The sequence below is a fragment of the Halorussus ruber genome (assembly GCF_004765785.1).
Taxonomy (GTDB): domain Archaea; phylum Halobacteriota; class Halobacteria; order Halobacteriales; family Haladaptataceae; genus Halorussus; species Halorussus ruber.
In genome coordinates this window covers 223,895-280,285 of the sequence record NZ_SBIT01000009.1, presented here as the reverse complement: position 1 = coordinate 280,285, position 56,391 = coordinate 223,895, and the positions used below count along the sequence as shown (strand labels likewise).

Sequence of the window (56,391 nt, the reverse complement as noted above, 5' to 3'; positions counted from 1 at the left end):
TTCCTGCGGGGCGGGCAGTTCGCCGTCCGGCGGGTCGCCCTCGACGCCGCCGGGTTCGCCGCAGACGACGCGGCCTATCATCCCGAGCGCCTTGTGCGGGGTGCAGAAGTAGTCGTAGGTCCCGTTCACGTCGAACGTGTAGCTGAACGACGCGCCCTCCTCGGAGAGGATGCCGCTGTCCCACGACTCTGCCTCGTCGGGAATCCGAGTCACGCTGGCCGAGCTATTGCCCTCGACGTAGGCCGTCGAGGAGTGGGAACCGGACTCGATGACCCACTCGACGGTGGTTCCGTTCTCGACGAACAGGCCGATGGGGTCGAAGATGTACTCGCTCCCCTCCGTAATCATCTGGACCTGCTGGGTGCCGCCGTCTCCGCCGTCACCGCCTTCGGTGGTCGTTCCGTCCTCGCCGCCTTCGGTCGTGGTCGTTTCGGTTTCGGCCGTCGTCGTCTCCCCGCCGCCGTTTCCACTCGGCGCGTTACACCCTGCGAGGCCGACCAGTCCGCCGGCACTCGTCGCTCTGATGAAGGTACGACGTTTCATTCCATCCCAACTACTTCTTCGAGCCGAATAACCGATGCGGCCAGATGTGGCACTTGTGCGCACTTAACAAAGTCTGCGCCGTGCCGCTAGGCTCGTTCTGGGCGCGTCGTTGCGGTCCCGCTGGGCCGCGCTACGATTCGCTTTGCGGCGCTACGACTCGCTCTGGGCCGCCCCGGCGTCGGTCACTCGACCGACGAACAGCACGCTCCCGGTCTCTTCGTCCCGAATCAGGAACAGGAAGGGTCGGTCCACGGTCATCTCGAACGGTTCCGACTCGACGGTCGTCGCCGCCTCGGCGACCACCACGGCGGTCGCGGCGGCGGCCTCGGTCCCCTGCTCGTCCACGCCGACGTAGCTCTGGTGGACCGCCTCGTCTATCGACAGCGATTCGCCCGCGTCGCCCTTCGCCATCCCCGAGAGGTCCGCCTCCGGGCCGAACGCCGACGGCATCCCCATCGCCGCGAGCGCCTTCGACAGGTCGAACTTCGACCGGTACTCGAATCGCGGGAGTCGCACCGTCCCCTGCCGGGACTCCATCGCCCCCAGCAACTCCCGGAGTCGCTCGGCCGACAGCGACCGCTGGAACTCCTCGAACGCGCCCGCCTCGGGGAGCAACACGACCATGCTCACGTCGGCCCCGGCGTAGGGGAGCGCGACGAGCTGGTGGCCCGAAACCGCGGCGTACCGGAACGTCTCGGACTGGGACATCATCGGCACGGTCCGCTGGGTGCCCGAGAGCGCGGTGAACGTCGCCTCCTCGGTATTCTCCTCGAGGAACTCGGTCTCCCAGTTCGCCCGGAAGTAGACCGCGTTGGTCAGCACGAGGCGCGTCATCGCGGTTATCGCCGAGGGCGACAGCAGGTCGGTAATCTTCCCGCGCGTCCGGTCGGCGACCCACTCGTTGATGGCCCGGCGCGCCCGCTCGGGGTTCGACTCGAAGTCGAGTTCCCGAAGCCCGGCCCCGTAGTTTCGTTCGAGCGTCCCGAGGAGGGCCTCGGCGAACGGGAACCCCTCCTGCCCCCAGAGGGCGTTCGCGCCCGCCAGTCGGAAGGGCTGGGGTTCGCGGTACTCCGCGGTCGTTTCTTCCGCGCCACCCGATTCGTTCCGGTCGGTGGTCTCCGGCGTCTCCGAGACCTCGGGTGCGCCTGTCGTCTCGGACGCCTCGTACTGCGCGAAGTGGTCCCGCAATCGTCGGAACCCCTGATGGACGCCCTCCTGGGGAAAGTGGAGCGTCTCGCGCATCTCGCGGCGCGTCTCGCCGCCCGCCCCGGCGTAGGTCATCGCCAGCGCCACCGAGACGCTGTAGGGCGAGTAAAAGAGGTTCTCGTTCGGCGACGCTTCGGAAAGCCGATTCAACAGGTCGAACGCGAACGCCGTGTTTCCGGCCGCGACGCGCTCGGCCGGAGAGTCGGGCGAATCGGGCGCGTCCTCCGCGGTCGCGTCGTCGGACCGAACGTCAGTCGTCGTCTCGGTGGTCTCGCGCTGTGTCTGGGGTGCGGGCGAGGTACCGGTGCATCCGGCCAGCAGACTGCCAGCGAGAGCGTTCGAGAGGGCCAGCATCTGCCTGCGATTCGGGGCCATGCAGAGACTGCCGACGAGTGAGGCTAAACGCCTTGTGGAGGCTGAAACGGACGCTTTACCCTACAGAAGATCGCATTTCGCTTCGAAAGACAGGAGGATAATCTCTAAACAGATGTGGCGGATGCGCTGTCCGGACTTCGCCGCGAGGGCCGAACTACCGAATCTCGATGGAAATCGCGCCGCGCTCGCTGTCGGCGCGCTCTATCAGGCGGTCGATTCGGTCGTCCATCGCGGGGTGGGTAGAGAGGAGCCGCGTCAGCGCGCCCTCCTCGTCGCCGCTGACCTGCAGGGGCGAGACCATCGTCCAGCGAGGCTCCGTCGCGCGCTGGATTTTCCGGAGGGCGCGGGCCAACTCGACGGGTTTGCCCGTAATCGACGCGGCGCGCTCGTCGGCGGCGAACTCCCGTCGCCGGGAGTGCGCCAGCAGGACCAGCGTGAGCGCGACGAACCCGAACATCACGACCTGTCCGATGCGCCTGCGGAGCGCCGAGACCGGCGCGAGCGCGTCTGCTGGCGGTCGGCCCGAAATCCAGTCGAAGGCGCGGCGCAGGCCCGCCCCGACCACGACGAAGGGGAGCGCCAGCGTGACGAGGAGCCAGACCAGCGACTGCCCGGCGCTGTAGGCCACCGTCTGGACGAGGCTGTCGTGGCTTTCGAGGTGGGCGAGTTCGTGAGCCAGCAGGGCCTCCAACTCGTCGGCCGACAGCAGGTAGAACAGCGACCGGTCGAGGACGACGACCCCGCCCCGGACCCCGCCGAGCGCCATCGCGTTGGGCGACCCGAGGCGACCCACCAGCAGTCGGGGCCGCCCGGCGTCCATCTCCTCGGCGAGTCGGTCGAGTCGGGCGTGGACGCCGGGCGCTCGGCTCCGGGGCAAGTCGGCGGCCTCCACCTGCGCGAGGAGTTGCACCGTGCCGAACCGGTAGCTCAGGTAGCCCAGCAGGGCGGTGAGCGCGGTGGTCCAGACGACGACCGTCAGCAGGTCTCCTCGGGCGAGCCAGACCGCCGCCAGCAGTCGGTAGCCGAGATAGGCGACTCCGGCGTAGACCACCAGCAGGCCGAACCCGACGAGGACCATCAGCGCGCGGAGACCGACTCGACGCATGGCCGGGGCTTCGGGTGGTAGGGGCAAGGGGGTGTCGGTCGAAGGAGTTGCAAGTCGAGACGTAGCCGACTACCGCGTTTTCGATGCGACAGATTTCACCGCCTCGACGAGCGATTCGACAGTAGTCCACTCGAACAGACGGTTGTTGCGCGCCATGAGATTACAGAGCTTCGCCATCATCGCGTCGTACTTCTCCCGTTCGAGGTCGTCACCGATGGAGGCCGAGGTTTGACATCCTCCCCGCCCTGAAGGGCGAGGATTCCCACGGCACCGCACCGCTGGATTGGGATGGTTACGGTTTGTAGCCGCCACGTTGGACAGCTACTGGCTGTGCCAATCAGCCGTTACTCCTATCCCGGCATGGGATTCAGAGATACTTTCGCTTACCACACCCTGATTCCTGAGACAGAAGAGGGTGTCTTCTGCGTGGAATCGGGGAATTCCCGATATTGTCCGATTAGGAGAGGCGGGCAGGCCGCCTCGGTTGAATAGTATTACGGTGACTGATCACTTAAAACATCCGTTCGGCACGTCGAGTGTGGTTTGTAGATGACTTGTCGGCTTCATCCCCGTCCTGAACGACCGGGCTTTCTCCTTGCACTTCCGTAATCCCGTTTGATGACGTACGTATCTTCGAGCGGAACTTCGCCGAGTTCGAGTTCGTGTCCGCCGTCGTTGTCCTCGGCGACCAAAACCACGAAGTCCGTTACAGTGAGTGCGTACCGGAATTGCAGATAGAAGTTTTCCCAGTCGTCTTCGGTCGGGTCGAGGTCTTCGAGTAGAAAAGCGATGCTCTCCGGATTGTACTGTTCGAGCATCCCCGCCGCGCTACGGACACGCCGTTTCTGCGGTTCGTCGTAGTTCCCTAGAACGAAGTACCGAGTCGCGTCCGGACGGACGTGGTAGTCGAGTTCGGAACTGAGTCGTGTAACTGCATCGTGTACCGCGGCTATTTCGTTCACCGCGAAGTCCCCAAACAGGAACGCTGCTTCTTCGAGCGTCGGTCCGTCCGCCAAATGGTCTGGCAACGACGTCGATTGTTTTCCCGTATCGACACGCTCGATTCCGCCGTAGTAAACTAACCGAAATAGACTATAGTGTCTTGCGACGGGTGTCGAAATACCTATAACGTGCGTAGTCGTAAATGCCGATATGAGCCGAGGAGTCTCCGACCGGAAGACGAACGTGAACTCGACTTCGGGAGCGATTCGGCCGTCCGAGCGGTTGTAGATATTGACGACTCCGACAGCGAAGGCGTGCCGACACCCAGTTACGACGAAGAGAGACTCGCCGACTTCAGGTACGTCCTCCAACCGACTCGACTCCGACTCCTTCAGCAGATTCTCGCTACCGATTGGGGGTCGCTGAGTCCGAAGGAACTCAGTTTCAGGAATCCCGACACGTCCGAAAGCACGATTCGTGACCACCTCCGAGAGATGACCGAGCGCGAGCGACCCATAACCGCGAAGCTCACCGTCGCCGAGGAACAGCGTAGGCAGGGAATTCCTCGGACGTTCTACGCCGTGACCGAGTACGGAATCGAACTCCTCCAGTCGGTCGGGGCCTACGACGGCATCTCGCTTCTGTATCAACTGTACGAGAATATGGACCGACCGGACGACGTTCGGAGGGTCGAGGAGTTCGACCATCGGCCCGAACCCGATTGGCTATAGTTCGCCGAGGGCGAACGCGAGGCCGAACCTTCTTTATCGCTCGCTAATACTTCCACGCATGAACCAGTCCACGGCGACCAAGCGGTGCGAGCGCGTCCTCGACGCCGTTAGCTCCGCGGTCATCGCCGACGAGGAGTTTCTCGAAACCGTTCTGACCGGCGTTCTGGCCCGCGGGCACGTCCTGCTCGAAGACGTGCCGGGGACGGGCAAGACCCTGACCGCCCGGAGTTTCGCGTCGGCGCTCGGCCTCACCTTCTCGCGCATCCAGTTCACGCCCGACCTGCTTCCCGCGGACATCACCGGGTCGAACGTCTACGACGAGGGCACCGGCAACTTCGAGTTCTCGCCCGGTCCCATCTTCGCCAACGTCGTGCTGGCGGACGAAATCAACCGCGCGCCGCCGAAGACCCAAGCCGCCCTGCTGGAGGCGATGGGCGAGGGGCAGGTCACGGTGGACGGGACGACACACGAACTCCCGACGCCCTTTTTCGTCCTCGCTACCCAGAACCCCGTCGAGCAGGAGGGGACTTTCGGCCTGCCGGAGGCCCAGCGCGACCGCTTCATCGTCAAGACGACGATGGGCTACCCCGACTTCGAGGGCGAGCGCGAACTGGTGGACCGCCGGGCCGACCGGACCGCCAAGTCGCCCAGCGTCGGGTCGGTCCTGCAGGGCGACGACGTGGCCGAAATCCAGCGCGTCCTCGAATCGGTCCGCGTGGACTCCAAGATACGGGACTACGTCGTCGCGCTCGGTCGGGCGACCCGGCAGGACGACCGCGTCGAGGTCGGCGTCTCCCCGCGGGGCATCCAGCGCCTCTTCGAGGCCGCCCGCGCCAACGCCATCATCTCCGGGCGGGAATACGTCGTCCCCGACGACGTGAAGCGCGTGGCCGAACCCACCTTCGCCCACCGCCTCGTGCTGACCGACGAGGCCAGCGTCCGCGGGGCCGACCGGAGCGAGGTGGTCGCGGACGTGCTGGAGCGGGTCGATGTTCCGGCGGTGAAATCGTCGTCCGCGTAGCGCCGAGAGAAACGTAGAAGACTGTTTCGGGAGTGTTCTCAGTTGCTTAAGAAATGATTAGTTGTCTCTGCGAGGGTTCTGGAGGAGAACTGAGGAAGGGCCGCGACGGGAGAGTCGCGGGGAAAGTCTACGATGGGAAAGCCCCCACGACGGGAGAATCGTGGGAGAAGCGTCGGAAGCCCCGCGATGGGAGAGGCGGGACGGGCCGCGGCGGAACCGTCGCGGCCCGTCCCCATTCGGGCGAGAACTCCGACTACCGCTCGACCGGCACCGCGAGCGTGGACTGAATCCACGCCCGGTCGTTCTCGGTGTCTTGGACGATGGTGATGGTGTCGGCGTCGTCGTCCTCGAACTCGATGGTGCGGTAGCGCGAGGAGGACTCGCGGCGCTGGTCTGCGTCCGAGGTCATCGGGACCCCTCGAACGCCAACCCGCTGGCAGACGACTCGACCGCGCCGGAGGTTTCGGCCGCGGCGGCCTCGCGTCCGGGGACCTCGGTTCGCGCGGCGTCCGAGCGAGCCTCGCGGCGCTCCTCGCACTCGACTTCCACTTCGCCCGTGTCCGTGACCTCGACGCGGCATCCGGCCATGGCGAACGTCACGGTGACGTTCGGTTCGCGGTCAGGTCGCGTGGGGCCGACCAGTCGGTTGAGAGCGTCGGGGTCTACCACGTCGTAGAGCGTCGGGAGGTCGATAGGGTCGCGTCCGGTCTCGTCGGCGACTGCTTCGACGACGGTCGTGGCGGCGGACTCCTCGGCTGAGATGTGGACGGTCGTGGTCATGATTCGTTCACCCTACCGTAGCGGAGACGCGGGCATAGGCTTGGCAGGTACGTGTATAACCCCCGGCGCTCGGCGGGGGATATACATCTAAATCGCGTCGGGAAACGACCGCGGGAGACGCCGAGGAGGGATTTCACCGAAAGCACGCGACACTCCTCATCGCAGGGCCATCACCAGCAGCACCACGCCAGCGACCGCGCCCAACAGCGCGACCGACAGATTGCCCAACTCCCCGCCAGAGACGCCGGAACTCCCCCCCGAGAAGACGGCCTGCGAGAGCGCCCCTGCCGCCAGCACCCCGACCGCGCCGACCGAGAGCGCGCCGAGGCCGTGGAGCAGTTCGACCCGGCGGGTCGCCGCGCGCCGCCCGACCTCCGAGCCGAGCGTCGCGGCGAACTCCCCGGCGTCCCAGACCATCAGCGCGACGACCAATCCGGAGAGAACCAGCCAAAACGGCGCGTCGACCGTCCCGGCGAACGCCGCCGCGAGGAAGAGGCCGCCGCCAGCCAGCGAGGGTCCGGCCACGCGGTCCGAGACGAACCCGGCCGCGAAGGCAAGCCAGAGCGCGAAGACGCCGCCGACCGCCAGCGTGAGGACGCCCGCCATCAGTCCGAGGACGACCGTCTCGGAGCCGTAGAACGACACCACGCCGTCCGCGAGGTCGGCGAATCGCCCCGCGAGCGGCGGTTCGAGCCGACTCTCCACGAAGCCGATTAGTCCCCGGAGAATCGGCCCGTGAGCGACGTGGACGCCAGCGACGACCGCGCCGCCAGCGACGAAGGGCGCGTAGCCGACCAGCACCTCGCGCGTCGAGGCCCGCGAGGAGCGCCGGACCAGCGTGGCGACTGCCGCCGCGGCCCCCGCGACGAGCGTGACCCACCAGAGCAGGTCGCGCAGGCCCGCCGAGGACGTGACGACCACGAGCAGGTCGTGGCCCGCTTCCGGGAGGAGGGCCAGTCCCTTCTCGGCCGGGAGCAGGAACTCGACGACGAACGCGACCGGAATCCCGAACGCCGCGAGCGCCAGCAGTCCGGCGAGGCTCCGCCGGAGCGCGGCCAGCGCGTCGGCGACCTTCACGTCGCCGACAGTTGCCTCGCCAGCGAGTGCTTCGGTCGGCAGGTCCAACAGCGCCCGATAGCTGGCGTAGGTCGCGGCCCCGGCCAGCACGCCGAACTGGAGGAGGTGAACCTCGCCGGGGGTCGGCGCGAACAGCCAGTCGGTCGCCGCCGAGACGAACTCCGCCAGCGCGCCCCCGGCACCGAGTTCGAGGTTCGTGACCAGCCCGTACCCCGCCAGCGCGATGAAGAAGTTGGTCGGGAGCAGGGCCACTCTGGTCACGAGGCCCAGACACTTCGAGACCGACCGAGAGGTGGCCACGCCCCGAGCCGAGGCCGCCGCGCCGAAGACCGCAATCGTACAGCCCCAGAGGACCGCCATCACCCCCGCGATGCGGAGAATCTGGCCGACGACGCGGGTCGGCGACCCGGCCGGGAAGGAGACCGCGAACGCGACCAGCGACTCGTAGCCCACACCGGCAGTAATTCCTGCACCCGCCGGGACGAGCAGGAGGCTGGCCCCGAGCGTGGCGGGGACGCGCCACGTCTCGAACGTCAACAGCCAGAGCGAGAGCGCGAGGCAAATCGCACCCGCCGCGGCGACCGCCGTGCCCTTCGGGACGCCGACGACGAGCGCGAGCGCCCCGACGCCGCCAGCGGTGCCGAGGAGCGCGAGGGCGGAACTCGCGCGAGTCGGTGCCCAGTTCGTCTCCGAGAGGTCGGCCGCGTCGTGAATTTCGTCCATCATGGTTAGAGCAGCGTCTGCAGCGAGCGTTCGAGCGCGATTCCCAGCGGGTCGGAGACCGACCAGTCCACGGTGTCGGCACCGGTCGTCCGGAGGTCCCAGAGCCGAATCTCCCGGCGGGTCCCCGCAATCGCTCGGCCGGGCGACGCTCCGGGCGAGGAGTCGCCGGTCGGCGACTCCCCGGCCGACGACTCCCCGGCCGACGACGCGCCGCCGGTCACGTCGGGACTCAGGACCGCGAGGTCGTGGCCCCGCGCCGACACCGACCGGGCCAGCGAGAGCGGCCAGTCGTCCAGCACGGGCGAGACCAGCACGACCTGCGCGTCGGCCGGGAGTCGAGCGAGGAGCGCCCGGACGGTCGGGTCCTCGGTCCCGTTGTCGGTCTGTTCACCGCCGTCGGTCGCTGCCGGATGTTCAGTCGGAGTTTCAGACGAGGGCGAGGCCGAGTCGGGCGATTGCCCCGCGTCCGGCCCGGAATCAGACTTCGCACCGGCCCCAGTCCCGTCGCCGGGGACCTCCTCGGAGCTATCGCGGTCGGCGGCGCTCCCGATTGCCTCGAAGACGAGTCGGGCGCTCGACCCGCCGTCGGAGGCCGCCCAGAGCAGGTCGTCGGCCGGGAGGCCGCCCGGAACGTCCTCGTCGCCGAGGCCGAGCGCGGTCACGCTGGTCGCCACGTTCGCCGCGGTCAGCGCGTCGTATAATTGTTCGCCCGCGTAGGCGCAGAGTTCCGCGCCGTTAGGATAGCCCGCGCTCGGGGTCGTTCTGGTGACCGGCCGGGCGTCCACCACGACCACGGTCCGGGCCGCGCGCTCCTCGCGGAACTCGACGGTCGTGAGGTCGCCGGTCTTGCCGAAGCGCCGCCAGTCGATGCGACTGATGGGGTCGCCGGGGCGGTACTCGCGGGTCGAGTGGAACTCGACGCCTTCGCCGCCCGAGTCGGTGGTGTGGGTCCCGACCCGACGGGGCGAGGCCTCCCCGAAGGGCGGGTCCGAGACGGAGCGAGCGCAGTCGAGGGTCGTCTCGCCCGAGGCCTCGACCGCGAGGGTGGCCCGGTCGGTCGCGCTGGCGGTCCGGACCCTGACCGCGGGGTCGTCGAAGTCGTACTCGCCGCGCTTGGCGACGACCGAGTAGGAGACGGTGGCCTCCTCGTCCGGTCGGAGCGCGAGCGCGGCCCGAGGAGAGCCGGAGACCACGGACAACTCGTCGGGGACGCCGTCCACGACTCGCACGTCGGTCAGCGCCGACTCGCCAGCGTTCCGGACCGTGAGGGTGACCTCGACCTCGCTCCCCGGCGGCGGGCTCGCGGCGTCGAAGGTCCGCTCGATTTCGGGTTCGGCCGCGCCGGAGAGCGACGAGAGCGCCCCGAAGGCCACGTAGGAAAGCGGGACGACCGCGGCCGCGAACAGTCTTGCGTCGGCGTACAGCAGGCCGAGCGTGGTCAAGAGCAACGTTCCGGCCAGCGAGCCACGGAACCGGGGGACTCGCTCGCGGAGTCGGTCCCGGCTCATCGGTCGGCCTCCTGTTCGGGGTCGTCGCCGCCGTCGTCGGGACTCGTCGCGCCATCTCCCCCTCGATTCTCGAAGATGCGTTCGACCGCCCCAATCGTCCTGTCGATGCGGCGCTGGCGCTCGGTCTCGGGGTCGAGCCACGCTCTGAGACGGGCCAGCAGGGGGAAGTCGGGACCCTCCTCGTCCGCGAGGAGGGCGGCCGCGATGTCGTCGTCGGTCCACGCGCCGGACCGGACCTCCCGGCGTGCTTGTTCGGGCGTCCGGTCGGCGGACCGAGCGCGGGCGCTGGCGGCGGTCGCGGCGAGGTTCGACCGGACCGCCCGGAGCGCCCGGTCGTCGCCCTCGCAGGCCGCCGCGATGCGGTCGTCCAGCGCCTCGCCGGTCAGGACGCGGTCGGCCGCGCTCACCGTCTCCGGCGCGTTGCCCCCGTTAGCGCCCTCGAATCTGGCCGCCGGACCCTCGACCGCGGACCGCTCGGGCGTGCCGGTCCGGGCGGCCCACGCCGCGTAGAGGCCGACCGCCGCCCCGAGGACCAGCAGGAGGCGCTCGGGACCCTGCGATTCGAGCGCCGAGACGACCGCCGAGAGGGAGGCGGCGAGGTCCGGCGAGACGACGACAGCCCCCGCGACCAGCGTCAGGAGCGCGCCGAGGCCGCCGAGGAGGCGAGCGCGCATCAGTCGTCACCCCCCACGATGTCGGCGATGGTGTGGTGGTCCGTCGCTCCGGTCCCGTCGGACTCGTCGGCGCTCTCGTCTCGTTCGGCCTGCTCGCGTCTCGCTCGCTCGATTTCCGCGATGGCCTCCTCGACTCTCGGGAGTCGGTCGTCCGGCGAGCGCGCGCCGTACTCCACGTCGCGGAAGGCGTCCCGGAGCGTGACGACCGCGCCGGGCGGCAGGTCGTCCTCGGTGACGGCGTGGTCGGCGAGTTCGCCGGGCGTCATCGCGTCGGGCCGCCGGACCGAGACCACCCGGAGGAACGAGTCCCACGACTCCCTGAGCGTCCGGTAGGACTCGTCTCGCCGGGCGTCGTCAGCGGCGTCGGGCGACGAGTCGCCGACGAACCCGGCCAGCGACTCCCGACTGTTCTCGCGGGCGGTGTCGAGTCGCTCGGCGAACCACGCCCGGAATCGCGCTATCAGTTCGCGGACCGAGACCTCGCCCGACCGGAGGTCGGCGAGCGCGTCGAGGAGGCGCTCTACGGCCCACGAGAGGCGGTCGGCCGCGCCGAACAGCGCCGCGACGGCGAGGTCCGGGAGCGCCCGAACCGCGCCGAGGAGGGCCGCCGCGACCTGCCGCGGGCCGATACCGGTGCGCCGGGAGGCGAACCCGAGAGCGCCGAGGGCGGCGAGCGCGGCGGCCGAGACGCCCGCGAGGTTGACGAACAGGCCCGAGACGGTCGTCCGGCGGGTCTGCCCGCGGGCCGAGGCGACGATTTGTGCGCTCCCGCTGAAGGGGAGCGAGGCGGTGGCGGTGCCGTTGATGTCGGTGGTGTGGTTCGCGCCGCCGACCCGGACCTGCGCGTCGCTGATGGGGTCGCCGCCGTAGGTCGCGCAGATTTCGACTCCCGTGCCGGGGAGCGCGAGCGGGAGTTTCGGGTCGGTCGAGAGTTCGAGCGTCGGGACGACGAGGGTCGTCTCGCCCTCGACAGGGCCGCGAGAGACGGCGAGCGTGAAGTTGCCGGGCGAGTCGGGGATTCGGACCTCGACGCGGCCGTTCTTGCCCGTCGTGCCCACCGTCTCGTCGCCGAGCGTGACCTCGGCGTTCCGGACCGGGACGCCGCGGACCGTCGCGGTCACGACGACTTCGCTCCCGGCTATCGCGTCGCCGGAGACCGCGAGCGTGGCGTTCGTCGCCAGCGAGTAGCCGGTGCCGTTGGTCTCGTTGCCGAGCGGGAGTTTCTGGGGTGGTTTCGCGGAAGCGAGCGACGACGAGCGGGATTTCACGCCGGTCGGCGCGGGCCGGAGATTCACGCCGGTCGGCGGCGGACCAGCCAACGAGAAGACCGCGTCGGAGTCGAGCGGCGGCCCGGACAATTGTATCTGGTTCCTAGGCATTGAAAATTCTGTCTTAAAAGATGAATATGAATGCTTTACCGCCGATTCAGAATGCTCTGCAATCTCGCTCGAATCCTCTCCCGTCGCGCCCGAATGCCCTGCAATTTCGCCCGACGCGGACAGCGCGCTCGCGCTGTCCGAGCCGCCGACCCGGATTTTCAGCGTCTCGACGTAGGGGACTTGTGCGGTCACGGTCCCGCCCTCGTCGGTGACGCCGACGCGCTCGCCGTTGAAGAAGACGGGCGCGCCGATGACGGTGCTGACGTTGTCCGTGACCGTGACCTCGACCGTCGCGCCGGGGACCGGCGTCCGGTTGAGTTCGACGTCGTACCCGCTGGAAGTCTTTACGTCGTCTCCGGAGTCGTTCGAGTCGCCGGAAGTCGTTGTCGTCTCGCCGGGGGCCGCGGTCGTTCCTTCGGGGTCAGTCGAGTCGCCCGATTCGCCGGACTCGCCGGTCGTCGGCGTGCCGTCCTCGACGGAGGTCCCGGTTCCCGAGGAGGTTGCGGTGCCCGGCCCCGTTCCGGGCGAGTCGCCGGTTCCGGACCCGCCGGTCGTGGCGGTTCCGGTTCCGGGGGTTCCGGAGTCCGAGTCCGTCGGCGAGAACTCCTCGCCGGGGCTTCCCGACTCGGTGTGGTCGTACTGCCGCGGGTCGTTCTGGGTCTGGTTCTGGAAAGCCCGGCGCTCGGACTGCAGCCGCTCCTGTCCGGGCGTGGGGTCGAACCGGACCCACCCGACCTCGGGGAAGTAGACCTCGACCCACGCGTGGGCGTTCATCGCCCGGACTTTGTAGGTGTTCGACCCGACCTTCTGGCCGGTCGAGTAGCCAACGACGTAGCGGGCCGGGATGTCCTGGGACCGGAGCATCACGGTCATCGAGGTGGCGAAGTACTCGCAGTAGCCCTCCTCCATCTCGAAGATGAACTCGGAGGCCGAGTCCCCGCCGGAGGGCTTCGAGACGTTCAGCGAGTAGTTCTTGTTCGACTCCAGCCACGACTCGATTCGCATCGCCGACTCGTAGGCCGAGGAGGAACCGGCGGTGAGTCGGTCGGTGAACCCGGCGACCCGGTGCTCGGAGTCCTCCGGAAGCGCGGTGTACCGGCGCTCGATTTCGCTCGGGTAGTCGGTGCCCGCGGCCCGGAGGACGGTGGGGTCCCGCGCCGGGCGATGGCTGACCCCCGAGTAGGTGGTCCCGGCGGGCACCGGATCGCCGGTCTCGAACGCGCGCTGGTCGGTCACGTAGAGCGAGTCGGTCGCCGACTGGGAGACCGAGTTGGCCCGCCAGACGCTCGGGAGCGCGGTGGCCGACTGGCCGAGCGTGACCCGGTACTGGACGCGCTCGCCCTGAATCCCGCCGCTCCTGACGGGACCGGAGTAGGGCTGGCGGTCGCCCGACTGCTCCCACCCCGACCCGGTGTACTGGTCGTACGCGCCGGTCCGCCAGTAGGACGCCGAGGTACTCCGAACCCGGAAGTGGACCTCGGCGTTCTGGGACTGGAAGGCGCTCTGGTTCTCCGCGAGCGACCCGCCGAGCGAGGTCTGGTCGCCGGGATTGAGCGCGCCGAGGCCGCCACCGGCCGCGCCTCCGCCTCCTCCGCCGCCGTTCATGCCCCCGACGTCGACGTTCGGCGTCGGGACGGCCGAGCCGAGAGGAGTCTGGCCCAGTCCAGCACCCGAGACCGCGGGCACGACGGTCCCCGCGAGGAGGACCGCGAGGACGCAGAACACCGCCAGCGCGGCGCGGAGTCGGTCGCGCGACTGTTCGTCGTCGGGCAACAGCGGTGACGGCTTCTCGGACATGGATGAGTTCGGGGTGTGGACCGCGGGGTCTGGTGTGAGTACGCACGACAACTGCGCGGAGACACGTAAAAAGATTGGTGAAACGCGGTGGTTGGAAATTTGACTACTGGTCGGTGAGAGGGATTCCGATAGGTGTTCGGACACGTCACGGAAACAGCGACGAGGGCCTCGAAAACGAACCGCAGAGTAGATGAAACCGCAATGTCTTCGAAAGCCCTCGCGGACCTCACGGTCGCTCAGCGACATATCCGCCGCGCGCAGAACCGCGCGCGGCGGATAGAGGTCGGCTGAGACGACCACGGGCCTCCGGCCCGTGAGTCCCGCTCGCCCTTTCAGTCCACCAGGATAACGGTTGGTCCACCGACCGAAACCGAATGGAGGGGAAATCAATCGAACACGGCCGAACACCTTTGGCACGCGGTTGCGAACCACACGTCCATGGGCGACGAATACACCGGAGCCGACCTGTTCGTGGACGCCTTAGAGGAGTACGGCGTCTCGCACGTCTTCGGCAACCCCGGAACCACGGAACTGCCCGTGATGGACGCGCTCGGCGACAGCGGCCTCGAATACGTCCTCGGACTCCACGAGGACGTGGCGGTCGGGATGGCCGCAGGCTATGCTAGCACGCGACGATATCACGCCGACCGCGCCGACCGCGCCGACCGCGCGAGCCGGGAGGGCGGCGAAAGCGTCGAGGACGGCGGTTACGACCCCACCGCCACCGATTCCGTCAACCCCGTCGGCGTCGTGAACCTCCACATCGCGCCGGGCCTCGCCCACGGCCTCGGCAACCTCTACGGCGCGAGCGTGGCGGGGGCTCCTCTCGTCGTCACCGCCGGGAACCACAGCACCGACTTCCGCCACGAGGAGCCGATTCTGTCGGGAGACCTCGTGGAGATGGCCGACGAGTTCGCCAAGTGGAGCGACGAGGTCCGAGACGTGAGCGCCCTGCCGACGATGCTCCGGCGGGCCTTCCGGGTCGCGCTCACGCCGCCGACCGGCCCGGTCTTTCTGGCGCTCCCGCTCGACGTAATGCTGGCCGAGACCGACGAGACGCCCGAGCGCCTCGGCCAGATTCCCGACGCGGGCCGGGGCGACCCGACCCAGATAGCTCGCGCCGCGGACCTGCTCGCGGACCCCGCCGAGGACGTGGCGCTCGTCGTCGGCGACGGCGTGGCTCGGTCGGGAGTCGATGCGGTCGAGGCGGCGGTCGAGTTCGCCGAGGCCGCCGGGGCGAGGGTCCACGGCGAGATTCTGGCCTGCGAAATCGACTTCCCGACCGGCCACGACCAGTGGGTCTCCTACATCCCGCCGGACGAGGACCTCGCGGCGGCCCTGCTCGGCGCGGACAACGTCGTCTTCGCCGGAACCTCGACCAACACGACGCTGACCCGCCACGAGCGCGACTTGGTCGCCGAGGAGACCACCTGCGTCCACGTCAGCGACGACGCGTGGCAGGTCGGCAAGAACCAGCCAGCGGACGCCGCCATCGTGGCCGACCCCGGCAGGGCGCTGGCCGAACTGGCCGACCGACTCCGCGACCGGGTCGGCGACGAAGGGCGCGAGGACCGCCTCGAACGCGTCGAGGCGGTCCAGCAGATGGTCGAGGCCAAGATGACCGAGATGGGCGAGGACGAGGCCGACGACCCGCGCGCCTCGAAGGCCGACCTCGTGGACGCCCTGAAAGCGGCGGCCCCCGACGCCTACGTCGTTGACGAGGGCGTCACCGCCAAGTACGCCATGCTGACCCGGTGGGACTTCGAACCGGAGCAGTACGTCTCGAACAAGGGCGGCGGACTGGGCTACGGCCTCCCGGCCTCGGTCGGCGCGGCCATCGCCGAGGCCCAGACCGACGACCCCCGCGACGTTCTCGGATTCATCGGCGACGGGTCGTACCTCTACTATCCGCAGACGCTCTACTCGGCCGCGCGACACGACGTGGACCTGACGGTCGTGATTCCGGACAACCGCAACTACCGCATCCTGAAGGACAACACCCTCGACCTCCTCGGCGGCGAGGAGGCCGACCACGAGTTCGTCGGGATGGACTTCGACCCGCCGGTGGACATCCCGGCGAACGCCGAGAGTCACGGCGCGCGGGGCCTCCTCGTCGAGGACCCCGACGAGATTCAGTCCGCAGTCGAGGATGCCCTCGACAGGGGAGGTCCGGACGTGCTGGACGTGCTGGTCCACGACTGAAAAGTAGAAAACTTATCACGTCCGAGCGACCCCTCCCGGTCGATGCCCGACTGGACCCGCCGCCAACTCCTCGCCGCGCTCGGCACCGCCGGGGTCGGCGTCGGCGGCTACTGGTGGTTCGAGACGGACCACTGCATCGACCGGCGCGAACCGCGGTGGACTCTCGACGGCCGACGCTGGTCGCCCGCCGCGACTGACGAGTACTCGGTCTACGTCTCGGAGCAGCACGGCTCCACTGGCGAGGGCCTCGTCTCGCGGGTCGCCTCGCTGAAACAGTTCGACGGGGAGCCGAAGTGGGTGTTCACGGTAACTGGAGGCGGTGCCGGAGTACCGCTGGTCGCGGACGAGAGCGTCTACTTCGGGACTGGTACGGACCTCGTCTACTCGCTCGACAAGCGAACCGGCCACGTCGAGTGGCGCTACGACGCCGGCGGTCGAGAGACCTACGGCGGCGGCGCGTGGGGGCAACCAGCGAAAGCAGGAGACCGCCTCATCGCCGGCGTCTCGCACTCGGGAGACTCGAACGCCGACCCGCGAGACGACAGTTTCGTCCACCGAGTCGTCGCGCTCGACGCCGAGAGCGGCGAGGAGGTCTGGACGAGCGGAGTAGACGCGAAGGTCTGGTCCGGGCCGGTCGCGGTCGGCGACACCGTGGTCGCGGCGACAGAGAACGGGAGCGTCTCCGCCTTCGCAATCGAGGACGGGACCGAACGCTGGCGGACCGAGGTCGGCGAGAAAATCTGGGAGTCTATCTTCGGGGACGACGGCGATCGAGCGATTCACGTCGCCAGCGAGGACGGACGGGTCGCGGCAATCGACCCCGGGTCCGGGGAAAAGCGGTGGACGGCCTCGCTTTCTGGGGAGAGGAAAGACGAGAAGGAGCGAAAGGTACGGGCCACCGAGCGCGACGACGAGACCTTCTTCGTCGGCACCGACTCGGGGGACGTAGTCGCCTTCTCGCGCTCCGGAGGCCCGGAAGACTGGCGGTTCGATGCCGGAGGCGCGCGGAGCGAGGCCGCAATTGCCGCCATCTCGTCGGACGGGTCGCTGGCCTACGTCCTCGACCAGCGAGGATACGTCAGCGTCCTCGACGCCGCGAGCGGCGAGCGCCGGGACGAGTTCCGCGTCGCCGAGAAGTCGTGGGAGGACAAGTGCGGGTGGAATGCAGTATACGACCGAGCGACCGGTCTCCTCGCGGGCGAGAACTCGCTCACCGTGACCGGGCCGTGGGTCGGGCAGGTCCCGCGCCATCGGGAAGAGTAGATGGGCGTCACGGAGAAGCGAGTCGGCGTCACAAACGCAGGCAGTTCCGGCCGCGAGGGGCGGACCTTTACCTCGAAACCTGTTAGCACGGCTCGCATGGTCCAGACAGCAATCGTAATCCTCGCGGGCACCGAATCGCACTCGGACCTCGGCCGACTCGTCAACGGCCTCCAGGCCGCCAAGGAGTTTCAGGACGAGGGCGACGAAATCGAGGTCATCTTCGACGGCGCGGGCACCCAGTGGATTCCGGAACTCGAAGACGAAAATCACGACTACCACGCGCTCTACGACGCGCTCTCGGAGAACGTCACCGCCTGCGACTACTGCGCCGACGCCTTCAAAGTCGGCGACGAGGTGGACGACAGCGAGGCCGACCGAGTCGCCGAGTTCGAGGGCCACCCGAGCGTTCGGGACCTCGTGGCCGAGGGGTACGAGGTCATCACGTACTGAGTCGGCCATCGCCGACCGCGCCAGCGACGCCACCGCCGCCAGTCACATCGCCGCCAACCACACCACCGACCGATTCAGCCACCACCGTTTTCGAGGAGCGAGTCGATTAGGGTGACAAATGCCAGCCTACAGCCCCGGATTCCGGTCGCTCGACGCCGAACACGACGACCTCGCGCTCGACATGGAGGGCGAGATTCCGGCGTGGCTCTCGGGGTCGCTGGTCCGCAACGGCCCCGGACAGTTCGAGGTCGGGGGCGAGCGCGTCGAACACTGGTTCGACGGACTGGCGATGCTCCACAAGTTCCGGTTCGGCGGGGAGGACGGGACAGACGGAGGGGTGTTCTACTCGAATCGCTTCCTCCGGACCGAGGCCTACCGCGAGGCGGTCGAGGACGAGCGAATCACGAGTCAGTTCGCCACCTCGGGGAGCTATCTCGACCAGCTCAAGTCGTTCCTGAGCGACCCGACCGACAACGCCAACGTCAACGTGGCCCGCATCGGCGGGGAGTACGCCGCCCTGACCGAGACTCCTCGGCGCGTTCGGTTCGACCCCGAGACCCTGTCGGCGCGCGGGGAGTTGACCTTCGCCGACGACATGACGGTCCACCACGTCACCGCCCACCTCCGGCACGACGACCGGCGAGGAGAGACCGTGGGGTACGCGACCCGATTCGGCAGGAAGAACCGGTATCTCCTCTATCGCGTGCTGGACGACCAGCCAGCGGGCGGCAGGCCGAGCAGAGTCCCCATCGCGTCGCTCGAAGTCGAGGAGCCAGCCTACCTCCACAGTTTCGCGCTCACCCCGCAGTACGTCGTCGTCGTGGAACCGCCGTTCGTGGTGAACCCGATGCGATTCCTCCTGCCGGGCCGCGGCGGGTTCATCGACAACTTCCGGTGGAAACCAGAGCGCGGGACGCGATTCCTGGCCTTCGACAGGGAATCCGGCAATCTGGCCATCGAGCGAACCGCGCCGCCGTTTTTCTTCTTCCACACCGTCAACGCCTTCGAGAGCAGGGCCGAGGACGGGGAATCGGGCGAACTCGTCGTGGACTTGGTGGCCTACGAGGACGCCAGCATCGTCGAAGACCTGTTCATGTCCTCGGTCGAGGGAGAGGAGAAAGCGGGAGAAGCGACCGGCGGGGAACCGAATCCCGGCCCCGTCCTCGACGCCGCGAAGGGCGAACTCGCGCGATTCAGGGTGCCCATCGACGGCGGGCGCGTCGACCGCCGAAATCTCTACACCGGGATGGAACTCCCGCGAATCGCCCCGCGAGCGGGGATGGAACCCTACCGCTACGCCTACGGGCAGGCCACCGCCAGAGAGGGCCAGAACGGACTGGCGAAGGTGAACGTCGAGACGGGCGAAGCGACCGAGTGGTGGGAAGACGGGTTCTACGCCGGAGAGCCGATTTTCGTGCCGAAACCGGCGGACGGCGAGGGCGGCGGAGGAGAGAAGCAAGCGCCCGAGGACCGCGGGGTGGTCCTCGCGCCCGCCCTCGACACCGAATCCGAGGACTCGGTGCTGGTCGTCTTGGACGGCGAGAGCTTCGATGAACTGGCCCGAGCGCACGTCCCCCATCACATCCCGTTCGGCTTCCACGGCGAGTTCTTCCCCGAAGTCACGTCCTGAGAAGTGGCGGGCCGACCGCCCGCCAGCGGGCGGTCGGTGGGACAAACCACGAGGATGCGCTCCGTGGGGCAACCGGCAATCCTGGCGGACTGAAAGGGCGAGCGGGCCTCGCGTTTACGTGGTCGTCTCAGCGACCCCTATCTGACGCAACTACGTCCGTCAGATATGTCGCTGAGCGACCGCGAGGCCCGCGAGGGCTTTCGAGACTACGGTTCCTCCGATTCTCTGTCTCTTTCCCGCGGTCACGAGACGAAGCGAACCGCGCGAGGGATTTCTAAGACACGTAAATAGTTGTCTTAAACATACATATAGAATTTCTAAGCGTAACTATATAATTCCATCTCCCGACCACTTTCCGAAAAACACGACACAACCACCTAGCCGAACCAACGATTAAGTCCGAAACCGTCGATTCGAAGCGAGTGGGAATGTCGGGGAAAACCGAATCACGCTATCGACAGGTGCAGGACCGAGTTCGCGGCTTCAACAAGCGAATCTTGAACCCGTTCACGCTTCGCCTCGCGGGGCGGCCCCTCGTCCCCTACGGCGTCGTCCGCCACGTGGGGCGGCGGTCGGGCCGGGAGTACGACACCCCGGTCCTCGTCTCGGAGGTCGGCGACCAATTCGTCGTGCCCCTGCCGTACGGCACCGACGTGGACTGGTACCAGAACGTCCGGGCGGCAGACGAGTGCATCGTGGTCCACGGCGGCCACGCCTACCTGGCGGAGTCGCCGCGACTGGTGGACCCGGCCGCAGTACCGGATGCCTTCCCGACGTGGCAAGAGGAGATGATTCGGGAGGCCGGGTCCGAGCAGTACCTCCGGATGGACCGCGGCGAGGAGGTACCGACCGAGTACACCGAAATCACCCGAAAGTACCCCTCGGGGCCTGCTGTCGCCGGAATCGCGGGCGCAACGCTGGCGGCCGCGGTGCTGTGGCGGGCCGTGCGGAGGTGAGATAGCGGGCCGTGCGAACGTGAGACGGCAGGCCGCGAGAACGTAAGTCAGCGATTTTCGAGACGCTACCGAACGTCAGCGATTTCCGAGGCCCTGCCGGAGGCAGTCGAGGGCGCTCTGCCACGCGTCCGCCGCGGCGCGGGCGTTCGCGCCGGTCGTCCCGCCGAGTCGGTGGCGGGCCTCGGGGTCGGTCGAGGTCTCTGGCTTCCGTTTCGCGTCGGGCAGGTAGGGAATCCGAATCGCGTGGCCCGCGTCGGGGTAGACCAGATGTTCGGCGGGCCACGGGTGGTCGCGCTCGGCGAGTCGGTCGGCGGCCACCCCGGCGAGGTCGGCCGAGGGCCAAATCGCGTCGTCGCCGCCCGAGACGAGGAGGACCGGGCCGTCGATTCGCTCGACCGGAATCGTGGCTCGGCGAAGTTGCTCGTCGGTGGCGTTCTCGACCGCCAGCGACGAGGCGTCTACGTCCTCGTTTTCCGCCACGTCCTCGAAGCCGTCCTGCTCGGCCTCGACGAGTTCGTCCACGGGGAGGTAGGGAATCGGCTCGCCCTCGTGGGTCCACGCCGGGCCTTCCTCCTCGACGCCGGGCATCCACGTCGGCGCGGGGAAGGCGTACCCGCTGGCCGAGTAGGCGACGACAGCGCCCACGCGGTCGAAGTGGGCACCCGTGAGCATCGCGGCCTCGCCGCCCCGCGAGAACCCGACCGCGCCGACGCACTCGCGGTCGGCCTCCTCGGCGTCCACTTCAGGTTGGTCGAGGAGCCAATCGATTGCGCGCCCGAAGTACGACAGCGGGATGCGGTCGAGGCCCTCGGGTCGCCCCGGCCCGCCGAAGTACTCGACGCAGAAGGCGGTGTAGCCGTGGTGCGCGAGGCGACGGGCGTAGTGGCGCTCGTAGCCGCCACCGCCTCCGGACCCGTGGACGACGAGGACGCCGGGGTTCGGGCCGCCGCCGAGGCCCGCGAACAGCGTGCCGGTGAGGTCGTCGCGTCGAACGTCCCGGGTCGGAACGAAGTCGTCGGCGCTCATGGTCGGATGTGGTATCACGAGTGTGATAAATCCTCGTGCCGCGTCTGTATCAATGTCTTTCAGGGAGTTTGGTCGGAGGCGGAAACGTGATTGGAACCGAAACCACGAACAGTCAGTAGAACCGGAGAAATGTAGGTTAGAAAGCCCTCGCGCGGTTCGCGGTCGCTGACGCGACATATCCGACGCGCGCAGAACCGCGCGTCGGATAGGGGTCGCGCAGACGACCGCGGGCCAGAGGCCCGCGAACCGCGCTCGCCCTTTCAGTCCACCAGGGAGTCGGTTGGTTCACCGAGCGGTGCAGGTGGTTGGTCGCAAATCGCTAAATCACACCTTACTCAGATTGCTCGCTCTCGGCTCGGACGCGCTCTCCGTCCGCCGTCTCGGGGAACATCTTGCCCGGGTTCAGAGTGTCTCGGGGGTCGAACGCGCGCTTGAGGCGGCGCATCGCCTCGACCGTCTCGGGGCCGTGTTCGGCGTCGAGGAACTCGCGCTTGCCGAGGCCGATGCCGTGTTCGCCGGTCGCGGTGCCCCCGAGGTCGATTGCCTTCTCGATTGTGGCTTCGTAGAGGGCGTGGGCGGCCTCGACCCGTTCGGGGTCGTCCTCGTCTACCAGCACCGAGTAGTGGAGGTTGCCGTCGCCAGCGTGGCCGAAGCAGGGAACCAGCAGGTCGCGCTCGTCGGCCCGCTCCTTGACGAACTGGACCATCTCGGGGTAGTCGCTGATCGGCACCGTCACGTCGCCGGGGTGGAGCGCGGTCAGGTCGGGGTCCCAGAGCTGGATGGCGTAGGCGAGGTCCTTGCGGGCCTGCCAGAGGTCGTCCATCGCGTCCTCCTCGGCCGCGTCGAACCGCCGGAGGTCGTGGTCGGCGAAGACGCCCCGGCAAAACTCGATTTCGCGCTCGACGCCGTGGTTGGCGTGAAATTCGAGGAAGACGGTCGGCACGTCCGGCAGGTCGGTGCCGGTGTAGGCGTTGGCCATCCGGGCCGAGTCTCCGTCCACGAGTTCGATGGTCGCCACGTCCACGCCCGAGCGCACCGCGTCGAAGACGGCCTCGGCGGCGTCGTCGAGCGTCGGGAAGAGCGCGCGAGCGCCCCGAACCTGCTCGGGTCGGCCCGCGAGTTCGAGAGTAGCGCGGGTGACGACGCCGAGGGTGCCCTCGCTCCCGACGAACAGGTCTTTCAGGTTGTATCCGCTGGAAGTCTTGACCGCCTTGCTCCCGGTGGTGATGACCGACCCGTCGGCGAGGACGACTTCCAACTCCAGCACCCAGTCGGAAACCTCGCCGTACTTGACCGTCTTCATGCCGGAGGCGTCGTTGGCTATCATCCCGCCGACGGTCGAGATGTCGCCCGAGGAGGGCAGCGGCGGGAAGAACAGGCCCTCAGAGGCCACCGCCTCGTCCACCTGCGCGCCGAGGAGGCCGGGTTCCACGTCGATTTGGAAGTCGTCGGGGCGAACGTCGAGTACCGCGTCCATCCGCGAGAGGTCGAGGCTGACGCCGCGGTGGGCGGGCACGGCGTTGCCCTCCAGACTCGTCCCCGCCGCGTAGGGCGTGACGGGGACTCGGCGGTCGTTCGCGGCCGAGAGGACCGCAGACACCTCCTCGGTCGATTCGGGCCAGACCACGGCGTCGGGGATGACGCCCTCGCCGCGCTCCTCCGCGCCGAAGTCCGCGGCGTGACTCTCGCGGGCCGACTCGCCGAACGAGACCTCGCCGTCGAGCGAGAGGTCCGCGAGAAACGAACAGTCGTGTGCCATGCGTTATCATTAGGTGGTGGTAGCTTAAACTTTGGACCGCGACGCGGCGCGCTCGCACCCCGCCAGCGAGGTGCGAGCCGCGGCTCTGACGTTATCTCGGCTCTCCCGTCGCGCGGTATCTTGGACAGCCGTATATTTCTTTAGAAATTGTTCCGATATTTCTAGCAAATAGATATTTATCTCCCTGTCACCGCCACGATTTACAACGGGTCCCGTTCGAACTGCCGACATGTCCGACACCGACGACGGTCCGCGCTCGCCGAACTCGTCGCCCGACCGCGAAGCGTCGGGCGACGAGCGCGAGGTGGAAAGGAATTCGGAAGCGCCGGGCGACGAGCGCGGAGTCGAGAGCAATCAGGAAGCACCGGACGAAGTGGTCGCGGAGCGACTCCCGCCCGAGGAGGCCTTCGAGTTGCTGGCCCACGACCTGCGATTTCGCATCCTCGAAGTCCTGAACGACGCCGACGGGGCGCTCGCGTTCTCGGGCCTCCGCGAGCGCGTCGGCGTGGACGACCCCGGCCAGTTCAACTACCACCTCGGCAAACTCACCGACCGGTTCGTCCGGAGCGCCGACGAGGGCTACGAACTCGCCCCGCCCGGCAGGCGAATCGTCGGCGCGGTCCTCTCCGGCGGGTACACCAAGATTCTGGACGCCGACCCGGTCGAGACCGACGCGCGGTGCATCGTCTGCGGCAGTCGGATGGCGGTCGAGTTCCGCGACGACGGCGTGGAAATCCGGTGCGGCGAGTGCGAGGAGACGCTCACCAACACGTCCGTCCCGGCCGGAATCTTGGAGGGCGTCGCGCCCGCGGAGGTCCCCGAAGTCGTGGATCAGTGGCTCAAGCGCGTCCACGCCGCCGCCGACTTCGGCTTCTGCTCGAACTGCGACGGTCGATTCGAGGCCGGTCTCGTCGTCGCGGGCCAGCCGGACGCCCCCGACTGGCTCGACGGCGAGGAGAAACCGAGAGCGACGGTCCGCTACGAGTGCGACCGGTGCGGGTTCGAGTGGACCTCCTTCCCGCCCTCCGCAGTCCTCCTCCACCCCGCCGTCGTCGGGTTCCACTACGACCACGGCATCGACGTGCGCGAGACGCCGCTCTGGGACCTCGACTGGCTCGGAATCGACGTGATGAGCGTCGAGAGCGCGGACCCGCCGGAGGTCGAAATCTCGGTGACCCTGGACGGCGAGACGGCCACCTTCACCTTCGACGCGGACCTGAATCTAGTCGCCGAGCGCCGAGAGTGACAGGAGTAGAACAGAACGGCGTTTCTGCAACTCGCCTCACAGAAATGTTCTTCTACAAACACTTATTCGGGGCGCGCCGGTGGGCTTCTCCATGGGAACTCTCCGCTCGAACGCGTCGTTCGTCCGCCTGTTCTCCGGGCGCGTCGTCACGAACGCGGGCGACAGCCTCTACGCAATCGCCGCGATGTGGCTGGTCTTCGACCTGACGGGGTCACCGTTCTACACCGGTCTCGCCAGCTTTCTGACCTTCGGCCCGCAGGCGCTCCAGTTTCTGGCCGGGCCGCTGGTCGACCGGTGGTCGCTCCGGCGCGTCCTCGTCTGGACGCAGGCCCTGCAGGCCGTCGGCGTCCTCGCGGTGCCGCTCGCCGCCGCGACCGGCCACCTGTCGGTCTGGCTGGTGCTTGCGGTCATGCCGGTCCTCTCGCTGGTCTCGCAGTTCGACGCTCCGGCGATGACCGCGACCCTGCCGCGAATCGTCGAGGACGAGCAACTCGTGCGGGCCAACTCGCTGTTCTCGGCCGCCGGACAGAGCCTCGACATGGTGTTCAACGCCGCCAGCGGCGCGCTCATCGCAATCGTCGGCGCGGTCGCAATCTACCTCGTGGACGCCGTCACCTTCGTCGTCGCGCTGAGCCTGTTTCTGGGACTCGCCATCGACTCCAAAGAAGACCCGGAGGGCGAGAAGGCGCGGGCAGACGGCGGAGAACCGGACACCGAGGCAGACCCAGCGAGCGAGGAGTCGAAAGCAGACGCCGAGGACCCCGCGTCCGACCCCGTCGGCGACTACCTCGACCGACTCCGCGAGGGCTTCGACTACCTCCGGGGGTCGGCCATCGCGTCCATCGTCGTCGGCGCTGTCGTGGTCAACTTCACCTTCGGCGTGACGATGGCGGTCCTGCCCGCGTTCGCCGAGTCGCTCGGCGGCCCCGAGACCTACGGCCTCGTGATGGCCGCGGTCGCCGGGGGCAACCTCGTCGGGTCGATGGCCTCCTCGCTGGTCGAGGACTTGCCCTTTGGCCGCCTCGCGGTCGGGTGCTTCGTCGTCTCGGCACTCTGCCTGTCTGCGGCGGTCGCGGTGCCGGGCGTCTCGGCGACCGTGGCGCTGTTCTTCGCGGCGTTCGTCCCCTCCGGCGCGTTCAACGTCGTCTTCTTCGCCATGCTCCAGTCGGCGGCGGACGACGACATGCTGGCCCGCGTGACCTCGGTCACCTCCAGCGGGGCCAGCGCGATGATGCCCGTCGGGTCGCTGGTCGGCGGCACGGTCGCCAGCGCGGTGGGCGTCACGACCGCGCTCTACGGGACCGGCGCGGCGTTCGGCTTCATCGCGGTCTACTTCCTCGCGCGACCCCGCCTCCGACTGCTCCCGCCAGTCGCCGAGGCCGACGCGGACATCCTCGGCCTCGGATAGAGGAGTCCTACTCCGCGGGCGACTCGACCGCTTTCTCGGTCCTCTCCTGCTTCTCGCGCCACTCCTCGCGCTCGTGAATCTTCATCTCCACGGGCTTCTTCGGTCGCGCGGTGATGCTCATCCGGAGGTCCATGCTCGGCCCCGAGACCTGTTCGAGGTGGAACCGCTGGAGAATCGTCGCCAGCACGAGGCGGGCCTCCAGCATGGCGAACCGGTCGCCGATGCACCGGCGCGGCCCGGCCGCGAACGGGAAGTACGCGAGCCGCGGCAGGGACTGCTCGAAGTCGCCGGTCCACCGTTCCGGTCGGAAGGCCATCGGGTCGTCGTACCACCGGGGGTCGCGGTGGACGACGTGCTGGCTCATGCTCACCGTCTCGCCCGCCGGGAGTCGGTAGTCGCCGACTCGGTCGTCCTCGACCGGTTCGCGCACGATGCTCGGCACCGGCGGGTAGAGGCGCATCGACTCCTTGACCACCTGCTCGAGGTAGGTCAGGTTCGGCAGGTCTCGGAAAGTGGGCGTCTCGCCGCCCAACTCCTCGTCCAACTCTCGCACGATTTTCCGCTCGACGTCGCCGTGCTGGGCCAGCAGGAAGAATGTGAACGTCAGCGCCAGCGCGGTGGTCTCGTGGCCCGCCAGCAGGAGCGTCATGACCTCGTCGCGGACCTGCCGCAGGCTCATCCCCTCGCCCTCGTCGTCGCGGGCCGCCAGCAGCATCGACACCACGTCCTCGTCGGTCGGGTTGCGCTTTCGCTCCTTGATGATTCGGGCGACCACGCGATTGAGGTCCTCGACGGCGTTCTCGAATCGCCGACGCTCGGGGGTCGGAATCTGCTCGGGGACGAGGTCCGAGTAGGAGAACTCGGAGGCCTTCATCACGGTTTCCAGCGCCTCGCCGACCTCCTCGGACTCGTCGCTCAGGTCGAGGCCGAACATCGCCCGCCCGATGATTTCCAGCGTCAGCGCGGTCATGTCCGAGTGGATGTCCCGAATCTCGCCCGCCCGCCAGCGGCCGGTCTGACGTTCGGTAACATCCACCATCATCTCGGCGTAGGTCGAGATGCGGTCGGGGTGGAAGGCCGGTTCCACGAGATGACGCTGTCGCCGCCAGAACTCGCCCTCGGCGTTCAGCACGCCGTTGCCGAGGACGGGGCCGAGCGTCTCCTGAAAGACCTCGCCCTTCACGTAGTTCTGGTTGTTCCGGACGAGGACGTGTTCGATGTGTTCGGGGTCGGCGAGGTGGTACATCCACCCGCCGGGGACCTTCCAGCGGACCACGTCGCCGTACTCGCGGTGGACGCGCCGCTCGAAGCCGAACGGGTCGCGGGCGTACTCTGGCAGGCTCCCCACCAACGGGAGTCCGTCGGGACCGGGCGGTGTCTCGGCTCCCCCTCGTTTTGACATGGGAGTAGCTACGCGACGGACGTCCAAGTAGGCCACGTTAAAAACGGGGTACAACCGAGGCGGGGTTGCCCCGCGCGTAGCTGAGCGGTACTAACATGGTTCGGAGAAGCGTCACAACCGACTGGTTTCGGTCGGCGAAGCGGTCATCGCCCCTGGTGGACTGAAAGGGCGAGCGCGGTTCGCGTCCAGTTTAGTCGTTTCAGCCGACCCCTATCGACGCGCGCAGAACTGCGCGCGTCGATATGTCGCTGAACGACCGCGAACCGCGCGAGGGCTTTCGAGACCGTCGTCGCTATTTCCGTGTCGTATCTATCTACGACCACTCCCCATCCCCGAACCACCACAAAACTCATGCCAACGCCTCGAACACTCTCAGACATGCCCTCCGACCCGACCCCCGACGGCGCGAACGACGAAATCGGCTGTCCGAAGTGCGGCCACACCGAGACCGACGTCGGGACCATCTCGACGACCGGCGGCGGCCTCTCGAAGATGTTCGACATCCAGACCAACCAGTTCCAGGTCGTCTCGTGCCTGAACTGCGGCTACTCCGAACTCTACCGCGACACCGGAACGGCCGGGAGCGACATCGTGGACGTGTTCCTCGGCTGATTTTCCAGTCGTGTCCGGAGCCGCGATTTTCGTGGTGGCGATGCTCCTGAGCGTCGGCGGCGGCCTGCTCCTCTACCTGCTGGTGCGAGGAGAAAAGAACCAGCGCCGAGTGATGGACCGCGAGTCCGCCGAGCGGGCGGCGCGGCGCGACACCGACGAGGAGTAAGTTCGGCCCCACTCCCGAGGAGCGAGCGTTCACTCCGAATACGATTGCCGGAGGACGAACGGGCCAATCGCCAGCGTGTGCTTGGCCACGACGACGACTCGCAGGATGTAGGTCAGAAACAGCAGGAACGGGACGAGCGTAATCGTAAACGCGGCCCCGACGACCCACGTGACGTTCGGGACGCCGAGCGTCGCGCCCGGGAACGTCGGCCCGCCGACGAACGCCAGCATCGTCCCGGCGACGACCAGCGCCGGGACTGCGGCGTAGAGGATGTACCGCGAGAGGTCCACGAGTTCCCACTGGAAGTACAGCGTCTTGATTTGCTCGCGGGCGGGACCGAACATGGTCAGCGCCGTCTCCAGCGCGTGGAAGGCCTCGTCGTCGTCCTCGTCCAGACTGTCGGCGAACTCCTCGGTGATGCGCTCGATTTGGTAGATTTTCCACGAGTAGTTGTAGTCGAGCGCCGCGCCCAGCACGCCGAAGGTGCCGAACTGTTCCCCATCGAGCTTGTCTATCGTCTTGTCCGCGTTCTCCCGCAGGCTGTCGAGGAGTTCCCCGACCTGTCGGCGTAGCTCCTCGTCGTCGTTGTCCGCGAGTTGCTCCTCCAGGGCGTCGGCCCGGCGCTCGTTGGCTTCAAGCAGTTGCCGGAGGAACTTCGCGGGGTCGGCCTCGGGTGCCGTCTCGAAGATGTCGGTCGCGTAGGTCCGGAAGTCCATCGCGTCGCTCATCCGCTGGCGCTGGTCGCCCAGCGGGCCGTTCTCTTGGGAGATGACGAGTTGGCTGATGGTGACGACGAGCGTGGTCCCGGTGATGACGCTTCCAATCATGGTCGAGAACATGGTCTCGACCGTGTCGGCCGACTTGATTGCGGTCTGCAACGACGGGACGACGACGGTGCTGACGCCGACGAACGCGCCGAAGACGACCAGCGCCAGCAGACCAGTCACGACGAATCGGTTCCCGTCCATCAGGAACCAGTCGTAGAACCGGTTCCAGCCGACGCGCTCGCGGAGCGTGTTGGCCGACTGAATCTCGTCGGAGTCGCCGGTCTCACTCATCGTCGGCCCCGGAGTCGCTGTCTTCGGCGTCCGACTCGTCCGCAGGGCGTCTGAAGACGAGGAACTTGGTGCCGCCACCCACGTAGTCGATGGTCTGGTCGAACTCCCACCCGTCGTCGGCGTGTTCGTTCAGGAGCGAGGTCGGGTCGCGGGCCTCCTTCTGGGAGGTTTCCCGCGGTGGCCGGACGGCCTGATACTCCCATCTCGGAGGGGCGTCGGAAGGCATGGATGGAATCTGACGGGACTGAGCGGGCTAAACGTGACGGCCCAAGTCCCGATCCAAAGTGTCGGTCCGGCGAGCGCCGTGCGCCGGGCCGACCGACGCAGAGAACGGCTTTTGTTGCTTTACCGATTGTAGAGGATTCCCTACGACCCGAGTCCTCGCTTCGCCACGAACCGCCGGAGGCCGACGAACGCCGCGAGCGAGACCACCAGATACGCGCCGACCGAGAGGTGGGTCAGTTGGGTCGGACTCCCGATTGCCAGCTTCGCCACCGCGTTGGCGGGCGATTCGGGCAGGAGGTACGTCGAACTGAACACGACCAGCACGCCCATCGAGAAGAGGAACTGAGCCTGCTTGCGCTCGCGGAAGGCCAGCGCCGCGGTCGCGCCCATCGTGACCACGCCGACCGAGAACCCGGTCACGAGGAGCAGAATCTCGACGGGGTTCGCAATCGCGGTCCCGTTGAACGACAGGAGTGCGAGCCACGCCCCGGCCTGCACCGGCGCGAGGACGCCCATCGCCAGCATCTTGCCGTCCACGATGTCCACGCCGGTCAGGGGCGTCACCCGGAGGAGTTCCAGCGTCCCGCGGTCGTACTCCTCGGCGATGGCGTCCACCGCGATGCTCCCGCTGACGAACACCGGCAGGAAGGTCAACAGGGGCACCAGCACGGTGTAGGTGAACCCGAAGTAGGGACTGGACGACGAATCCGGGGGCAACTCGACCGGCTGGCGTTCGAGGCTGTGGCGCAGGCGCTGTCGCTCGGCCCGCTCGAAGGTCTCCAGCACGCCCTTGATTTGGGTCACGACCAGCGTGGTCCTGACGTTGCCATCGGGGGCGATTGCCCTCACGCGCGCCCGCCCATCGGGCGTACGATCTACTTTAAGTACGGCGTGAATCGCTCCGCGGTCGAAGTCGCGCATGGCGGCGTCCTCGTCGCTGTATTCGAGTGTGCGCCACCCGTCTTGCTCCTCGATGACCGGCACGATGTCCTCGCGGGCCTCGCCGGTCACGCCGAACTCCACGACGAACTGGTTCGAGACCGAACCGGGGTCGTAGAGCGAGACCAGTCCGACCGCGAGGAACGACGAGAACGCCGCGACGAACAACTGGATGAGAATCGCCAGCACGATGGTCTTCTCGCTCCGGAGCGACGCCAACTCGCGCTTGGCGACCGTCAGGCGCTTACCCAAGGTAACTCACCACCGTTAGGTTGTAGGCGGCGTGAACCAGCGTCGCCACCACCAGCGTTCCGGCGTACCAGTTGCGGTCGCGGGTCGCCCCGGCCGCGGTAATCGTCGTCGTGACGGTGTGGAGCGCGAGGGGCGCAAAGAGCAGGCCGAGCAGGACGAGGGGAGAGGTCTCGACGCCCAGACCGGTCACGGTGCCGAACGCCGCCCGTCCGAGTTCGAGGTTCGGCAGGCCGACCAGTTGGGCCACCGCGGTCGCCTTCTCGCCGAGGAAGAACCCCAGTCCCGAGAGGAACCCGAGGGTCGCGGCCGACCGGAGGGTCCGCTCGAATCTGTCGTGAGCGAACCCGGCGTAGACGTGGACCGATTTGGCGACCTCCTCGACCAGCGCGATTGCGACCAGCAGGACCGGCATCGACAGCGACACCGGGAGCGCAAAGAGCAGGGCCACCGCCAGCAGTTCGCCGACGAAGACGAACGGAATCGAGAGCGCGCTCAGCTTGACCATCGAGCGCCGCCCGGAGATCTGGCTGTCGAGCGCGTCGAGGAATTTGAGGGGCACGGGGCGCTGAGTGAACATGTCCTCCTCGCGGTAGACCCCAGCGCCGAGCGCGAACAGCACGCCCGCCGAGAGGTAGAGCGGACCCGTAGAGAAGGCGTACTCGCCGAGCGAGAACGCGGTGCCCCGAAGGGCCTTCACCACGAGGGTCAGCGGCGAGATGGCCGCGACCGGGTGAACGTTGGTGAAGATGGCCGGGACGAAGGCGTAGGAGGTCAGGAAGACGGATAGCGTCACCGTGACGAAGGTGAGTTCCTTGAACGACCGGGCGAACATCCCGCCGACGAACGCTGAGGCGAGGAACAGGAGCGCGATGGGGACCACGGCGGAAACCGAGGCCGCCGCGGTCGAGGCGACGGCCGTCGCTCCCTCGGCGGCGGGCGTGAGGATTGCGATGCCGACCGCCGTAATCGAGGCGATGGCGGTCATCCCGAGGAGGTAGGGCAGGGTCTTGCCCGCGATGATGTCGCCCCGCGAGACCGGCGAGACCAGCAGGAGTTCGCCGCGCTCGTTGATTCGCTCGTCGAGAATCGTCGAGGCGTAGGCCTGAATCACGAAGTTCATCGGGAGGACGAACGCGAACGCCAGCACCAGCGACTCGAAGGGGAAGGGCGGCGCGATGTCCGAGGGAGTGCCGCCGCGGGCGTTCCCGCCGAACAGCGACCCGCCGCCGCTTCCGACCGAGGGGGCCTGCATCGGGCCGTCGCTCCCGCTCGAACCGTCGCCCGTCCCACTTCCGGCGCTTCCGCCGGGCGCGGTGGTCGCCCCGGGCGAGCCCGTTCCTCCAGACTGGCCGCCGCCCAGTCGCTCCTCGCCCTCACGGGTCGTCCGCGCCGCGGACGACCCAGACGCGCCAGCGGGGTTGAGTCCGGTCTGCTCCTCGTAGCGAAGCGAGACCTCGACCGGGAAGGCGGCGGTCTGATTCGACTCTCGGGACATCAGCAGGTCGTTGTACTGCTTGACGGTCTTGCGGAACTCGGCGAGCGCCGCCTTCCCCTTCCGGGTGTCGTCCCAGACCACTTCTCCGGGCGCGCAGCGGACCATCTCCTCGGTGCAGACCACCACGTCGGCCTTCGGGTTCGGGCCGACCTCGCCGGTCGAGAGCGTGCCTTTCGGGTCCACCGGGGCGAACGTCGGGTCCTGCGCGACCGGTTCGTAGTACGGACTCTCCGGCGAGACGCCCACCTGATAGATGCCGTCGTCCAGCGTGACGCCGCGCTGGGCCACCATCGGGGTGAGCGCGCCGACTGCGAGGAGAACCACGAGGCCCACCGCAATCGCCCGGCGGTCGAGTTGCCCCGCGTTCTTCGAGACCTCCCAGCGCGCGATGCGGAGGACCTTGCGGAGGTTCACGGTCGGCCCTCCACGTCCGGGGAGTCCTCGGCGAGGTCGAGGAAGATGTCTTCGAGGCTCGGGGTGTGGGTCTGGATGTCCGCGACTTCGCCACCGGCCGAGGCGGCGAGTTCGCGGGTCTCCTCGACGGCGTCCATGCTCTCGACGGTTCTGCGGTAGTGGCCGTTCTCCTTGACCGACCCCTCGACTTCGACGGTGGTGTAGACGCGATACTCGGTCTGACCGTGTTCCTCGCGGATGTTCTCGACGCTCCCGCGGGCGACGATTCGACCGTCGTTCATGACTGCCACGCGGTCGCAGATGCTCTCGACGTGGAACAGGTTGTGGGCGCTGAAGACGACGGTCTTGCCGGATTCGGCCAACTCGCGGGTGAACTCGATGATGTAGTTGGTCGTGAGGGGGTCGAGACCGCTGGCGGGTTCGTCGTAGATGAGGACCTCGGGGTCGTTGACCAGCGAACGCGCGATGGCGACTTTCCGGGTCATGCCCTTCGACATGTCGCCGATGGGTCGCTCGCGGTGTTCCAAGTCGAGGCGGTCCAAGGTGTCGTGGATTCGCTCGCGCGCCGCGGCGGTCGGCACGTCGTAGAGGTCCGCGAAGAACTGGAGGTACGAGACCGCGGTCATGTCCTCGTAGAGGGGCGACTCCTCGGGCAGGAAGCCGAGGTGCTTGCGCATCTCGGGGTTCTGGGCGTCGTAGCCCGCCACGCGGGCGGTGCCGCCGGTCGGTTCCACGAGTCCGGCGAGCATCTTCAGCGTCGTGGTCTTGCCCGCGCCGTTGGGACCGATGACGCCGAACACTTCGCCCTCGGGGACCGAAAAGGTGCTTCCCTCGACGGCGGTAAATCCGCTGTACGTCTTTCGGAGATTTTCGACTTCTATCATCTAATTATTCGGGTGTGTTCGCCGGGGGAACTTGGTTTTGTGGTTCGCGTTCGTGGCGACGACCGCGGCGTCCGTCAGTGGGGGTTCCGGCCAGTTTCGACCGCAGAGAGGTTAATAATTATTTCTCCCGCAATCATTTGTATCCCTTTAGTAATTCTATGGTTGTCTTCGGTGAGGTAGGAGCGGTTCAGCCGGAAAGGGGGTCTCGACCCACTGCGACTCGAACGCGGACCTCGATTCGCTTTAAGTGCTTCTGGCGACAAGGGATAGATACGAGGGAAGACGGTCTCGTTCTACCGAAGCTACACCGACTGGACGCGAATCTGTGCATCACCTGAGAGAGCGACTCGCCAGCCGTATCGATGTCCGACCGGATTTCGTTTAAGTAGTTCTGGCGACAAGGGATAGATACGAGGGAAGACGGCCTCGTTCTGCCGAAGCTACACCGAACAGACGCGGGTCTGTCTGTCGGAGCAAATATCCGAGTCGCCAGCGATAGCTCGGTTCGCTTTAAGTTCTTCTGGCGACAACGGGTAGATACGAAGGAAGATTCGCTCGCGGTTTCTCCCGGTTCTCCGAGTTCGCGTAGCCGTTCGCTCGTTTTCAGCCCGTTGCTCGCGCTTTCCGGCTACCGCTCGTGGTCCTCGTCGGCCCGCCGGGCCTCGACGCTCGGCAGGTTCGGGTCGCGGTGAGGATTCCGGCCGTACACCGCCTCCTCCAGCCCCTGCTCTCGGAGTTGGTCCTTGAGCGTGCGCCGGAGTCGGTTCAGACTCGTGACGTTCAAGTCGTGTTTGGCCAGCAACTCCTCGAATCGCTCCTCGTCGGTAATCGAGTCGAACTGGTCGTAGAGCGATTCCAGACGCTCGGGCGACAGCCCTCGAATCCACTCGTCGTCGTGAAGCCCAAGATAGTGTTCGCGCTCGCGGTCCACCACGTGGCGGATGACCACCAGCGCCACCTTCGGAATCGCGCGCTGGCTTCCGAACGCGGTCAAGTCGAGGTCCGACATGACCCCCACCACCCGGTCGCGTTGCCACGGCGTCAGCGACAGGTCGTTGCAGAGCGCGTGGGCGATTCGGAGCTTGTCGAGGCGGTGCATCCGCGCGCTGTGGCCCGTCATCGCGGAGTGGCGCTCCTCGTGAAGCCGCCGGGCGCTCTCGGAGAGGTCGGCGTCGGGCGATTCGGCCCGCCCGATTTGGGTCGCGCTCGGCGTGACCGGCCCCCACTTGCGCACGGTCTGGTCGCGCTGGAGGTCCGCCCGCGCCACCGCGCCGTCGCCGGGGCGCTGGCTCAGCGGTCGCTCCGCCTCTCTATCGTCGGCAAGAGACTCGGACTGCCACGACGGCAGCGAGTCGGTCCACCCCTCGGTCATCGATATCAGTACCACGTAGTCGGTGGCAGTCGGTTAAATGTATCCCCCGACCCGAGAGCCGTGGCTCTGGCTATCGAACCTGAGTCCGGCAGAACGAGGGCGTCTTCCCGTCGTATCTATCCCTTGTCGCCAGAAGCACTTAAAGGGAGAGCGACGTCATTCCTCGGCGTCGTCGCGGCCAGCGTCGTCGCTGTCGGCGTCGCCGCGGTCTGAACCCGGCGCTTGGAACTCGGCGCGCAGGTCCTCGTCGTCGAGTTCCGTCGCGGTGTCGGAGAGTTCGGCGCGGAGTTCGGCCAACTGCTCGGTGAGTTCGACGTACTCGTCGCTGGCCTCCAACTCCTCGCTGCTCTTTTTGGTCTCCAGCGCCGCCTTCTTGTTCGCCAGCGAGAGGAACTCCCGCATCTGGGCGTCGTACGTCGAGCGACGAAGGAGTTTCTCGACCGTTTCGAGGAGTTCGTCGGGGTCGGACACCGGCTTTTCGAGATAGGCGTCGAAGCCGAGTTCGAGGATGTCGAAGTCTGGTTCGACCGCCGAGACGAGCGCGACCCGACAGGTGAGTTTCTGCTCGTGAATTTCGTCCAGCACGTCCTCGCCCGACAGGTCCGGCATCCGCCGGTCCAGCAGGACGACGTTCACGTCCTCGTCGAGTTTTTCGAGGGCTTCCGACCCGCTGTAGGCCGTGCGGACCTGATACTCGTCCTCGAGCCACTGAGCGTACGCGTCGGTTATCGGCTTCTCGTCGTCGACGATAAGTACTGTAGCGTTGTCGGACATGAGTCCGGTGTCGACTCCCGTCTTTGATGAGTTATTCATACTGTGTGTGTTAAACTACCTTGTCTCGAAGTCCTACTCGTCTGGTGTCGGCGACCGCGAACCGACACGCCCGTTGCTCCCGATTCGAATCCCGTCATCAGTCGGTCCCTCCCTGCTCGAAGGGTGATTTCGCCGTCTCGGGTTCGTAGCCGCTGAGGAAGACGAGGTTGCCCCGTCCGACCTGCACCCGAGTGATGAGGCCCTTCTCCTCCATCTTCGACAGCTTCCGGCTGACGGTGGATTTCGACCAGTCGGTCTCCTCGGTCACGTCGGCCTGCTTCATCCGGCCGCCGTACTGCGTGAGGAGTTCCCGAATCCGGTCCTCGTCTGTCAGCATCGCCTCCTCGGGGAGTCCCTCGACGCCCGAGTCCGGACTCGGCTCCTCGTCGGAGTCGCCCGCGTCCGAGTCGTCGGATTCGGCGGTCGCGCCCTCGGCGGCGACCTCGGAAGGTTGAGAGTCCGACGGTCCCGAGAGGACGCCCGAGAGCGAGTCCCGAATCGACGCGACCAGTCCGGTCTCCGAGTCCGGCACCGATACGTCGGTGTCGTGGGACTGGGCGTGTTCGCTGGTCGCCGACTGGTCGCCGTAGGTCTCGGTGACCGACCACGACTCGCCGTCGTCGGAGACCTCCACCACCGCGTCGAACAGCGATTTCAGCGTGTTGATGGTCTCCTCGTCGTGGATGTCCGGGTCCATGTGGTAGAACCCGATTGCGTCGGCCGCCTGCACCCTGTGGGTCAGGATGTGTAGATACCGGAAGGCGGTGTCGAAGTCCACGTACTCCAACAGAATCGTCAGCGTCTGGACCGACACGAGCGTCCGATTCCCGTTGCCCTTCCAGCGAGTCAGGCGCTCGCTCAGCGGCGCGATGATGTCCATCGGTTGGTTCGGGTCCACCCGAGAGACCGACACGCCGGGCGGAATCCCGCTGGTCTCCTCGTCCTCGGTATCGACCGTGTTCGCGTGGATAAACGCGAGTTCCGCCGGGAGTTCGTCGATGTGCGCCTTCCAATCGGAAATCCACGTCTCCGGCGGCGGCGTGTACGTGACTGCGGCGACGTTCGCCTCGCCCGGCGGCGTGGTGGACGCGAGGAGTTCGAGACACGTCCGGTTGCCCGTCGGCGTCAGCGGCGCTAGTAACAGCACGTTCGAGGACTGCTCTAGGCGTCTCTTATCAGATGTATCGATATTCATTCGTTTGTGGCCATGGTTCGTGATTGTGTCCCCTGTCGTAGGTCCGATTGAAGCGCCCGCGAGTAGTGAGCAATAACGGTCCGGCGAGTATTAAGTCGTTACCTTCCAGAACTCGCTTCGAGAGCGAGTACTGGCTGTGGTTCCGGAGGGGAGTTGCCGTCGAGTCGTACTGTCTCGTACTTCGTGCAGTCTGCAACCGCGGTGCAGTATTCCACCCGCAGTAGAGACAACATCCGCTAAACGAGATTATACAAAGCAAGGCGCCCGACACGTAAAAAGCCTCGGCGGTACTCGTCACGGGACTTAAGTGGGAGTTACGAGGTCGACTCCGAGGGACTAAAACCGTGGCTTCCGAAGAGAAGTACCATGCAAGCAGTCGTTCTCGCCGCGGGCGAGGGAACCAGAATCCGCCCGCTGTCGGCGTCGCTCCCGAAACCGATGCTCCCGGTCGCCGACCGACCGCTGGCCGCCCACGCCGCCGAGGCCGCGGTTCGAGGAGGCGCAGACGAGTTGATTCTGGTCGTCGGCTACGAGGCCGACGCGGTCCGCGACTACTTCGGCGACGAGTACGCTGGCGTGCCTGTGACCTACGCAGTCCAGCAGGAGCAGGCTGGCACCGCCGACGCGGTCCGGGCCGCGAGCGAGTACCTCGACGGTCCCTTCGCGGTCCTCAACGGCGACAACCTCTACGAACCGGAGGCCGTCGCCGCCCTGTTCGACGGCGGGCCGAGCGTCGGCGCGGTCCGAGTCGAGGACCCCACGAACTACGGCGTCCTCTCGACCGAGGAGGGGGTCGTCACCGACATCGTAGAGAAACCCGAAAATCCGCCCTCTGAGTTGGCTAACGCCGGGGCCTACGCCTTCCCGGCCGAAGCCCGCGAGTGGTTGGAGGTCCCCGAGAGCGAGCGCGGCGAACACGAAATCACCGACGTGCTGGCCCGAGTCGTCGCGGAGTACGACGTGGGCTACGCCGAGATGGACCGCTGGCTCGACGTCGGGCGACCGTGGGAACTGCTCGAAGCCAACGAGTGGAAACTGAGCGAACTGGAGCGCGACGTGCAGGGGTCGGTCCACGAGACGGCCGACCTCCGAGGAGACGTGGTCGTGGAACCGGGCGCACAAATCGACGCAGGCGTGGTTATCGAGGGGCCTGCCCTGATTCGCTCCGGCGCGAGCGTCGGGCCGAACGCCTACGTCCGCGGCGCGACCCTCGTGGACGAGGACGCCAAAATCGGCCACTCGGTCGAGGTCAAAAACAGCGTGGTCGGCCGGGGGTCCCACGTCGCACACCTGAGCTACGTCGGCGACAGCGTGCTGGGCCGAGACGTGAACTTCGGCGCGGGCACGAACGTCGCCAACCTGCGCCACGACGGCGAGGCGGTGAAACTGACGGTCAAAGGCGAGCGCGTCTCGACCGGCCGCCGGAAGCTCGGCGTCGTGGTCGGCGACGGCGCGAAGACGGGCATCAACACGAGTCTGAACGCTGGCGTGAAGCTCTCCTCGGGCGCGACGACGAAGCCGGGCGAAGTCGTGACGCGGGATAGGTAGCCTGACGGAATTTCTCGAACTCTTCACCTTCTACCCGGCGCGCGCTGGCGGGGCGGCTTGTTCGCCCCGCCAACCGCGCGAGGTCTTCGGCGAAGCCGAAGGCTCGGCGGACGCGGTTTGTCCGCCGGTGGATGAGGACCGCAGGGTGTGAGCGAACGCGAACCCCGAGGACCGCAATCGGTTGGGGAGGGTCGTGGCCCGCGGTTGCGGTGCGGGGCGGTCGCGGTGACTCCTAGGCTCAAGCCTGAAGCTAGCTCTCCTGAACGCTTTTGCCTCGAAGCTAACTCCCCTGAACTTCCCCAACTCGAAGCCTGCTCTTCCAACTCGCCCTACACTCGAACCGCAAGAAGCGTCAATTATAGAGAAACGATTTCTCAACGACTCACTTTCGCGGTGTGCCACGCGTTCCCCGCCAACTCCTCGAACGGCTCTTTCGCGTCCTCAGCCATCGGATACTCGCCGTGGTAGGGGTCCGGGTCCCCGTCGACCCCGCTCACCGTCCGAATCGCGTCGGCCAGCGACTCGTAGTTGTCGCCGACGATGTCTCGGACCAGCACCGGCATCCCTGCCCGGTCGCAGAGTTCCCGCGCCGCCTCTCGGCCGACGTAGACGCGCTCCTCGCGACGGTCGGCGAAGACGAGCGCGAAGGGCGTCTCGCCGAACTGCGCTTCGAGGAAGGCTTGGGCCGAGTCCTCCTCCCACTCGATTGCGCCGACGCCGTCCACCCGCCGGAGCGCCGAGGCCGCCGCCGAGCAGAACGGACACTCGCCGTCGTAGACGAGGACGCCGTGGTAGTCGCTCATGGGCGACAGTTCGGTCGCTGGCGGTAAAAATCGGATGCCCGGACGGCCTCAGGCGTAAGTTAATATTTGTTTAGAAAACCAGGTCCATTCTTTAGAAACGAATTACAATTCCTATCGCTTCGACCGGCCCGGCGGCTTGTCGTGTTCCGCGCGGTGGTCGAGCATCGCGTCGTACTGGCAGGCCCGAATCCGGAGGTCCGACTCGGGCTTGGCCGTGCAGGGCAGGATGAGGCCCGCCTCCTCGTCCTCGTCGTAGTACCGCTTGGCGTCGGACTGGTCTACCTCGCCCTCTACCAACTCGGCGGCGCAGGTGGTACACCACCCCTGCTGGCAGTCCGCCGGGAGCCAGACGCCCTCGCTCCGCGCGGCCGAGAGGACGTACTCCGTCTCGGGGACCTCGATTTCGACTGTCTCGCCCGCCTGCTCGACGTCGCAGTCCTCCGGCACCTCGATAGCGACGGTGTACTCGGTCACGAGGGTTGATAGTGGGTAACTCGGGATGAACGTGACGGCTACGAAATACCGTTTTGCCGTGACCACCAACAGCAGAATCGGTGTCGTGGTGTCTTCTTGAAGCCCCCGCCCGGTCGCGGTCACGTGAGCGAAGCGAACGTGACCTCGGGAGACGCGGTTTGTCTCCCGGCGGTCGCTGGCCGACATAGCTGGACCTCTCCGCACGGCCCGGCCCAGATAGGGGTCGGCCAGACGACCACGGGCCTCCGGCCCGCGACCGGGCGGCCCCTTCATCCACCCCACGGCGGTTGGTCGGCCGAGCGTTCGCTGACGGTTGATTCGCTGTCGCGCTACTGGTGATTGGAGAGTCTGCGCGCTACTGGCGGTTTGGGTCACCGAGCGCTTGCCCGTGGAAAGTCGCACCGAGCGCGCCCCGGCAGAATCGTCATCGGGCGCGTTCGGTCGTCAGGTCGCCGGTCTCCCCGAGTCGGCGGTTACGCCGAGTCGTTGATGCGCCGGTTGGTCGAGTAGGGCGCGTCGCCGGGTTCGCCCCGGATGAAGTGGCCCGCCGGGTTGATTTCACCGTCGCGCTCCATGCTGAGGAGTTCGATGAACCACGCCTCGTGTTCGACCTCCTCTTGGAGGATGCGCTGGGCCATGTCGTAGGTCCGCGGGTCCTTGCCCTGCGTCATGTCGCAGACCTCGCTCCACGTCCGGATGGCGCACCGCTCGGCCTCCAGCAGCACTTCGAGGATGCTCTCGGCGTCGAGGTCCTCGACGTGGTCCGGTTCGTCGCCCCCCATCGGAACCGGCAGTTCGGCGTCCGGACACGACGCCCGGTCGGCGAAGTCTCGGATGTCGTTCGGCAGGTGGCCGCCGAGTTCGTAAATCCGGGGTGCCACGAGTTCGAAGTGCGCGCGGTCTTCGAGCCGCGCGTCCTCGGTAATCTCCTTGTAGTCCTCGTGGCCCGCCAGATGCATCCGCAGGTTGGTGTAGTAGTAGTACGTCGTGAACTCCGCGCCCACGGCGTCGATGAGCTTCTCCCGAAGCTCCTCCGGGTCGACTCCCCGTTCCCGAATCGCTTCCATTCCGACTCGTTTACTCGTGTCGCCCGCTTCGACGTCGCCTGATGCATGCTGCTTTTCGTCTGACATTCGGTCTCCCCCACGGACAACGACGACTTTCTGACCCTTAACTATTCTTCCCAGACTACGAACACAGATTCGGATTCCGAGAACAGCTACTCGGATGGCGACTCCCGTCTCGCCTGCGTTCCCGTCGTGGTGCCGCCGACCGCTTCGACGCTCGCCGTCCGGGTCTCGGCGGGCGATTCGAGTCGCAGACCGATTTGCTCAGTCCCGGCCGAGCTACGGTCGCCGACCGACCACGTCTGCTCGCGGCGCTCGCCAGCGGGAACCGAGAGTTCGGCGGGACGAGGCACGAACACCGGGCCGGACTGGTTCAAGCACGCCCGAAACGTCCCCTCGCCCTCGCCGACGTTCTCGACGGTCAGCGAGACCTCGAACGGCTCGTCGTGAGCCACCTCCTCCGGCGCGTCGAACGAGACCACCTCGAAGTCGGCGGGAGGAGTCCGGAGTTCGGCCAGAAACTCCTCGTCGAGCGACTCGCGCCGACTCTGATAGGCCAGCGCGATTTCGTCGGCGTCGAGGGGGTTGGGTACCTCGAAGGCGACCCATCCGGGTTCGACCTCGCCGGAGCGATAGCTCGACCCGAGCTCGTAGACCAGATGCGGTCCGGCCACGTCGCCCGGCGCGAGCGTCCCCCAGAACCGCCGGTCGTCGGCGGCCAGCGAGAAGTCGCTCGGCGGAGGCGAGTCGGTCCGCGGTCGGACTTCCACGAAGACGAACTGGGTCTCCTCGGCGGCGGTGACGGCCATCGAGTCGGGCGACGTGAGGTAGAAGAACGACGACTGGACGCCGACCGGCACGAACTCGACCACGTGCGGTTCGGCAGTCGATTCGGTCTCGGATGTCTGTTCCGTCTCGGAGGGGTCCTCGGTCCCAGACGAGGGCGGCGTGGCAGACGGAGATTCGGTCTCGGTGGCGGTCGGGCGCTCGCTCGCTGTCTGAGTCGTGGTCCCGCCGAGACCGTCGAGACAGCCAGCGAGACCGCAGAGAGCGAGCGCGCCGCTCTGGAGGAGGGCACGGCGGCCGCGGGGTCGTGTCATTGGGACCGAACTTCAACGATAACTGGAATAAAGTTTGTCATCTACTCACGAGTAACATCGCGGGCAAAACGTCCGAGTCCATCCTGCCTCCTGCTTCACTTTCGCTCCGCGGCGAAAGCGGTTAGTCACCCCGACCCTATCGCCGATTCGTGGACGAGACCATCGACTGGCTTCGGGGTCGGCCCTACTACGACGCGCAGGTAGAGAGCCACCGGACCCTGCCCGGCCGGGACGGCGAGTTTTCCGACGTGGACCTCGAACCGCGGCTGGCCGGTGCCTTCGACGAGCGCGGCATCGACGCCCTCTACCGCCATCAGGCCGACGCCATCGAGGCGGTCCGCGAGGGCCGGAACGTCGTCCTCGCCACCCCGACCGCGAGCGGCAAGAGCCTCGCGTACACCGTTCCGGCGTTCGAGCGAGCGATGGACCGCGGCGGGCGCACCCTCTACGTCGCGCCCCAGAACGCGCTCATCAACGACCAAGAGGAGACCCTCTCCGAATTAGCGCGTGACCTCGGATTCGGGAGCAAGGTCTCGGTCGAGCAGTACACCGGGCGATTGAGCAAGTCCGAGAAGCGCGCGGTCAGGGACCGCCAACCGACCGTCCTCCTGTCGAACCCCGACATGCTTCACTACGCGCTGTTGCCCCATGCCCACCGACTTTGGGACTGGTTCTTCGAGGGATTGGAGACGGTCGTGCTGGACGAGGTCCACGAGTACCGCGGGGTGTTCGGGAGCCACGTCGCGCTGGTGCTTCGGCGACTCCGGCGGCTCTGCGACCGGTTCGATTCGGCCCCGCAGTTCGTCTGCTGTTCGGCCACCATCGGGAACCCGGTCGAACACGCCGCGAACGTGACGGGCACCGACTCCGACTCCTTCCGCCTGATAGACGAGGACGTGAGCGACACCGGGCCGACCCACTGGTTGCTCTGGAACCCGCCGGAGTACGAGAACCCGCAGGCCGGGACTTCGGGGCGGCGCAAGTCGAGTCACGCCGAGACCAAGCGCGTCTTCGCGGATTTGGTCTCGAAGGGGCACCAGACGCTGGCGTTCACCCGCGCCCGGCAGGCCGCCGAGCAGTGGGCGATGGAGAGCGCCAAGGAGTTGCGAGAGCGCGGTCGAGGCGACCTCGCGCCCGACGTGACGGCGTATCAGGCCGCGCTCAAGAACGACCGCCGGAAGGAAATCGAGGAGGGCCTGAACGACGGGGAGATTCGGGGCGTCTGGAGTACGAACGCCTTGGAACTCGGCGTGGACATCGGCGGCCTCGACGCGGTGCTGCTGGACGGCTACCCCGGCACGCGGATGGCGGCCTTCCAGCAGGCCGGGCGCGCTGGCCGAGGAGACGACCCGAGCCTCGTCGCCATGATTGCTGGCGAGGACCAACTCGACCAGTACCTGATGGCTAACCCCGAGGACTTCTTCGCCGGAGACCCCGAGCGCGCCGTCGTGAACCCCGAGAACGACCAGCTCCTGCCGAACCACGTCCTCTCGGCGGCCCGCGAGACGTGGCTCTCGCCCGACGACGAGGAGTACTTCGGCGACTCCTTCCCGGACCTCGTGGCGGACCTCGAAGCCGAGGGCCTGCTGGAGAGTAGGATGACCGACGACGGTCTGCGCTGGACCTACGACGGCGAGGGGAGTCCCCAACACGAGATGAGTCTGCGCTCCATCGACGACCGCGAAATCGAGTTGATGGACCGCCGGAACAACGACACGATAGCCTCCCTGCCCTTCGAGGACGCCCTGACCGACGCCCATCCGGGCGCGATCTACCACCATCAGGGCCAGTCCTACGAGGTCGTGGACCTCGATTTGAGCAAGCAGGTCGCGGAACTCTCGCCGACGTGGGCCGACTACCACACCAAGCTCCTCCACGAGAAGGAGATTACCGTCGAGGAGGACCGCCGCGAGAAGACCCTCTCGACCCGCGAGGACGTGCCGGTCCGGTTCGCCGACGTGACGATGCGCAAGCAGATTACGGGGTTCGAGCGCCGGGACCGCTCGGGCGAGACCCTCGGCCGGGAGAGCCTCGACATGCCCGAAATCTCGCTCCGGACCAAGGCGCTGTACTTCACGGTGCCCCGCGACGTGGAGGAGAAAATGCGCTCGCAGGGCGACTTCAACGGCGGCATCCACGCCGCCGAACACGGCATGATTTCGCTGTTCCCGCTCGAACTGCTCTGTGACCGGGCTGACATCGGCGGCCTCTCGACGCCGATGCACCCCCACACCGGCCGAAGCACCATCTTCATCTACGACGGCTACCCCGGCGGCGTGGGTCTCGTGCGGGAGGGCTACCAGACCGTCGAGAACCTGATGGAGAACACCGCGGAGATGATCGGAGCCTGCGAGTGCGACGAGGAGGGCGGCTGTCCGGCCTGCGTGCAGTCTCCTCACTGCGGCAACGCCAACGACCCGCTGGACAAGGAGCAGGCGAAGTTCCTGCTGGAAGAACTCACCGAGCGCGAGTAGCCGTCCCGACGCGCGCTGCGCCGTTCTCCGGAATCCGGGTCGGTCGGGAGCCGAGTTGGTAGATTCTCGGTGCGCGAGAACCGGGGGATTGCTTATTGTTATTCAGACGCAATTGTACGTATGGCACAATCCGGAACGTCGTTCTTCGAGACCGAATCCATCGCTGGCATCGAGTGGTTCGCCGTCGCGCTCGTCTTCGTGACGGGCCTCATCCACGTCTACGTCGGTGCCGTCGAAGGGGCCGTCCCGCTCGTTCTCGCGGGACTGGGCTTCTTCGGGGCCATCGTCCTCTACCTGGCGAACTACCGGCGGCGACTGCTCTACCTCGTCGGTATCGTCTTCACGGGCGTTCAGATACCGCTCTGGTACGTGGTGAAGGCGGGCGAGTTCACGACGATAGGCTACGTGGACAAAGCAGTCCAAGTCGTCCTCGTGGGCCTGCTGGCGTACCTCTACTGGAACGCCCGAACGCCGAGCGTCGACCAACGCGACGTCTCGCAGACCGAGCAGGCCCGATAACACCGACCGAATTCTCCTCGGCGGCGGTCCGCTTAGCGCGGTATCTCAGAGGCGTAAAATTAAGTCACACCCCACTCTACCCCCGACTAGCATGGACGACGACGACCTCTCGGAGGTACGGGAGCGCAAGAAGCGAGCGCTCGTGCAGGAACACGGCCTCGGAGCGCCCGCCGCGCCGGTCTACGTCGATGGGTCGCAGAACTTCGAGCAGACCGTGGCCGCCCACGAGGTCGTGCTGGTCCACTACTACGCCGACGGCGGTGCCGGTCAGCGCCTCCATCCGGTCGTGGAGTCGGTCGCAAACGAGACGCTCGCGGCGGTGGCGAAGGTCAACGTCGTGCATCACCAGAAGTTGGCCTTGGAGCAGGGCATCGAGTCCACGCCGACGTTCGAGGTGTACGCCGACGGCGAGTGCGAGGAGCGAGTTCGGGGACAGGTAGAGAAGGCGGAACTGGTGGAACTGGTCGAGGAGTACACCGCGTTCTGAGCGCGCCGCGCTGGCGAGTTCGGGTCGGTCCGCTCCGATTGCAGACGACATCTGAATGACCGCTTCGGCCAAAGACAACTATACGATTGTATAACACTACTAGAACATTCTATAGTAATTGTACATTTATGTCTAATCGCCTATCCGAAACACCTTTTAGGCGGACCTAACTTAGATTAGGCCAGCCTAAACCATGTCAGACTCCCTCGAAGCGCTCCGCCGCCAAATCGCCGAGCGGGCCACCGACGACGGCGACTTCTACGTCGCGTGCGCCGAGACCGACGAGCGCCCCGCGCCGCTGACCGGCCGACGGTTCCCGTCCGAGGAGGCCGCCGAGGACGCCGCCGAACTCGCCCGCGAGTACCGCGACCTCCTCCGCGAGTCCGACCCCGAACTCCCCGAGTACTGCTTCGCTGTCTACGAGCAGTCCGGCGAGCCGCTGACTATCGTCTCGACGCGCGAGCAGGCCGAGGGCCAGCGCGAGAACGGCCTGCCCCGGACCTCGCGGTCGGTCACGGTTTCGGGCGACGGCGAGCGCGAGTGGCTCCGGATGGACAACGCGCCGGTCGTCCACGTCCGGCGGGACGGCGAACCGCTCCCCGACGACGCCGTCGAGCGCCAACTCGATTCGAAGCTATGAACATTCAACTCCGGACCCACGCCGCAGTCGAGCGCGCCGAGGCCGAGCGCGAGCGAATCGAGGAGAAAGTCGCCGCCTTCGAGGAGTTCGGCGAGCGCGTCAGCGAGGTGTCGGCCGACGCGGGCCAGCAGGTCGGTGGGGCCAGCGGTCCCACTCGCTCCGCTGGCTCGGCGAACTCCCGACGCGGCCAGTCCGGCGGAAGCGCGCTGGCCGGGAGCGCAGTCGCCGCGGGAGCGACCGCGAGCGGCGGAACCCGAGCGACCGCCGACGCCGCCGAGACCGTCCGCGAGGCGTTCGCCGAGACGGTTCTGCCCTACGCCGACGCCGACACCCTCTCCGAGGCGATGGCCGACGAACTCTCCGCCGAACTGGCGGCGGCGCTCTCGCCCGCCGCGGGCGGGTTCACGCCGGGACTGAAAGGCCAACTCCTCTCGCGGGTCGAGTCCCGGACGAAGGAGTGCGGACTGCTGGCCGACGCCATCGGCACCGAGCGCGACCGGATTCAAGCGGTCGCCGACGAACTCGACGCCGCGACCGACTGGCTGGCCGAGGCCGACGAGACGCCCCTGCTCCAACTCGGCTTCGAGGAGCTGCGCGAGCGACACGACCGGTTGGCGGAGTTCCGCGAGACCTGTACTCGCCTCGCTGGCGAGCGCCAGTCCGCGGTCCGAGGCACCCAGAACGACGGTCTGACCGGCATCCGCGAGTCGGAACTCCTCGACCACCTCTACGCCGACTTCGAGGACGACCACCCGGTGCTGGCAGACCTCGCGCGACTCGACGACGCGCTCGCCGACTGCCAGCGCGCGGTCCGAAAGCACCTCTGCGCTCGGGTCTGACGGTTCGCTCTTCTGACCTGTCCCTCTCCCGGTCGATGCGGAGACCGAAACCTCTTACCGGCTCGTCTTCCGTCTCCCCACCGAACCCCCATGACAGACCGTCTCGAACACCTCCACCAGCGGATAACCGACTCGACCGACCCCGATGGCGATTTCGCCGTCGTCTGTCCGCTGTCTGGCAAGCGCCCGGTCCCCGTCCGGGGAGAGTCCTTCCCCTCCGCAGAAGTCGCCGAGGAGGCCGTCGAACTCGTCTGCGAGTACCGCACCCTCCTGCGCGAGGTGGACCCGCACCTCGAAAGCATCCCCATCGTGGCCGTCGAGCGCGACGCCGACCCCCTCACGCTGCGAGAGGACTCCGAGGGTCGCGGGCGCTCCTCGCGGTCGATCTCGCTCTCGGGCGAGGGCGACGGCGAGTGGCTTCGGATGGACGACGCGCCCGTGGTCCACGTCCGGCGGGACGGGGAACTCCTCTCGGACGGGTCGGTCGCCCGACAACTCGACGCCCAACTCTGACAGCAGTCCGATCCCGCGACTACGCCATCCCGCGAATGTCGCGCCGGAGTTCCGGAATCAGGTCGAAGTCCCGGTCGGTGTCGCCCAGCACGAGCAGCGAGTGGTACCGGAGGTAGGTCTGGACCGGCACGAATGCCACCGAGAGCGCGGCGGTCAGGAGCGCGAAGTACGAGAGCGCCAGCAGGACCGTCACGGCCACCGCGATCGGGTTCGCCAGCAGACCGGCCGGGCCGCCGAGCACGGGCACCGCGAAGATTCCGACGACCACGAGCGGAGCGACCAGCACCGCGCCGACGACGCTACCGATTATCGACGCGACGATGCCGACCGCGATGGAGAGGAGGAATCGGACGAGCGCGTAGACGCCGTACTGCTTCCACTCGCCGGTCAGCGTCGGCCAGAACCGCTTCCACCCCGCGATGACGCCGATGTTCTTGGATATCATCACCGGCACGACGAAGTTGACGGTGAAGGCGTCCACGACTGCGACGGTGATGCCGACCAGCGCCAGCAGGGGCGCGAGGACCAGAATCAGGCCGACCGGGAGCGTCGGCCCGACGCCCGCAATCGAGAGGACGCCAGCGACCACGACGAGCGCCGGAATCACGACCAGCAGGCCGAGCGCGACCCGGAAGGCGAACAACTGGACCGCCCGCCCGGAGTGCTGGCTCGCGTAGTCTCGAATCCGGACGCGCTGGCGGCGGAGCGACTCCACGAAGACGAACTCCATCACCGACCCGACCAGCGCGTACAGCAGGCCGACGACCAGCGCGACGACGACGACGCCGAGGAGGACGGGCAGAAACTCCCCGAGTTCGGCGGGCACGTCCGTTTCGAAACCCATCGGTCCCGTCGGCCCCGGCGGGCCGCCGTTCGGCGTGCCGGGACCGGTCGAACTCCCGCCTGCCGCGGAGGGACTCCCTCCTCCGGCGTTTCCGAGGAAGAAGACGACGAGCGCGAGTTTGAGCCACTGCCGAGCGTCTACGGGGGTCAAGAACGCTCTCGTCGCGTCGAGAGCGTCGTCCAACGAGTCGACTGCGTACCACGACATGGCTGGGGGTACGCGAGCGACCGAGAAAATGGTCGGGGATGGAAAACGACACGAATCTAATTTGTCGGGGACGGCCTGCGCTCGCCGCGAAGGTCAGATTCCGCCCACAGAGCGATAAAGCGGTTCCTAAAAGAAACGAAAACGCGGTGAAAAGGCTTATTTAGTTGCTCAGACCGACACCGCGTCGCCGAGGCCGCCGTCGATGAGTTGGATGAGGACCGCCGCGATGCCGGTCTTCGACGACCAGATGGCGGTCTCGTCGGCGAGTTCGGCGTCGTCGCGCTGGTTGCGGACGCTCAGCAGGACCGTCTCGCCGTCCACGACCACGACTCGGCCCACGGGGTCGTCGCCGTGGGGGTGGTCGGCCGGGAGGTGGGCGACCTGCACCTCGCTGTCGGCGAAGATTTCGCCGAGCGCCTCGTCGCCGATGACGACCACCTCGACGCCCTCGTCGGCCCGCTCGCGCATCAAGTCGGCGAGGTCGTTGGTCAGGCCGCGGGCGTCTCTTCCGACGCCGAAGACGACCCGGCGCTCGGCCTCCGCCAGCAGTTGCTCGACCCGACCGTCGATGCTGGTCTCGCCGTGGACCGTCCAGATGTCCTCGCGCTCCTCGTCGCCCTCGCCGCGCTGTTCGCGGGCGGATTCGAGGTAGTCGAACGCCCGTTCCTTCGTGCGCTCGAACTCTCCTCGGAGGTGCGACCGGGCGGCTTCGAGGCTGACGGGGCGATACTGGATGGGCTTGGACTGCTGGACCTCCACGAGACCCCGCTCCTGCAAGGACTCGGCCGCGCCGTAGACCTGCGACCGGGGCACGTCTGTCGCCCGATGCACGTCGCGGGCGGTCCCGGTGCCGAGTTTCTGGAGCGCGGTGAACACCTTGGCCTCGTAGTTCGAGAGACCCAGATTTTCGAGGGCCTCGATGGCTTCGGACTCGTCCATCAGTCCTCGCTCACCTCCGTCGCGCCGCCGTTCGCCATCGCGGCGCTCGATTGCTTGGTCGCCACCTCGCCGGTCTCGCCCGGCCCGAGGTAGCGCGTCCACAGCACCAGCAGGCTGGGCAGGACCAGCACGCTGGCGAGGAAGGCGTAGATGATGGTCAGGCCGGTGATGATGCCGAACTGCTGGAGCGCGGGCAGGATGGCAAACGAGAGGACGCCGAACCCGCCGACGGTCGTCGCCGCGCTTCCCAGCAACGCGCCGCCGGTCCCGGTGACGCTCTCGTGCATGGCCTGCCAGATGGTGTCGCGCCGACCGAGTTCCATCGTGTAGCGCTCGCTGAGGTGGATGCTGTAGGCAACCCCGAGACCGACCGTGAGTGACGTAATCATCCCCGTCAGGACGTTGAACGGCATCCCGAGGAGGTACATCGTCCCGAGAATCCACGAGACGCTGAACGCCACGGGGAGGAGGGTGATGGCTCCGAGGGTGGCGCTCCCGTGGGCCAGCCGATACGCTATCATCAGGAAGGCGAACGTCGCGCCGAGCGTGATGACGAGACTCTGGATGACGGTGTCGAGCAGTTGGTCCTGCACGATTTCGAAGACGATGGGCTGGCCGGTCGCGGTCGCGGTCAGACCCTCACCTTCGACGCCGTCGGCGACCGCGCGCATCTGCTCGGTCACTTCCGACGAGGACGCCCCGCCCTTGACCGAGACGACCATCCGGACCGCGGTGTACTCGCCGTCCTCGCGGGCGACGACGCCCTCGGCGTCTTGGGGCGCGACCTCGTACAGTTCGTCGAAGACCTGCTCGACGTTCTCCTCGGGCACGCCGTCACCGTCGGTGTCGGCGGCCGCGAGCGTCGCGTTGAACGACTCGTTCTGGGCCGCGACCTGCGACATCACCGAGAGGGGACTCTGAATCCGCGGTTCGCCGTTCGAGAGGACGACCACCACGTCCTTCTCGGCGGCCGAATCTCGCGCGGACTGAATCTTCTCCAAGGCCGACGCGCTCGCCACGTCGCCCTCAACGAGAATCTGGGCCTGCGAGTCCTGTCGCAGGAAGTTCTCGTTGACGTATTCGAGGTTCGCCTTCGCCGAGTAGTCGCCGGGCGCGAACGGTTCGGGCAGGTCCTTGGTCCACCCCGGCGGGTCCTCGGCGAGGAAGTCGGTCTGGGAGAAACTGGTATCGACCTGCGTCGCGCCGTACGCGCCGCCAGCCGACAGCACCAGCGTCAGCGCGAGGACGACGATGGGGGCCTTGCGCGCCGCGGTCGCGCCGACCGAGAGCATCGACCCGAGCGCGCCGCCGCCGGTCCCGAACGCGCGCTTCTTGCGGTCGAAGCCCTTCGATTCGAGGAAGCCGTCGATTTCGACTTTCAGCGCCGGAATCAGGCCGCCGAACACGACCAGCGCCGCCAGAATGCCGACCGAACTCACGATACCGAAGTCCTGAATCGGCGGCAGGGGACTGACGAGGTTCGACATGAAGCCGATGACGGTGGTCGCGGTCACCCAGACCAGCGCCACGCCGACGCTCGCCAGCGCGACCGACATGCCCTCGCGGACGCTCTCGCCTTCGTGTTCCTCGCGCTCCTCGCGGTGGCGCATGAAGACGTGAATCGCGTAGTCGATGGAGAGGCCGATGAGCAGGACCGGCACCGCGATGAAGATCTGGTTGAACGTGATGCCCGCCCAGCCCATGAAGCCGAACGTCCAAATCAGGACCGCGAAGATGCCGAACACACCCAACAGGATGTCGAGCAGGTCGCGGTAGGCGATGACGAGCGTCAGCACCACGAACAGCAGGGCCATCGGGCCGACGATGGCGATGCTGTCGGCCATCGACTGATCCGTCTCCTCGCTGATGATGCCCGACCCGAACACCATGACCTCGCGGTCCATCGACTGCTCGGCGACCACCTGAATCGCGGTCTGGGAGTCCACCAGCCGAGAGGAGGCCTGCCCCTGCACGGTCTGGGTCTGTTGGGTCTGGAAGACGACCAGCATCGTCGCGTCGGCCTCGGTGCTACCCGGTTCGTAGGAGGTCGGCATGAACGCGAACGCCCGTTCGGCGGGACCGTTCCCGCCCTCGCTCAGAACCGACCCGACGAGCGACTCGACCTCCGAGTCGTTCATCGACTGTAGCTGTTCGATTTGCTCGTCGAGGGTCGGCGCGGAGGCGTTGCGCAACTGGGTTCGCTGTTCCTGCAACTGCGAGGCCTCCTCGCGCAGGTCGGCGAACTCGCCGCGGAGGACGCCCGGCAGTCCCTTCTCGTAGGTCTGCCGGAAGCTCTGTTGAATCGCTCCGGCGCGCTCGCGGTAGGTCGAGCGGTTGATTTCGCCCGCGGCGTAGGAGGCGTTCAGCGCGTCGAGTCGGCCCTGAAGCGTCCGCGTCTGGCCGACCAGCCGCGAGAACCGCGCGGCCTGCGTCTCGGTCAGAGCGTTGCCAGCCCGGTTCTGAATCTGCTGGAACTGGCTTTCGAGTCGGCTCGACCGCTGGCGGTACGTCGAGTTGTTGATTTGGCCCTGCTGGTAGGACCGATTCAGGCGGTCGTACTCGCGCTGAAGCTCTCTGGTGCGGTTGAGTCCGTCAGAGAGCCTGCCGACCGTGGCGTTGAGCTTCGCCCGCTTCTGGCGGAGTTCCCCGCCTTGCTGGCGAAGTTCGGTCGCCTGCTCTTGGCGGATCGCCACGCTGGCGACGATGTTCGTCACGCCGGCAGTCGGCGTGTCGTTCACCAGCGACTGATTTATCGTCTCGTTGTTCCGGAGTGACTGCTGAAGTTGGAGCGTCTCCACGAGTGCGCCCTTCGAGAGGACGTTTCCGTCCTCGTCGCGGACGATTAACTGGACAGACGTCTGATTCTGGTCGCCCGAGGCGAAGTTCGTCTCGATGTAGTCCAACTTCTCGGCGGCCGTGCTGTCGCTCTGGAACTGCTCCAGCGACGACGACTGGCCGACCATCGGCGCGCCCGCCCCGACCAGTACGGTCAGGACGAGCAAGACGGCGATTATTCCGCGGCTATGCTCCGTGACGGCCGCGAAGAGGTCGCTTCCGTTCACGCGACGACCCTCCGCGGGACTGTTTGTACTATCATACTATCAGTAGTGTTGTTAGGAGGGTACTAACAGCACGACCATAAAGGCCAGGGATTCGAAATCGGGTGGCGGTTCGACTGCGACGAGTCGAGACCGAGTGACGTTCACGCGTCGGCAGGCGGCATCAGAATCTCACTCATATGTTAAAGAAATTAGAACCCATCCTAAAGAAATTTTTATGTGTCCATTATTTTTGCGGGAACCTTGCAAGACCGTACTGAACCGCCGGAAACTGGCTGAGAATCGTAATCCTTCGAACACGAACCCGGAATCAGATACGAGAGCGATAAAAACCGATCAAAGTAGAAGAAAAATTATCCTATTACAAAATCGAGAGAGTCTTTTTCCGGTAAATCGCTCCCGCCTCGATAGTTTTTAGACGCCAGGGTAGTCATGAACAGTCATGGCAATTTCTCGAACCGCCCCCGACGACCGGAAAGTCAGCATGGCGGTCGTAGAGGCGGTGGCCGAGGCAAAGGGCGTACCCCCCACCGAAATCGACACGCCGCTCCATCGAGCTATCGACCCGGAGGCGTTGAATCGACTGTTCGGTTCGGAGCGAGCCTCGACGGACGGCGGTCCGCACGTCTCGTTCACGTACACCGACTACGAGATAACCGTCCACGGACCTGCCCAAATCATCGTCCGCCCCGCCGACGGCGAGTCTAGGTGAGTCACTCGGGACGAGTCGGCGACCGCGCGTGAAAAGAAAGTACTTGAGTTCTCGTTCTACTTCAGCGCCGCGTAGGGGTTCAGCACGCCGGACCCGTAGTAGGTCTTGTCGAACTCCTCGACCGTGTCCGCGCTGGACGTGAGGGTCTTGCGGACCTGATTCGCGTTCAGACCGGGGTTCTGGCTCCGGACGAGCGCGGCGGCACCGGCGACCTGCGGCGCGGCCATCGACGTGCCGGCGAGCCACGCGTAGCCGTAGCTTGCGCCTTGGTAGTTGCCGTCAGAGTCGAACTGAGGCTCTGCAATCGTGTTGAACACGAGGTCGTAGTAGTAGCCGGCGGGGAAGTCGGCGTCGTAGTTCCCGCCGGGCGCGCCGATGTCCACGGCGTTCGTGCCGTAGTTGGTGTACTTTGCGGGCGTGTAGGTCGGCGATTCGAGGCCCTCGCCGCCGTTCATGAAGCCGATGGGACCGGTCGCGCTGACCGAGACCACGTTGGCCGCCTCCGCCGGGAGGCTGACGACGTTCCCGTCGTGCTGGAGGTCAGCGGCGTCGTTACCGGCTGCGATGACCAGCAGGGTGCCCTCGCTGTTGGCGTAGGTCGTCGTCCGGTTGAGGACCTTGCCGTAGAACTTGCCCTGCCCTTGCCGGGCGTACGGATACGCGCCGAGACTGAGGTTGGCGGCGTCCGAACCGATGCGGACGCTGTAGATCATCGCCGCAAGGATGTCGGCGAACGACGCGAGCGCGCTCGGCGAGAAGACGCGGCAGTCCACGATTTCGGTGCCGGGCGCGGAGCCGACGACGCCAGCGTCGTTCTGGTCGTTGGCCGCGACGATGCCCGCGACGTGGGTGCCGTGGTAGCCGCCGTAGGGACCGCCAGCGCCGTAGCCGTCGCCGGTGAAGTCCTGCGAGAGGTCTTCGTTGACGGCGTGGGCGAGGTCGGGGTGGCCCGCCGCGACGCCCGTGTCGATGATGGAGACGCGAGTGTCCTCACCGCGCGTAATCTCGTGGGCTTCGGGGATGTCTTGGGCCTGCTTGTCCCACTGAATCGGGTAGTACGGTTCGTCGCGCGTCTCGTCGGCCCCTTCGGCCGTGATGGGCGACTCTTGGTCGATGGGCAGGTCGAGCGAGTAGCGACTGTCCGCGGCGTAGTCGACGCCGAGGGATTCGATGTCGGACTCCGCGCCGCTCACGACCAGCACGTCGATTTCGTGCAGGTCGTGGACGACTTCGAGGCCCGCGGCCTCGACTTCGGACTGGGAGGTCTTCGTCGTGTCCACGAGGAATCGCTCGCTGGACGCTGCGGCAGTAACGGAACTGCCGACTGCGATGCCGCCGAGTGCTGTGCCGCTGAGTTTGAGGAACGACCGTCGGTTGTAACCGGCCATAAAAGATTTAATGGGGATGTTACTTTATAACATCTTTGGTATGCAATTCCATTACCAACCTATAGGATAAATTAGTATACGGGGAGGACAAATACTACGGCTGGCACGCTTTTCGGCGATTTCTCGAACAAGACGAGACTCCTGTGAGGAGCGTGTCGAGCAGGTCAGGGACACCGACGATTCTGCCGACGCGCCCATAATCATTTGTATGATCCCTCACTACGTCAGAAATGATGAACTCCCTCGAAATCGGACTTCGGTTAGTGGGCGGTGTCCTCCTCATACTGACGAACGGCTTCTTCGTCGCCATCGAGTTCGCGCTGACCCGAGCGCGGCAGTTCAACAAGGACGAGTTCGTCGGTGACAACTCGTCGCTGGAGCGGGCGTGGGAGATGACCCAGAATCTAGAGCTGTACCTCACTACCTGTCAGGTCGGCATCACGGCATCGAGCATCGCGGTCGGTATCGTCGCCGAACCTGCGCTGGCCGCCATCTTCGAACCGCTGTTCGCAAACACGGTGCTGGCCAGCATCGGGTCGGGCGCGATACTCGCGTTCCTCATTATCAACCTCGTCCACCTGACCCACGGCGAACAGACCCCGACGTACCTCGGCGTCGAGCGGTCGCGGTTCGTCTGTCGCTACGGGGCCACCCCGCTGTACTGGTTCCACAGGCTCATCTCGCCGGTCATCACGCTCGGCGACGGGATAGCCAAGTGGACGCTCAGGCTGTTCGGCGTCGAGATGACCGGCGCGTGGCTCGAAACCGAGGAGGACGCCATCGAGTCGCGGGCCGACCTGCGCAACCGACTCGGGTCGGTCCTCGAACGCGGCGGCCTCTCGGAGGAGCGCCAAGACGAAGTGATGAGCGCGCTACAAATCGGCGAGCAGTCGGTGCGCGACGTGATGGTGCCGCCGGAGGAAATCGTCGCGCTGTCCACCGAAGTGGACGCCGAGGAGAACTTCCGCCGGATGGCCGAGCGGCCACAGACCCGCTACCCGCTGGTCGGCGAGGACCTGACCGAGTTCAAGGGTATCATATACGTCCCCATCTTCACACGCCACCGCGAGGAGTTGGTCGAGGGCAATCTCGACTTCGCCGAGTTGGCCGCACCGACGATGACCCTCTCGCCGGACACGGACGTGAGCGACGCCATCGACCAGTTCCAGACCGAGAATCAGGAGCTCGCGCTGGTCGTCGAGGACGGCGAGGTCGTCGGGCTCGTGACAGTCACCGACCTGCTGGAGTCGGTTATGGGCGACATCGAAGACCCGCTCGACCGGGATGCGATAGCGGCGTCCGAGAAGTGACGACCGAGGCGGTTCGCCGGGGCCGTCGGACCCGCCACCTCGTAACTCACCGAGACGCTCGAAGACGAGGGAGACAGGGCGCTCGGTGACGCCGCCGAGCGTGCCGAAGAGACGGGGGTGTCGTTCGACCGGGCCACCCTCGAAGGCGTGCCCCACGAGGCCATCGCCGACTACGTGGCCGAACACGACGCGGACCTCGTGGTCATGGGAGCCAGCGGGCGCTCCGGATTGAAGGAACACCTGCTGGGGAGTACGGCCGACCGAGTGGTTCGGTCGGTCGATACGTCGGTACTGCTCGCCCGCCCCTGAGACGACAGCCGAGTGTCGCCGACGGTTGCGACGGCCTGCCGGATACAACGAGTCCGACCTACCCCTGAACCGTGCCCGCCGAGAGGTCCTTCAGCTTTCCTTCGACGGTGTAGCCCGGCGTCTCGACTTCGATGGTCGAGTCGGGACCGACCTCGTGGAACTTGAGGTGGAGTTCGTAGCTCCCCTCGTCGGTGATGTCGGTCGATTCGACCTGCTTGGTCGGTCGGTGTCGCGCCCAAGCGTTCTTGCCCGCGAAGGCGGACTGGGCCTCTCCGCGGATGACCCAGTTCTTCGGCGTGCTACCCACGTCCTCGCCCCGCATCGGGTAGCCGCGCTCGTGCCACTCCCAGAAGCCCTCGTCGATGACGTAGACCTCTTTGAATCCCTCGTTGATGAGCTGAGACGCCCGGATGGACGAGAGGTGGTGGGGGCAACCGCAGTAGCAGATGATGCGGTCGTCCTTGGGCCAGTCCTTCACGGGGTCGTCCGACGAGCGCCGACCCGGGGCCGCCTGGCTCAGGACCGACCCGT

At 66.9% G+C, this 56,391-nt stretch carries 50 protein-coding genes and 1 pseudogene (2 of these 51 only partly in view); 21 read left to right on the top strand and 30 right to left on the bottom strand.

Translation table 11 applies throughout. The features are described from left to right. From EPL01_RS15945 to EPL01_RS15930, 4 genes are all read right to left on the bottom strand, one after another. Positions 1 to 543 carry the 5' portion of a plastocyanin/azurin family copper-binding protein gene (locus EPL01_RS15945; RefSeq protein ID WP_135826264.1) on the bottom strand. It extends 57 nt beyond the left edge of the window, so only the first 543 of its 600 coding nucleotides appear in the window; the start codon lies at positions 541 to 543; its stop codon lies off the left edge, out of view. A 150-nt stretch (positions 544 to 693) separates the two neighbouring features. Next, positions 694 to 2,124 carry a serpin family protein gene (locus EPL01_RS15940; protein WP_135826263.1) on the bottom strand — a complete coding sequence of 477 codons (1,431 nt, stop codon included), beginning with the start codon at positions 2,122 to 2,124 and terminating at the stop codon, positions 694 to 696. Positions 2,125 to 2,278: 154 nt separating this feature from the next. Further along, entirely contained in the window at positions 2,279 to 3,229 is a 951-nt protein-coding gene (locus EPL01_RS15935) for a M48 family metallopeptidase (protein WP_246045718.1), read from the bottom strand. A 563-nt stretch (positions 3,230 to 3,792) separates the two neighbouring features. Continuing rightward, positions 3,793 to 4,245: a DUF8170 family protein gene (locus EPL01_RS15930; RefSeq protein ID WP_135826262.1), complete on the bottom strand. Its 453-nt coding sequence runs from the start codon at positions 4,243 to 4,245 to the stop codon at positions 3,793 to 3,795. Between the two features lie 240 nt (positions 4,246 to 4,485). Here EPL01_RS15930 and EPL01_RS15925 point away from each other — a divergent pair, with 240 nt between their 5' ends. After that, positions 4,486 to 4,902: a hypothetical protein gene (locus EPL01_RS15925; RefSeq protein ID WP_135826261.1), complete on the top strand. Its 417-nt coding sequence runs from the start codon at positions 4,486 to 4,488 to the stop codon at positions 4,900 to 4,902. 58 nt (positions 4,903 to 4,960) lie between these two features. Continuing rightward, on the top strand, positions 4,961 to 5,923 hold the full coding sequence (locus EPL01_RS15920) for an AAA family ATPase (protein WP_135826260.1): 963 nt from the start codon (positions 4,961 to 4,963) through the stop codon (positions 5,921 to 5,923). Between the two features lie 253 nt (positions 5,924 to 6,176). On the opposite strand, the gene EPL01_RS21785 is transcribed toward EPL01_RS15920, so the two are convergent. From EPL01_RS21785 to EPL01_RS15895, 6 genes are all read right to left on the bottom strand, one after another. Next, the gene (locus EPL01_RS21785) at positions 6,177 to 6,332 is read right to left on the bottom strand and encodes a hypothetical protein (protein ID WP_168215933.1); all 156 of its coding nucleotides are present in this window, start codon (positions 6,330 to 6,332) and stop codon (positions 6,177 to 6,179) included. Beyond that, positions 6,329 to 6,703 carry a DdfA family disk-determining factor gene (locus EPL01_RS15915; protein ID WP_135826259.1) on the bottom strand — a complete coding sequence of 125 codons (375 nt, stop codon included), beginning with the start codon at positions 6,701 to 6,703 and terminating at the stop codon, positions 6,329 to 6,331. The genes EPL01_RS21785 and EPL01_RS15915 overlap by 4 nt, the downstream gene beginning before the upstream one ends. Positions 6,704 to 6,859: 156 nt before the next feature. Continuing rightward, positions 6,860 to 8,506, bottom strand: a complete 1,647-nt coding sequence (locus EPL01_RS15910; protein WP_135826258.1) for a DUF7519 family protein — start codon at positions 8,504 to 8,506, stop codon at positions 6,860 to 6,862. Between the two features lie 2 nt (positions 8,507 to 8,508). Continuing rightward, positions 8,509 to 10,011 (bottom strand): DUF58 domain-containing protein, encoded by a 1,503-nt coding sequence (locus tag EPL01_RS15905; RefSeq protein ID WP_135826257.1) that lies wholly within the window; start codon positions 10,009 to 10,011, stop codon positions 8,509 to 8,511. Further along, positions 10,008 to 10,685 (bottom strand): DUF7269 family protein, encoded by a 678-nt coding sequence (locus tag EPL01_RS15900; RefSeq protein WP_135826256.1) that lies wholly within the window; start codon positions 10,683 to 10,685, stop codon positions 10,008 to 10,010. Before EPL01_RS15900 ends, EPL01_RS15905 begins: the two co-directional genes overlap by 4 nt. After that, a complete protein-coding gene (locus EPL01_RS15895; protein ID WP_168215932.1) occupies positions 10,685 to 13,861 on the bottom strand; it encodes a transglutaminaseTgpA domain-containing protein in 3,177 nt (1,058 codons plus the stop codon). The genes EPL01_RS15900 and EPL01_RS15895 overlap by 1 nt, the downstream gene beginning before the upstream one ends. A 438-nt stretch (positions 13,862 to 14,299) precedes the next feature. Here EPL01_RS15895 and EPL01_RS15890 point away from each other — a divergent pair, with 438 nt between their 5' ends. From EPL01_RS15890 to EPL01_RS15870, 5 genes are all read left to right on the top strand, one after another. Then, positions 14,300 to 16,063 carry a thiamine pyrophosphate-binding protein gene (locus tag EPL01_RS15890; protein ID WP_135826254.1) on the top strand — a complete coding sequence of 588 codons (1,764 nt, stop codon included), beginning with the start codon at positions 14,300 to 14,302 and terminating at the stop codon, positions 16,061 to 16,063. Between the two features lie 42 nt (positions 16,064 to 16,105). Then, entirely contained in the window at positions 16,106 to 17,326 is a 1,221-nt protein-coding gene (locus tag EPL01_RS15885) for an outer membrane protein assembly factor BamB family protein (protein ID WP_135826253.1), read from the top strand. Between the two features lie 96 nt (positions 17,327 to 17,422). Beyond that, complete coding sequence (locus tag EPL01_RS15880; protein ID WP_135826252.1) at positions 17,423 to 17,776, top strand: DsrE family protein; 354 nt, start codon at positions 17,423 to 17,425, stop codon at positions 17,774 to 17,776. 118 nt (positions 17,777 to 17,894) lie between these two features. Then, positions 17,895 to 19,406, top strand: coding sequence for a carotenoid oxygenase family protein (locus tag EPL01_RS15875; RefSeq protein WP_135826251.1), 1,512 nt, complete (start codon positions 17,895 to 17,897; stop codon positions 19,404 to 19,406). Positions 19,407 to 19,834: 428 nt separating this feature from the next. Beyond that, a complete protein-coding gene (locus EPL01_RS15870) occupies positions 19,835 to 20,362 on the top strand; it encodes a nitroreductase family deazaflavin-dependent oxidoreductase (RefSeq protein ID WP_210424170.1) in 528 nt (175 codons plus the stop codon). 75 nt (positions 20,363 to 20,437) lie between these two features. Here EPL01_RS15870 and EPL01_RS15865 read toward each other — a convergent pair whose 3' ends face one another. Further along, a complete protein-coding gene (locus tag EPL01_RS15865; RefSeq protein WP_168215931.1) occupies positions 20,438 to 21,388 on the bottom strand; it encodes an acyl-CoA thioester hydrolase/BAAT C-terminal domain-containing protein in 951 nt (316 codons plus the stop codon). A 331-nt stretch (positions 21,389 to 21,719) separates the two neighbouring features. Then, positions 21,720 to 23,147, bottom strand: coding sequence for an FAD-binding oxidoreductase (locus EPL01_RS15860; protein WP_135826249.1), 1,428 nt, complete (start codon positions 23,145 to 23,147; stop codon positions 21,720 to 21,722). Positions 23,148 to 23,376: 229 nt separating this feature from the next. On the opposite strand from EPL01_RS15860, the gene EPL01_RS15855 reads away from it, so the two are divergent. Further along, positions 23,377 to 24,393 carry a winged helix-turn-helix domain-containing protein gene (locus EPL01_RS15855; protein WP_246045717.1) on the top strand — a complete coding sequence of 339 codons (1,017 nt, stop codon included), beginning with the start codon at positions 23,377 to 23,379 and terminating at the stop codon, positions 24,391 to 24,393. A gap of 91 nt (positions 24,394 to 24,484) precedes the next feature. Further along, positions 24,485 to 25,801 (top strand): MFS transporter, encoded by a 1,317-nt coding sequence (locus EPL01_RS15850; RefSeq protein WP_135826248.1) that lies wholly within the window; start codon positions 24,485 to 24,487, stop codon positions 25,799 to 25,801. A 7-nt stretch (positions 25,802 to 25,808) separates the two neighbouring features. Here the strand turns inward: EPL01_RS15850 and EPL01_RS15845 are convergent, their stop codons facing one another. Further along, positions 25,809 to 27,203 (bottom strand): cytochrome P450, encoded by a 1,395-nt coding sequence (locus EPL01_RS15845; RefSeq protein WP_135826247.1) that lies wholly within the window; start codon positions 27,201 to 27,203, stop codon positions 25,809 to 25,811. 378 nt (positions 27,204 to 27,581) lie between these two features. Here EPL01_RS15845 and EPL01_RS15840 point away from each other — a divergent pair, with 378 nt between their 5' ends. Together EPL01_RS15840 and EPL01_RS21780 are read left to right on the top strand one after the other, a co-directional pair. After that, positions 27,582 to 27,815, top strand: a complete 234-nt coding sequence (locus tag EPL01_RS15840; protein WP_135826246.1) for a zinc ribbon domain-containing protein — start codon at positions 27,582 to 27,584, stop codon at positions 27,813 to 27,815. 10 nt (positions 27,816 to 27,825) lie between these two features. Beyond that, entirely contained in the window at positions 27,826 to 27,981 is a 156-nt protein-coding gene (locus tag EPL01_RS21780; protein WP_168215923.1) for a DUF8143 family protein, read from the top strand. A 29-nt stretch (positions 27,982 to 28,010) separates the two neighbouring features. Here EPL01_RS21780 and EPL01_RS15835 read toward each other — a convergent pair whose 3' ends face one another. From EPL01_RS15835 to EPL01_RS15800, 8 genes are all read right to left on the bottom strand, one after another. Further along, positions 28,011 to 29,039: a DUF7972 family membrane protein gene (locus tag EPL01_RS15835; protein ID WP_135826245.1), complete on the bottom strand. Its 1,029-nt coding sequence runs from the start codon at positions 29,037 to 29,039 to the stop codon at positions 28,011 to 28,013. Further along, complete coding sequence (locus tag EPL01_RS15830; RefSeq protein ID WP_135826244.1) at positions 29,032 to 29,265, bottom strand: DUF4177 domain-containing protein; 234 nt, start codon at positions 29,263 to 29,265, stop codon at positions 29,032 to 29,034. Before EPL01_RS15830 ends, EPL01_RS15835 begins: the two co-directional genes overlap by 8 nt. A gap of 140 nt (positions 29,266 to 29,405) precedes the next feature. Then, on the bottom strand, positions 29,406 to 30,455 hold the full coding sequence (locus EPL01_RS15825; protein ID WP_135826243.1) for an ABC transporter permease: 1,050 nt from the start codon (positions 30,453 to 30,455) through the stop codon (positions 29,406 to 29,408). Further along, on the bottom strand, positions 30,448 to 32,364 hold the full coding sequence (locus tag EPL01_RS15820) for an ABC transporter permease subunit (protein WP_135826242.1): 1,917 nt from the start codon (positions 32,362 to 32,364) through the stop codon (positions 30,448 to 30,450). The genes EPL01_RS15825 and EPL01_RS15820 overlap by 8 nt, the downstream gene beginning before the upstream one ends. Next, positions 32,361 to 33,248, bottom strand: a complete 888-nt coding sequence (locus tag EPL01_RS15815; protein ID WP_135826241.1) for an ABC transporter ATP-binding protein — start codon at positions 33,246 to 33,248, stop codon at positions 32,361 to 32,363. Before EPL01_RS15815 ends, EPL01_RS15820 begins: the two co-directional genes overlap by 4 nt. A 628-nt stretch (positions 33,249 to 33,876) precedes the next feature. Continuing rightward, the gene (locus EPL01_RS15810; protein ID WP_210424169.1) at positions 33,877 to 34,620 is read right to left on the bottom strand and encodes a DNA-directed RNA polymerase subunit epsilon; all 744 of its coding nucleotides are present in this window, start codon (positions 34,618 to 34,620) and stop codon (positions 33,877 to 33,879) included. A 156-nt stretch (positions 34,621 to 34,776) separates the two neighbouring features. Continuing rightward, a complete protein-coding gene (locus tag EPL01_RS15805; protein ID WP_135826240.1) occupies positions 34,777 to 35,394 on the bottom strand; it encodes a HalX domain-containing protein in 618 nt (205 codons plus the stop codon). A gap of 136 nt (positions 35,395 to 35,530) precedes the next feature. Beyond that, entirely contained in the window at positions 35,531 to 36,580 is a 1,050-nt protein-coding gene (locus tag EPL01_RS15800) for a helix-turn-helix transcriptional regulator (protein WP_246045716.1), read from the bottom strand. 414 nt (positions 36,581 to 36,994) lie between these two features. Between EPL01_RS15800 and glmU the strand changes: the two genes are divergently transcribed. Next, positions 36,995 to 38,176 (top strand): bifunctional sugar-1-phosphate nucleotidylyltransferase/acetyltransferase, encoded by a 1,182-nt coding sequence (gene glmU, locus EPL01_RS15795; RefSeq protein ID WP_135826238.1) that lies wholly within the window; start codon positions 36,995 to 36,997, stop codon positions 38,174 to 38,176. A gap of 374 nt (positions 38,177 to 38,550) precedes the next feature. Here glmU and EPL01_RS15790 read toward each other — a convergent pair whose 3' ends face one another. From EPL01_RS15790 to EPL01_RS15775, 4 genes are all read right to left on the bottom strand, one after another. Beyond that, positions 38,551 to 38,979 carry a DCC1-like thiol-disulfide oxidoreductase family protein gene (locus EPL01_RS15790; RefSeq protein WP_135826237.1) on the bottom strand — a complete coding sequence of 143 codons (429 nt, stop codon included), beginning with the start codon at positions 38,977 to 38,979 and terminating at the stop codon, positions 38,551 to 38,553. Between the two features lie 111 nt (positions 38,980 to 39,090). Continuing rightward, positions 39,091 to 39,453: a 2Fe-2S iron-sulfur cluster-binding protein gene (locus EPL01_RS15785; RefSeq protein ID WP_135826326.1), complete on the bottom strand. Its 363-nt coding sequence runs from the start codon at positions 39,451 to 39,453 to the stop codon at positions 39,091 to 39,093. Between the two features lie 473 nt (positions 39,454 to 39,926). Next, complete coding sequence (gene dps / locus EPL01_RS15780) at positions 39,927 to 40,586, bottom strand: DNA protection during starvation protein (RefSeq protein WP_135826236.1); 660 nt, start codon at positions 40,584 to 40,586, stop codon at positions 39,927 to 39,929. A gap of 86 nt (positions 40,587 to 40,672) precedes the next feature. Further along, positions 40,673 to 41,620 (bottom strand): hypothetical protein, encoded by a 948-nt coding sequence (locus EPL01_RS15775; protein ID WP_135826235.1) that lies wholly within the window; start codon positions 41,618 to 41,620, stop codon positions 40,673 to 40,675. A gap of 149 nt (positions 41,621 to 41,769) precedes the next feature. Between EPL01_RS15775 and EPL01_RS15770 the strand changes: the two genes are divergently transcribed. From EPL01_RS15770 to EPL01_RS15745, 6 genes are all read left to right on the top strand, one after another. Next, a complete protein-coding gene (locus EPL01_RS15770) occupies positions 41,770 to 44,094 on the top strand; it encodes a DEAD/DEAH box helicase (protein WP_135826234.1) in 2,325 nt (774 codons plus the stop codon). Between the two features lie 120 nt (positions 44,095 to 44,214). Further along, a complete protein-coding gene (locus EPL01_RS15765; RefSeq protein WP_135826233.1) occupies positions 44,215 to 44,613 on the top strand; it encodes a DUF7475 family protein in 399 nt (132 codons plus the stop codon). Between the two features lie 91 nt (positions 44,614 to 44,704). After that, positions 44,705 to 45,100, top strand: coding sequence for a thioredoxin family protein (locus tag EPL01_RS15760; RefSeq protein ID WP_135826232.1), 396 nt, complete (start codon positions 44,705 to 44,707; stop codon positions 45,098 to 45,100). Between the two features lie 193 nt (positions 45,101 to 45,293). Then, entirely contained in the window at positions 45,294 to 45,740 is a 447-nt protein-coding gene (locus EPL01_RS15755; RefSeq protein ID WP_135826231.1) for a DUF7552 domain-containing protein, read from the top strand. Continuing rightward, positions 45,737 to 46,579 (top strand): DUF7260 family protein, encoded by an 843-nt coding sequence (locus tag EPL01_RS15750; protein WP_135826230.1) that lies wholly within the window; start codon positions 45,737 to 45,739, stop codon positions 46,577 to 46,579. The genes EPL01_RS15755 and EPL01_RS15750 overlap by 4 nt, the downstream gene beginning before the upstream one ends. 90 nt (positions 46,580 to 46,669) lie before the next feature. Next, on the top strand, positions 46,670 to 47,092 hold the full coding sequence (locus EPL01_RS15745; RefSeq protein ID WP_135826229.1) for a DUF7552 domain-containing protein: 423 nt from the start codon (positions 46,670 to 46,672) through the stop codon (positions 47,090 to 47,092). Between the two features lie 19 nt (positions 47,093 to 47,111). On the opposite strand, the gene EPL01_RS15740 is transcribed toward EPL01_RS15745, so the two are convergent. The 3 genes from EPL01_RS15740 to EPL01_RS15730 all read right to left on the bottom strand — a co-directional run bounded on the left by EPL01_RS15740 (position 47,112) and on the right by EPL01_RS15730 (position 52,144). Then, complete coding sequence (locus tag EPL01_RS15740) at positions 47,112 to 48,143, bottom strand: DUF7544 domain-containing protein (protein WP_135826228.1); 1,032 nt, start codon at positions 48,141 to 48,143, stop codon at positions 47,112 to 47,114. A 168-nt stretch (positions 48,144 to 48,311) separates the two neighbouring features. Then, complete coding sequence (locus tag EPL01_RS15735) at positions 48,312 to 49,082, bottom strand: TrmB family transcriptional regulator (protein ID WP_135826227.1); 771 nt, start codon at positions 49,080 to 49,082, stop codon at positions 48,312 to 48,314. Then, on the bottom strand, positions 49,082 to 52,144 hold the full coding sequence (locus tag EPL01_RS15730; RefSeq protein ID WP_246045715.1) for an MMPL family transporter: 3,063 nt from the start codon (positions 52,142 to 52,144) through the stop codon (positions 49,082 to 49,084). The genes EPL01_RS15735 and EPL01_RS15730 overlap by 1 nt, the downstream gene beginning before the upstream one ends. Before the next feature lie 439 nt (positions 52,145 to 52,583). Between EPL01_RS15730 and EPL01_RS15725 the strand changes: the two genes are divergently transcribed. Next, positions 52,584 to 52,853: a HalOD1 output domain-containing protein gene (locus tag EPL01_RS15725; protein WP_135826226.1), complete on the top strand. Its 270-nt coding sequence runs from the start codon at positions 52,584 to 52,586 to the stop codon at positions 52,851 to 52,853. A 56-nt stretch (positions 52,854 to 52,909) separates the two neighbouring features. On the opposite strand, the gene EPL01_RS15720 is transcribed toward EPL01_RS15725, so the two are convergent. Then, positions 52,910 to 54,241 (bottom strand): S8 family serine peptidase, encoded by a 1,332-nt coding sequence (locus tag EPL01_RS15720; RefSeq protein WP_135826225.1) that lies wholly within the window; start codon positions 54,239 to 54,241, stop codon positions 52,910 to 52,912. A 233-nt stretch (positions 54,242 to 54,474) separates the two neighbouring features. Between EPL01_RS15720 and EPL01_RS15715 the strand changes: the two genes are divergently transcribed. Continuing rightward, positions 54,475 to 55,551 carry a CNNM domain-containing protein gene (locus tag EPL01_RS15715; protein WP_135826224.1) on the top strand — a complete coding sequence of 359 codons (1,077 nt, stop codon included), beginning with the start codon at positions 54,475 to 54,477 and terminating at the stop codon, positions 55,549 to 55,551. A 72-nt stretch (positions 55,552 to 55,623) separates the two neighbouring features. Then, positions 55,624 to 55,860, top strand: a pseudogene (locus tag EPL01_RS22075) (universal stress protein); the annotation flags it as partial. A gap of 58 nt (positions 55,861 to 55,918) precedes the next feature. Here the strand turns inward: EPL01_RS22075 and EPL01_RS15705 are convergent. Further along, positions 55,919 to 56,391, bottom strand: partial view of a rhodanese-like domain-containing protein gene (locus EPL01_RS15705; protein ID WP_135826223.1) — the 3' portion only. 298 nt of this gene lie beyond the right edge of the window; only the last 473 of its 771 coding nucleotides appear in the window; the start codon falls outside the window, past its right edge; the stop codon is at positions 55,919 to 55,921.

Bases quoted from the DNA above. Each gene is read 5' to 3' on its own strand.
- EPL01_RS15940 (WP_135826263.1), bottom strand. From the start codon at position 2,124: ATGGCCCCGAATCGCAGGCAGATGCTGGCCCTCTCGAACGCTCTCGCT.
- EPL01_RS15935 (WP_246045718.1), bottom strand. From the start codon at position 3,229: ATGCGTCGAGTCGGTCTCCGCGCGCTGATGGTCCTCGTCGGGTTCGGC.
- EPL01_RS15920 (WP_135826260.1), top strand. From the start codon at position 4,961: ATGAACCAGTCCACGGCGACCAAGCGGTGCGAGCGCGTCCTCGACGCC.
- EPL01_RS21785 (WP_168215933.1), bottom strand. From the start codon at position 6,332: ATGACCTCGGACGCAGACCAGCGCCGCGAGTCCTCCTCGCGCTACCGC.
- EPL01_RS15915 (WP_135826259.1), bottom strand. From the start codon at position 6,703: ATGACCACGACCGTCCACATCTCAGCCGAGGAGTCCGCCGCCACGACC.
- EPL01_RS15910 (WP_135826258.1), bottom strand. From the start codon at position 8,506: ATGATGGACGAAATTCACGACGCGGCCGACCTCTCGGAGACGAACTGG.
- EPL01_RS15905 (WP_135826257.1), bottom strand. From the start codon at position 10,011: ATGAGCCGGGACCGACTCCGCGAGCGAGTCCCCCGGTTCCGTGGCTCG.
- EPL01_RS15900 (WP_135826256.1), bottom strand. From the start codon at position 10,685: ATGCGCGCTCGCCTCCTCGGCGGCCTCGGCGCGCTCCTGACGCTGGTC.
- EPL01_RS15895 (WP_168215932.1), bottom strand. From the start codon at position 13,861: ATGTCCGAGAAGCCGTCACCGCTGTTGCCCGACGACGAACAGTCGCGC.
- EPL01_RS15890 (WP_135826254.1), top strand. From the start codon at position 14,300: ATGGGCGACGAATACACCGGAGCCGACCTGTTCGTGGACGCCTTAGAG.
- EPL01_RS15885 (WP_135826253.1), top strand. From the start codon at position 16,106: ATGCCCGACTGGACCCGCCGCCAACTCCTCGCCGCGCTCGGCACCGCC.
- EPL01_RS15880 (WP_135826252.1), top strand. From the start codon at position 17,423: ATGGTCCAGACAGCAATCGTAATCCTCGCGGGCACCGAATCGCACTCG.
- EPL01_RS15875 (WP_135826251.1), top strand. From the start codon at position 17,895: ATGCCAGCCTACAGCCCCGGATTCCGGTCGCTCGACGCCGAACACGAC.
- EPL01_RS15870 (WP_210424170.1), top strand. From the start codon at position 19,835: ATGTCGGGGAAAACCGAATCACGCTATCGACAGGTGCAGGACCGAGTT.
- EPL01_RS15865 (WP_168215931.1), bottom strand. From the start codon at position 21,388: ATGAGCGCCGACGACTTCGTTCCGACCCGGGACGTTCGACGCGACGAC.
- EPL01_RS15860 (WP_135826249.1), bottom strand. From the start codon at position 23,147: ATGGCACACGACTGTTCGTTTCTCGCGGACCTCTCGCTCGACGGCGAG.
- EPL01_RS15855 (WP_246045717.1), top strand. From the start codon at position 23,377: ATGTCCGACACCGACGACGGTCCGCGCTCGCCGAACTCGTCGCCCGAC.
- EPL01_RS15850 (WP_135826248.1), top strand. From the start codon at position 24,485: ATGGGAACTCTCCGCTCGAACGCGTCGTTCGTCCGCCTGTTCTCCGGG.
- EPL01_RS15845 (WP_135826247.1), bottom strand. From the start codon at position 27,203: ATGTCAAAACGAGGGGGAGCCGAGACACCGCCCGGTCCCGACGGACTC.
- EPL01_RS15840 (WP_135826246.1), top strand. From the start codon at position 27,582: ATGCCCTCCGACCCGACCCCCGACGGCGCGAACGACGAAATCGGCTGT.
- EPL01_RS15835 (WP_135826245.1), bottom strand. From the start codon at position 29,039: ATGAGTGAGACCGGCGACTCCGACGAGATTCAGTCGGCCAACACGCTC.
- EPL01_RS15830 (WP_135826244.1), bottom strand. From the start codon at position 29,265: ATGCCTTCCGACGCCCCTCCGAGATGGGAGTATCAGGCCGTCCGGCCA.
- EPL01_RS15815 (WP_135826241.1), bottom strand. From the start codon at position 33,248: ATGATAGAAGTCGAAAATCTCCGAAAGACGTACAGCGGATTTACCGCC.
- EPL01_RS15810 (WP_210424169.1), bottom strand. From the start codon at position 34,620: ATGACCGAGGGGTGGACCGACTCGCTGCCGTCGTGGCAGTCCGAGTCT.
- EPL01_RS15805 (WP_135826240.1), bottom strand. From the start codon at position 35,394: ATGTCCGACAACGCTACAGTACTTATCGTCGACGACGAGAAGCCGATA.
- glmU (WP_135826238.1), top strand. From the start codon at position 36,995: ATGCAAGCAGTCGTTCTCGCCGCGGGCGAGGGAACCAGAATCCGCCCG.
- EPL01_RS15790 (WP_135826237.1), bottom strand. From the start codon at position 38,979: ATGAGCGACTACCACGGCGTCCTCGTCTACGACGGCGAGTGTCCGTTC.
- dps (WP_135826236.1), bottom strand. From the start codon at position 40,586: ATGTCAGACGAAAAGCAGCATGCATCAGGCGACGTCGAAGCGGGCGAC.
- EPL01_RS15775 (WP_135826235.1), bottom strand. From the start codon at position 41,620: ATGACACGACCCCGCGGCCGCCGTGCCCTCCTCCAGAGCGGCGCGCTC.
- EPL01_RS15765 (WP_135826233.1), top strand. From the start codon at position 44,215: ATGGCACAATCCGGAACGTCGTTCTTCGAGACCGAATCCATCGCTGGC.
- EPL01_RS15760 (WP_135826232.1), top strand. From the start codon at position 44,705: ATGGACGACGACGACCTCTCGGAGGTACGGGAGCGCAAGAAGCGAGCG.
- EPL01_RS15755 (WP_135826231.1), top strand. From the start codon at position 45,294: ATGTCAGACTCCCTCGAAGCGCTCCGCCGCCAAATCGCCGAGCGGGCC.
- EPL01_RS15750 (WP_135826230.1), top strand. From the start codon at position 45,737: ATGAACATTCAACTCCGGACCCACGCCGCAGTCGAGCGCGCCGAGGCC.
- EPL01_RS15745 (WP_135826229.1), top strand. From the start codon at position 46,670: ATGACAGACCGTCTCGAACACCTCCACCAGCGGATAACCGACTCGACC.
- EPL01_RS15740 (WP_135826228.1), bottom strand. From the start codon at position 48,143: ATGTCGTGGTACGCAGTCGACTCGTTGGACGACGCTCTCGACGCGACG.
- EPL01_RS15735 (WP_135826227.1), bottom strand. From the start codon at position 49,082: ATGGACGAGTCCGAAGCCATCGAGGCCCTCGAAAATCTGGGTCTCTCG.
- EPL01_RS15725 (WP_135826226.1), top strand. From the start codon at position 52,584: ATGGCAATTTCTCGAACCGCCCCCGACGACCGGAAAGTCAGCATGGCG.
- EPL01_RS15720 (WP_135826225.1), bottom strand. From the start codon at position 54,241: ATGGCCGGTTACAACCGACGGTCGTTCCTCAAACTCAGCGGCACAGCA.
- EPL01_RS15715 (WP_135826224.1), top strand. From the start codon at position 54,475: ATGAACTCCCTCGAAATCGGACTTCGGTTAGTGGGCGGTGTCCTCCTC.